At 63.0% G+C, this 57,394-nt stretch carries 50 protein-coding genes, 2 pseudogenes and 1 riboswitch (2 of these 53 cut by a window edge); of the genes and pseudogenes, 35 read left to right on the top strand and 17 right to left on the bottom strand.

What is annotated here, in order from left to right; translation table 11 throughout:
* The 3 genes from DMX11_RS16390 to DMX11_RS16380 form a co-directional block, all read left to right on the top strand.
* Positions 1–644, top strand: part of the annotated coding region (locus tag DMX11_RS16390) for a non-ribosomal peptide synthetase (RefSeq protein WP_146230368.1) (this coding region is incomplete at its 5' end). 1,425 nt of the annotated region lie to the left of the window's left edge; 644 of its 2,069 annotated nt are in view.
* Between the two features lie 54 nt (positions 645–698).
* Complete coding sequence (gene macA, locus DMX11_RS16385; RefSeq protein WP_110745453.1) at positions 699–1,856, top strand: macrolide transporter subunit MacA; 1,158 nt, start codon at positions 699–701, stop codon at positions 1,854–1,856.
* 8 nt (positions 1,857–1,864) lie between these two features.
* Positions 1,865–3,856 (top strand): MacB family efflux pump subunit, encoded by a 1,992-nt coding sequence (locus tag DMX11_RS16380; RefSeq protein ID WP_256590626.1) that lies wholly within the window; start codon positions 1,865–1,867, stop codon positions 3,854–3,856.
* A gap of 129 nt (positions 3,857–3,985) precedes the next feature.
* Here the strand turns inward: DMX11_RS16380 and DMX11_RS16375 are convergent, their stop codons facing one another.
* A complete protein-coding gene (locus DMX11_RS16375; protein WP_110745451.1) occupies positions 3,986–4,618 on the bottom strand; it encodes a helix-turn-helix transcriptional regulator in 633 nt (210 codons plus the stop codon).
* 223 nt (positions 4,619–4,841) lie between these two features.
* Here DMX11_RS16375 and hisN point away from each other — a divergent pair, with 223 nt between their 5' ends.
* Positions 4,842–5,633 carry a histidinol-phosphatase gene (hisN, locus tag DMX11_RS16370; protein ID WP_110745450.1) on the top strand — a complete coding sequence of 264 codons (792 nt, stop codon included), beginning with the start codon at positions 4,842–4,844 and terminating at the stop codon, positions 5,631–5,633.
* Positions 5,634–5,857: 224 nt separating this feature from the next.
* The gene (locus DMX11_RS16365; RefSeq protein WP_110745449.1) at positions 5,858–6,589 is read left to right on the top strand and encodes a hypothetical protein; all 732 of its coding nucleotides are present in this window, start codon (positions 5,858–5,860) and stop codon (positions 6,587–6,589) included.
* Here the strand turns inward: DMX11_RS16365 and DMX11_RS16360 are convergent.
* On the bottom strand, positions 6,557–7,558 hold the full coding sequence (locus DMX11_RS16360; RefSeq protein WP_110745448.1) for a LysR family transcriptional regulator: 1,002 nt from the start codon (positions 7,556–7,558) through the stop codon (positions 6,557–6,559). The genes DMX11_RS16365 and DMX11_RS16360 overlap by 33 nt on opposite strands.
* 424 nt (positions 7,559–7,982) lie before the next feature.
* On the opposite strand from DMX11_RS16360, the gene DMX11_RS16355 reads away from it, so the two are divergent.
* The 16 genes from DMX11_RS16355 (at position 7,983) to DMX11_RS16285 (ending at position 24,439) form a co-directional block, all read left to right on the top strand.
* Entirely contained in the window at positions 7,983–9,143 is a 1,161-nt protein-coding gene (locus DMX11_RS16355; RefSeq protein WP_110745447.1) for a glycine betaine/L-proline ABC transporter ATP-binding protein, read from the top strand.
* A 22-nt stretch (positions 9,144–9,165) separates the two neighbouring features.
* Entirely contained in the window at positions 9,166–10,119 is a 954-nt protein-coding gene (gene proW, locus DMX11_RS16350) for a glycine betaine/L-proline ABC transporter permease ProW (RefSeq protein WP_110745446.1), read from the top strand.
* A 70-nt stretch (positions 10,120–10,189) separates the two neighbouring features.
* On the top strand, positions 10,190–11,218 hold the full coding sequence (gene proX / locus DMX11_RS16345; protein WP_110745445.1) for a glycine betaine/L-proline ABC transporter substrate-binding protein ProX: 1,029 nt from the start codon (positions 10,190–10,192) through the stop codon (positions 11,216–11,218).
* 112 nt (positions 11,219–11,330) lie between these two features.
* Positions 11,331–12,386, top strand: a complete 1,056-nt coding sequence (locus DMX11_RS16340) for a GlxA family transcriptional regulator (RefSeq protein WP_110745444.1) — start codon at positions 11,331–11,333, stop codon at positions 12,384–12,386.
* 332 nt (positions 12,387–12,718) lie between these two features.
* Complete coding sequence (benR, locus tag DMX11_RS16335) at positions 12,719–13,675, top strand: benABC operon transcriptional activator BenR (RefSeq protein ID WP_060545148.1); 957 nt, start codon at positions 12,719–12,721, stop codon at positions 13,673–13,675.
* 93 nt (positions 13,676–13,768) lie between these two features.
* Entirely contained in the window at positions 13,769–14,098 is a 330-nt protein-coding gene (locus DMX11_RS25875) for a hypothetical protein (RefSeq protein ID WP_146230367.1), read from the top strand.
* Entirely contained in the window at positions 14,014–14,583 is a 570-nt protein-coding gene (locus DMX11_RS16330) for an RHS repeat-associated core domain-containing protein (RefSeq protein ID WP_371921797.1), read from the top strand. The genes DMX11_RS25875 and DMX11_RS16330 overlap by 85 nt, the downstream gene beginning before the upstream one ends.
* A gap of 125 nt (positions 14,584–14,708) precedes the next feature.
* Positions 14,709–16,067: a benzoate 1,2-dioxygenase large subunit gene (benA, locus tag DMX11_RS16325; RefSeq protein ID WP_110745442.1), complete on the top strand. Its 1,359-nt coding sequence runs from the start codon at positions 14,709–14,711 to the stop codon at positions 16,065–16,067.
* Positions 16,064–16,549: a benzoate 1,2-dioxygenase small subunit gene (gene benB, locus DMX11_RS16320; RefSeq protein WP_004374327.1), complete on the top strand. Its 486-nt coding sequence runs from the start codon at positions 16,064–16,066 to the stop codon at positions 16,547–16,549. Before benA ends, benB begins: the two co-directional genes overlap by 4 nt.
* A gap of 71 nt (positions 16,550–16,620) precedes the next feature.
* The gene (gene benC / locus DMX11_RS16315) at positions 16,621–17,631 is read left to right on the top strand and encodes a benzoate 1,2-dioxygenase electron transfer component BenC (protein WP_110745441.1); all 1,011 of its coding nucleotides are present in this window, start codon (positions 16,621–16,623) and stop codon (positions 17,629–17,631) included.
* A 177-nt stretch (positions 17,632–17,808) separates the two neighbouring features.
* Positions 17,809–18,570, top strand: a complete 762-nt coding sequence (locus DMX11_RS16310; protein WP_110745440.1) for a 1,6-dihydroxycyclohexa-2,4-diene-1-carboxylate dehydrogenase — start codon at positions 17,809–17,811, stop codon at positions 18,568–18,570.
* A gap of 57 nt (positions 18,571–18,627) precedes the next feature.
* Positions 18,628–19,947: an aromatic acid/H+ symport family MFS transporter gene (locus DMX11_RS16305; protein WP_110745439.1), complete on the top strand. Its 1,320-nt coding sequence runs from the start codon at positions 18,628–18,630 to the stop codon at positions 19,945–19,947.
* 69 nt (positions 19,948–20,016) lie between these two features.
* Positions 20,017–21,216 (top strand): benzoate/H(+) symporter BenE family transporter, encoded by a 1,200-nt coding sequence (locus DMX11_RS16300; RefSeq protein WP_110745438.1) that lies wholly within the window; start codon positions 20,017–20,019, stop codon positions 21,214–21,216.
* Between the two features lie 54 nt (positions 21,217–21,270).
* Positions 21,271–22,521, top strand: coding sequence for an OprD family porin (locus DMX11_RS16295; RefSeq protein WP_110745437.1), 1,251 nt, complete (start codon positions 21,271–21,273; stop codon positions 22,519–22,521).
* Between the two features lie 145 nt (positions 22,522–22,666).
* On the top strand, positions 22,667–23,743 hold the full coding sequence (locus DMX11_RS16290; RefSeq protein WP_110745436.1) for a metal-dependent hydrolase: 1,077 nt from the start codon (positions 22,667–22,669) through the stop codon (positions 23,741–23,743).
* A gap of 3 nt (positions 23,744–23,746) precedes the next feature.
* On the top strand, positions 23,747–24,439 hold the full coding sequence (locus tag DMX11_RS16285; protein WP_110745435.1) for a TraX family protein: 693 nt from the start codon (positions 23,747–23,749) through the stop codon (positions 24,437–24,439).
* A gap of 87 nt (positions 24,440–24,526) precedes the next feature.
* Here DMX11_RS16285 and DMX11_RS16280 read toward each other — a convergent pair whose 3' ends face one another.
* The 3 genes from DMX11_RS16280 to DMX11_RS16270 form a co-directional block, all read right to left on the bottom strand.
* Positions 24,527–25,537 (bottom strand): aldo/keto reductase, encoded by a 1,011-nt coding sequence (locus tag DMX11_RS16280; protein WP_110745434.1) that lies wholly within the window; start codon positions 25,535–25,537, stop codon positions 24,527–24,529.
* A 72-nt stretch (positions 25,538–25,609) separates the two neighbouring features.
* Positions 25,610–27,130, bottom strand: coding sequence for an FAD-dependent oxidoreductase (locus DMX11_RS16275; protein WP_110745433.1), 1,521 nt, complete (start codon positions 27,128–27,130; stop codon positions 25,610–25,612).
* Positions 27,131–27,346: 216 nt separating this feature from the next.
* Entirely contained in the window at positions 27,347–28,675 is a 1,329-nt protein-coding gene (locus tag DMX11_RS16270; protein WP_110745432.1) for an MFS transporter, read from the bottom strand.
* A gap of 163 nt (positions 28,676–28,838) precedes the next feature.
* Here DMX11_RS16270 and DMX11_RS16265 point away from each other — a divergent pair, with 163 nt between their 5' ends.
* Entirely contained in the window at positions 28,839–29,936 is a 1,098-nt protein-coding gene (locus tag DMX11_RS16265; protein WP_110745431.1) for a sugar diacid recognition domain-containing protein, read from the top strand.
* Between the two features lie 151 nt (positions 29,937–30,087).
* Positions 30,088–31,227, top strand: a complete 1,140-nt coding sequence (locus DMX11_RS16260; protein WP_110745430.1) for a glycerate kinase — start codon at positions 30,088–30,090, stop codon at positions 31,225–31,227.
* Between the two features lie 62 nt (positions 31,228–31,289).
* Here the strand turns inward: DMX11_RS16260 and DMX11_RS16255 are convergent, their stop codons facing one another.
* On the bottom strand, positions 31,290–32,201 hold the full coding sequence (locus DMX11_RS16255) for a LysR family transcriptional regulator (RefSeq protein WP_110745429.1): 912 nt from the start codon (positions 32,199–32,201) through the stop codon (positions 31,290–31,292).
* 127 nt (positions 32,202–32,328) lie between these two features.
* On the opposite strand from DMX11_RS16255, the pseudogene DMX11_RS26260 reads away from it, so the two are divergent.
* Both DMX11_RS26260 and DMX11_RS26255 read left to right on the top strand, forming a co-directional pair.
* Positions 32,329–32,937, top strand: a pseudogene (locus tag DMX11_RS26260) (SDR family NAD(P)-dependent oxidoreductase); the annotation flags it as partial.
* A 6-nt stretch (positions 32,938–32,943) separates the two neighbouring features.
* A complete protein-coding gene (locus DMX11_RS26255) occupies positions 32,944–34,053 on the top strand; it encodes an SMP-30/gluconolactonase/LRE family protein (protein WP_256590625.1) in 1,110 nt (369 codons plus the stop codon).
* On the opposite strand, the gene DMX11_RS16245 is transcribed toward DMX11_RS26255, so the two are convergent.
* From DMX11_RS16245 to DMX11_RS16230, 4 genes and pseudogenes are all read right to left on the bottom strand, one after another.
* On the bottom strand, positions 34,043–34,993 hold the full coding sequence (locus tag DMX11_RS16245; RefSeq protein WP_110745427.1) for a site-specific integrase: 951 nt from the start codon (positions 34,991–34,993) through the stop codon (positions 34,043–34,045). The two genes, DMX11_RS26255 and DMX11_RS16245, sit on opposite strands and share 11 nt — an antisense overlap.
* A gap of 130 nt (positions 34,994–35,123) precedes the next feature.
* Positions 35,124–37,430, bottom strand: a pseudogene (locus DMX11_RS16240) (putative bifunctional diguanylate cyclase/phosphodiesterase); the annotation flags it as partial.
* 81 nt (positions 37,431–37,511) lie between these two features.
* Positions 37,512–38,495, bottom strand: coding sequence for an SCO family protein (locus DMX11_RS16235; RefSeq protein WP_110745426.1), 984 nt, complete (start codon positions 38,493–38,495; stop codon positions 37,512–37,514).
* Between the two features lie 100 nt (positions 38,496–38,595).
* On the bottom strand, positions 38,596–41,991 hold the full coding sequence (locus DMX11_RS16230) for an Ig-like domain-containing protein (protein ID WP_110745425.1): 3,396 nt from the start codon (positions 41,989–41,991) through the stop codon (positions 38,596–38,598).
* A gap of 250 nt (positions 41,992–42,241) precedes the next feature.
* A riboswitch (TPP riboswitch) is annotated at positions 42,242–42,356 on the top strand.
* 78 nt (positions 42,357–42,434) lie between these two features.
* Between DMX11_RS16230 and DMX11_RS16225 the strand changes: the two genes are divergently transcribed.
* The 3 genes from DMX11_RS16225 (at position 42,435) to codA (ending at position 45,085) form a co-directional block, all read left to right on the top strand.
* Positions 42,435–43,082: a TenA family protein gene (locus tag DMX11_RS16225; RefSeq protein WP_110745456.1), complete on the top strand. Its 648-nt coding sequence runs from the start codon at positions 42,435–42,437 to the stop codon at positions 43,080–43,082.
* Entirely contained in the window at positions 43,079–43,756 is a 678-nt protein-coding gene (gene tenA / locus DMX11_RS16220) for a thiaminase II (RefSeq protein ID WP_110745424.1), read from the top strand. Before DMX11_RS16225 ends, tenA begins: the two co-directional genes overlap by 4 nt.
* Positions 43,757–43,846: 90 nt before the next feature.
* A complete protein-coding gene (codA, locus tag DMX11_RS16215; RefSeq protein ID WP_110745423.1) occupies positions 43,847–45,085 on the top strand; it encodes a cytosine deaminase in 1,239 nt (412 codons plus the stop codon).
* Between the two features lie 7 nt (positions 45,086–45,092).
* Here the strand turns inward: codA and DMX11_RS16210 are convergent, their stop codons facing one another.
* From DMX11_RS16210 to DMX11_RS16200, 3 genes are all read right to left on the bottom strand, one after another.
* On the bottom strand, positions 45,093–46,046 hold the full coding sequence (locus DMX11_RS16210; RefSeq protein WP_110745422.1) for an ornithine cyclodeaminase family protein: 954 nt from the start codon (positions 46,044–46,046) through the stop codon (positions 45,093–45,095).
* On the bottom strand, positions 46,043–47,044 hold the full coding sequence (locus DMX11_RS16205) for a threonine/serine dehydratase (protein WP_110745421.1): 1,002 nt from the start codon (positions 47,042–47,044) through the stop codon (positions 46,043–46,045). Before DMX11_RS16205 ends, DMX11_RS16210 begins: the two co-directional genes overlap by 4 nt.
* Before the next feature lie 122 nt (positions 47,045–47,166).
* Entirely contained in the window at positions 47,167–47,772 is a 606-nt protein-coding gene (locus tag DMX11_RS16200) for a transcriptional regulator (protein WP_110745420.1), read from the bottom strand.
* A gap of 252 nt (positions 47,773–48,024) precedes the next feature.
* Between DMX11_RS16200 and DMX11_RS16195 the strand changes: the two genes are divergently transcribed.
* Together DMX11_RS16195 and DMX11_RS26060 are read left to right on the top strand one after the other, a co-directional pair.
* Positions 48,025–49,011, top strand: a complete 987-nt coding sequence (locus DMX11_RS16195; protein WP_110745419.1) for a DNA-binding protein — start codon at positions 48,025–48,027, stop codon at positions 49,009–49,011.
* Between the two features lie 55 nt (positions 49,012–49,066).
* On the top strand, positions 49,067–49,231 hold the full coding sequence (locus DMX11_RS26060) for a DUF6021 family protein (RefSeq protein WP_177410749.1): 165 nt from the start codon (positions 49,067–49,069) through the stop codon (positions 49,229–49,231).
* A 43-nt stretch (positions 49,232–49,274) separates the two neighbouring features.
* On the opposite strand, the gene DMX11_RS16190 is transcribed toward DMX11_RS26060, so the two are convergent.
* Both DMX11_RS16190 and DMX11_RS16185 read right to left on the bottom strand, forming a co-directional pair.
* Positions 49,275–49,526 (bottom strand): hypothetical protein, encoded by a 252-nt coding sequence (locus DMX11_RS16190; RefSeq protein WP_110745418.1) that lies wholly within the window; start codon positions 49,524–49,526, stop codon positions 49,275–49,277.
* An 8-nt stretch (positions 49,527–49,534) separates the two neighbouring features.
* Entirely contained in the window at positions 49,535–50,035 is a 501-nt protein-coding gene (locus DMX11_RS16185) for a DUF4142 domain-containing protein (RefSeq protein WP_110745417.1), read from the bottom strand.
* A 150-nt stretch (positions 50,036–50,185) separates the two neighbouring features.
* Here DMX11_RS16185 and DMX11_RS16180 point away from each other — a divergent pair, with 150 nt between their 5' ends.
* A complete protein-coding gene (locus DMX11_RS16180) occupies positions 50,186–51,754 on the top strand; it encodes a sensor domain-containing diguanylate cyclase (protein ID WP_110745416.1) in 1,569 nt (522 codons plus the stop codon).
* Positions 51,755–51,847: 93 nt separating this feature from the next.
* Here the strand turns inward: DMX11_RS16180 and DMX11_RS16175 are convergent, their stop codons facing one another.
* Complete coding sequence (locus tag DMX11_RS16175) at positions 51,848–52,561, bottom strand: MgtC/SapB family protein (RefSeq protein WP_110745415.1); 714 nt, start codon at positions 52,559–52,561, stop codon at positions 51,848–51,850.
* A 391-nt stretch (positions 52,562–52,952) separates the two neighbouring features.
* Between DMX11_RS16175 and DMX11_RS16170 the strand changes: the two genes are divergently transcribed.
* Positions 52,953–53,420, top strand: coding sequence for a sterol desaturase family protein (locus DMX11_RS16170; protein WP_110745414.1), 468 nt, complete (start codon positions 52,953–52,955; stop codon positions 53,418–53,420).
* A 76-nt stretch (positions 53,421–53,496) separates the two neighbouring features.
* Here the strand turns inward: DMX11_RS16170 and DMX11_RS16165 are convergent, their stop codons facing one another.
* Positions 53,497–54,390 carry a bile acid:sodium symporter family protein gene (locus tag DMX11_RS16165; RefSeq protein ID WP_110745413.1) on the bottom strand — a complete coding sequence of 298 codons (894 nt, stop codon included), beginning with the start codon at positions 54,388–54,390 and terminating at the stop codon, positions 53,497–53,499.
* Positions 54,391–54,574: 184 nt separating this feature from the next.
* Between DMX11_RS16165 and DMX11_RS16160 the strand changes: the two genes are divergently transcribed.
* The 3 genes from DMX11_RS16160 to DMX11_RS16150 all read left to right on the top strand — a co-directional run.
* Entirely contained in the window at positions 54,575–55,438 is an 864-nt protein-coding gene (locus DMX11_RS16160; RefSeq protein ID WP_110745412.1) for a Dyp-type peroxidase, read from the top strand.
* Positions 55,439–55,527: 89 nt separating this feature from the next.
* The gene (locus tag DMX11_RS16155) at positions 55,528–56,436 is read left to right on the top strand and encodes an aldo/keto reductase (protein ID WP_110745411.1); all 909 of its coding nucleotides are present in this window, start codon (positions 55,528–55,530) and stop codon (positions 56,434–56,436) included.
* Positions 56,437–56,440: 4 nt separating this feature from the next.
* Positions 56,441–57,394, top strand: partial view of an NTP/NDP exchange transporter gene (locus DMX11_RS16150; protein WP_110745410.1) — the 5' portion only. 330 nt of this gene lie beyond the right edge of the window; only the first 954 of its 1,284 coding nucleotides appear in the window; its start codon is at positions 56,441–56,443; its stop codon lies off the right edge, out of view.

Raw genomic sequence — 57,394 nt, 5'->3', positions numbered from 1 at the left:
AGGCCATCGAAGCCTTGTACCCGCAAGGCCCGCTCAGTTTGCTGGGGCACTCGTTCGGTGGCTGGGTGGCGCACGCCATCGCAGCCAGGCTCGAGGCCAAGGGCCGGCAGGTACGCTCGTTGACGCTGGTCGACAGCGAGGCACCGGGCGCAGGCGGCACCTGTGGCCAGCCCTACACCTTCGGCGAGGCCTTGCAGCGGTTGATCGATGCCTTGCAACTGGCCACGGGCAAGGCCTTTGGGATCGATCCGGCCGCTTTTGCCCAAGCCACGGATGACCAGCAGTTGCAGCAGTTGCATGCAGCCATGGTGGGCAGTGGGCTGCTGCCTGCGCGCTCCACCCCAGGTGTGCTGGACGGCACGGTGCGTACCTTCGCGACCGCACTGCGAACGGTCTACCGGCCGCAGCTGGCCTACAGCGGCCCGGTGGGGTTGGTGCTGGTGGATGACCCGCGCCTGGATGCATTGGCTAACGCCCGCGAGCACGCGGGCATGCAGGAGGGCTGGCAGCAGCTCATGCCACGCCTGGCGCTGTGGCAGGGCCCGGGGGATCACTTCAGCATTCTCAAGGTGCCGGATGTGTTCAGCCTGGCGGCCTGGTGGCATGACGGGCAGGCATTGCAGCACGGCAAGGTTACCCCATGACCATTGGCGGTGATTGCCCCTTGGTCGAGTGAATTTTTTGGAAAGTGAGTGTTCATGGACAAATCCAGATTCCGCAAATACAGCCTAGGCGTTGCCGTGGCCCTGGTCGTCGGCATCAGCCTGTACGCCATCCAGGCCCCGGCCAAGCCACCGCAATACATCACCGCTACGGTCGAGCGGGGCGACATCGAGAATGCGGTGCTGGCCAGTGGCATGCTCGAAGGTATCAAGCAGGTGGATGTCGGGGCCCAGGTCTCGGGGCAGCTGAAGTCGCTGAAGGTGAAGCTGGGGGACAAGGTCAGCGCGGGCCAGTGGTTGGCCGAGATCGACCCGCTGGTACTGCGCAACACCCTGCGCCAGGCCGAGGTCGATGAAGACAAACTGCAGGCCGAGCGGCGTTCGACGATGGCCCAGCTGAAGCAGGCCCGGCGTGTGTACGAGCGTTACCGCGAGTTGCAAGCCGACGAATCGGTGTCGCGCCAGGATTTCGAGAACGCCGAGTCTGAGTACGAAGTGCAGCAAGCTGCCGTGCGCTCGCTGGATGCGCAGATCCAGAGCGCCCGGGTCGAAATTGACACCGCCAGGGTCAACCTGGGCTACACCCGTATCAACGCGCCAATCACCGGCCATGTGGTGGGCATCGTCACCCAGGAAGGGCAGACCGTGATCGCCAACCAGTTGGCCCCGGTGCTGCTCAAGCTGGCCGACCTCGACACCATGACGGTCAAGGCGCAGGTGTCTGAGGCCGATGTGATTCACATCAGCCCTGGCCAGGAGGTGTACTTCACCATCCTCGGCGAAGACAAACGCTACTACGCGAGGCTGCGCGGCACCGAGCCTGCGCCGCAGAACTACGCGCAAAGCAGTGACAAGAGCGAGGGCGGTACCAGCAAGGCCAGCGGAGCGGTGTTCTACAACGCCCTGTTCGAGGTACCGAACCCGGATCACCGACTGCGCATTTCGATGACCGCTCAGGTGCATATCGTGCTCGATACCGCCCAGGCCGTGCTCACCGTGCCGGTGGCGGCGTTGGGCGCGCGCAACGGTGATGGCAGCTTCCCGGTGCGGGTGCTGGATGCGAAGGGCTTTGCCCAGGTACGCAACGTGCAGGCGGGCATCAACAACAACGTGAAGGTGGAGATCAAGGACGGCCTGGCCGAAGGCGACAGGGTGGTGATCGGCGAGCCGGTGTCTGGCGAAACAGGGGCGTGAGCATGAACATGAATGTCCAGCCGTGCGCGGGCATGGCGGTTGCCTGCAGCAACGCCGAACCCTTGCTGCATTTGCACGGTGTAACGCGCAGCTTCCAGGCCGGCGACCGCGAGTTCCTGGCGCTCAAGGGCATCGACTTGCAGATTCACAGCGGCGAACTGGTGGCGATCATCGGTGCCTCTGGGTCTGGCAAATCGACCTTGATGAACATCCTTGGCTGCCTGGACAACGCCAGCAGCGGCAGCTATCAGGTGGGTGGGCAGGAAACCCGCGCGCTGGACGATGACGCACTGGCGGCACTGCGCCGTGACCACTTCGGCTTCATCTTCCAGCGCTACCACTTGCTGCCGCACCTGGACGCCCTGCACAACGTCGAGATACCGGCGGTGTATGCCGGCACGCCGCAGGGCCAGCGCCATGCACGGGCGCGGGAACTGCTGTCCCGCCTGGGCCTGGCCAGCCACCTGGCGCACCGCCCCAGCCAGCTGTCGGGTGGCCAGCAACAGCGGGTGAGTATCTGCCGGGCGCTGATGAACGGTGGCCAGGTGATCCTTGCCGACGAACCGACCGGCGCGCTGGACACGGCCAGCGGCAAAGACGTGATGAACATTCTGCTGGAGCTGCACGCAGCCGGGCACACGGTGATCCTGGTGACTCACGATCCGAAGGTAGCGGCCCACGCCGAGCGCATCATCGAAGTCAGTGACGGGCAGATCGTCAGTGATCGGCGCAGTGCTGCAGTGCCTGTGCCCAAGCCCGAACCGGAGCCCGTGGCGCAGGGGCCCCGGCGCCTGCTGGTGAGCCTGGGGATGTTCCGCGAAGCGTTCAAGATGGCCTGGATCGCGCTGATCTCGCACCGCATGCGGACCTTGCTGACCATGCTGGGGATCATCATCGGTATCACCTCGGTGGTGTCCATTTCGGCCATCGGCGAAGGCGCCAAGGGTTACGTACTCAAGGACATCCAGGCGATCGGCAGCAATACCATCGATATCTATTCGGGCAGCAACTTCGGTGACAGCCGGGCCAAGACCATCGAAACCCTGGTGCCCGCCGATGTCGCTGCCCTGAATGAACTGTACTACGTGGACAGCGCGACCCCGGTGATTGGCCAAAGCACATTGGTGCGTTACCGCAACCTGGATGTGGACGTGCAGCTCAATGGCGTCAGCGAACACTACTTCCAGGTGCGGAACCTCCCGTTGGCGGCAGGTATCGTGTTCAGCGCCGACGATGCCCGGCGCCAGGCCCAGGTGGTGGTGATCGACCACAACACGCGCAAGCGCCTGTTCGGCGCGAACATCGACCCGCTCGGGCAGGTGATTCTGGTCGGCAACCTGCCGTGTACGGTGATCGGCGTCACGGCCGAGAACAAGAACCTGTTCGTGGCCAGCAACCAGCTGAACATCTGGGTGCCTTACGAAACGGCGGCGGGGCGTGTCCTGGGGCAGCGCCACCTTGACAGCATCAGCGTGCGCATCAAGGACGGCGTCCCCAGCAAGCGGGTGGAGGAGGAGGTGACGCGGGTGATGCTGCAACGGCACGGTACCAAGGACTTCTTCACCAACAACCTCGACAGCATCATGCAGACCGTGCAGAAGACCAGCCGCTCCCTGACGTTGCTGTTGTCGCTGATTGCGGTGATTTCGCTGGTGGTCGGCGGCATCGGCGTGATGAACATCATGTTGGTGTCGGTCACCGAGCGTACCCGCGAGATCGGTATTCGCATGGCGGTAGGGGCCCGGCAGTCGGACATTCGGCAGCAGTTCCTGGTCGAAGCAGTGATGGTCTGCCTGTTTGGCGGGCTGGTGGGGATAGGCCTGTCGTATGGGGTGGGGTATCTGTTCGAGTTGTTCGTCAAACAGTGGGAAATGGTGTTCTCACCTGCCTCGATCGTGATGGCATTTGCCTGCTCGACGTTGATCGGCGTGGTGTTCGGGTTCGTGCCGGCCAGGAATGCGGCGCGGCTGGACCCGATCGAGGCGCTGGCGAGGGACTGACACAGCCCCGTGCGCCCGAGACAGACCCGCGACGTGCAGGCGCAGCGCAAGGCTGCCCCTGCAGGGGACCGTGCCGGGTCAGCAATGGTGCTCAACCGGTGCGAAGAAGGTCGGCACTGGTTACGCTATTCAGGCCTCGGCATACATCCAGCGCATCAACGAATGCCGACCGCTGATCCCTAGTTTGATGGCTGCCCGGCGCAGGTAGCTTTCCACGGTATTGACCTTGAGCCCCAGCCGATCGCCCTGTTCCGGCGCAGTATGCCCGGCCAGCAGACCCAGGCACACCTGGCGCTCGCGTTCGGAAAGCGTCAGCCCTGACTGCGCCAGCCGGTCGACAAAGCGCTGCTCCAGGCTTTCTTTGGTGTGCCGTTCAGGAGTGGGCTGCAACGCATCGACGTGCTTTTCCAGCATCGGCAGCAGCAACGGCGAAATCGCGTCCAGGCGGCTGCGCTCGAAGGCCGAGAAGCCATAGGTGGAGTCGGCGCGGATCACCTGGATTTCCAGGCGGGCGTTGCCTTTACGGGAGATGCGGTGCAGCCGTGAGGGGTCGTTGAAATCGCCATCCGGCTGTTCGTCCGAGGAAAACACCGTCTCGTCGATCAGCGTCGAATCGCAGGGCAACAGTGGCAACTGGCGGATCTGCGTGGCGTCGATGGACAAGTGGGCCTGGATCAGGTCGTGCAGCATCCGCGGGAACTGGCGGCTGCCGGTGCTGGCAATGACTTTGCCAATTTGCGGGTAGAGCAGGTTCGAATTCATCGTGTCATCCATGAAGGCCAATGAGGGTTATCCCGCCGCGGTATTGCCGGCCCGCATCCAGGGCGTGCGAAGGGAAGTGGTTGGTATCCTAGTACAACGAATGAGTGACGCTTAAATGAAGCAGGAATAATGGCAGAATAATGGCATCTATGCGTGCCCGGCTGGCACTGCGCGGGTTGTCGGGTATCATGCGGCTCCCCACCATTGTCACGAGGCCCGTCCCATGTCCCTGAGCGCTGAACAGATCGGCGAATTTCGCGTATTCGCCGAGCAATTGGCCGATGCTGCCGCTGTGGCGATCAAGCCGTACTTTCGTGCCAGCCTGGCTGTCGAGGACAAGGGCGGGCGCCTGTACGACCCGGTGACCGTGGCCGACAAGGCGGCCGAAGACGCCATGCGTGAGCTGATCCAGGCACGTTACCCCGAGCATGGCATTCTTGGCGAAGAGGCCGGCGTTGCCGTGGGCAGCAGCCCGTTGACCTGGGTGCTGGACCCGATCGATGGCACCCGCGCCTTCATTACTGGCTTGCCACTATGGGGCACGTTGATCGCGCTGAACGACGGCACGCAGCCGGTGGTGGGGGTGATGAACCAGCCGTTCACCGGCGAACGTTTCGTCGGCACCCCGGAAGGCGCCTGGCGCAGCGGCACACCGCTGCAGACCCGTGCCTGCGCCGACCTGGCGTCGGCCACGCTGATGTGCACCACGCCGGACATGTTCGACACCGCCGAGCGCAAGGTGGCATTCGAAGCAGTCGCCGGCAAGGCGCGATTGATGCGGTACGGCGGTGACTGCTATGCCTACTGCATGCTGGCCTCGGGTTTTGTCGACGTGATTGTCGAAGCGAGCCTTCAGCCGTATGACGTACAGGCACTGATGCCGATCATCGAAGGGGCGGGTGGCGTGATCACGGCGTGGGATGGCAGTTCGGCGCAGGATGGCGGGTGCGTGGTGGCCTGTGGTGACCCTGCGCTGCATGCGCAGGTGCTGGAGATGCTGCGCCACGCCATGTGATCCGGGTTCGTCGGCACTCGCCTCTTCGCGGGAGAACCCCTTCCCACACGTAGATCAGAAGTTCTGAAAGCTGTGCGGTTCTTGTGGGCGCGGGTTCACCCGCGAAGGGGCCGCCACAGGTTTCCATTCTCTCTAGCCGCCGCACTTTTCCCCATTTTCGGGCTCTATGCTTGGCCAGGCCGCGCTGACTCCCGGCGCAGCCGCCGAATATTGACCCGGTGCCGATGGTTGAAAGTTACCCGAATGTCTTCCGCCGCCTGCTGCTTGCTGTGGCCTTCACATGCCTGTGCGCCTGTACCCAGCAGCAAGGCCGTGACATCGTCGGCCAGTTCAGCGATGGCAAGCCCAGCGAGCTGTTCCAGACCAGTGTCGACCGCCTGGCCACGCTGTCGATGCGCGACAACCTGCAAAGCCTGTACCTGCTGATGAACAAGCTGTACCTGCGTAACCCCAACCAGTGGAAGCTGTCCGGGTACGTCGACGCCGCCACGGCCGAGCGGCAGATCCGTATCGCCATCGAGCAACGTCAGCCGCTGCCGCAACTGGGCAACCGCCGCGACCTGGCTGCCTTGAGCTACGCCCTGAGCCCGGAGTTCCGGGGTGACCGCGTGGGCGCATTCATCTACGCGATCGGCAGCATGCTGATTACCGCGCACGGGGGGCGTAGCGAGTTCTACATGACCGACACGATCGACCCGTTGTTCATCAACAACGCGGCGCGCAATATCGAGAAGGCCACCTGGATGCTGAGCCAACGGCAGGATGCCAATGGCGTATTGCTGTTGTTCTCCAATGAAATTTCGGAGGAGGGCAGCAACCTGAGCTTTGCCGTGGAGTTCGGCAAGATCGTGGCGCGCCTGGATTTGCTGGCCGAGTTGCTGGATGAGCGGTATCGGCGGATCGGGCTCAACTATGCCCAGAGCCTACTGCTGATGAATTTCCTGCCCGTGCAGTGACATTGCCTCCAGCATGGGGCGAAATTCGCCCAGCAACCAGTCGCGCAACCTTTGGCAGCTGGACTCATGTTCCTTGTCTTCATTGAAGGCCAGGAAGTGGAAGGTGTCCTTGAGCACCAGTTCTTCTGCCACCGGCCTTACCAACAGCCCCTGCGCCACCAGCGGCGCCACCAGGTGGTGCCAGCCCAGTGCCACGCCCTGGTTGCCCAGCGCCAGTTGCACCAGCAGGTTGTAGTCGTTGGCATTGAAAAAATGCGGTGCGGTGTTGGCGCGGCTTTTCAGGTCGACGTCATGGAAGGCCAGCCACACGTTCCAGTCCACATGCTCGGCCACCTGCGAACGGCCATAGGGGCTCAGGTTGAGCAAGGTGGCGTCGCGCAGCCCCTGCAGGGTGCGTATCTCCGGGTGCTGCGCCAGGTAGTGCGGGGTGCACACCGGGTAGATCACGTCATGGTTGAGCGGGTGCGAGCTGTAGCCTGCCTGCACTTTGCCCAGCTTGGTGATGTAGATATCAGGGCGTACCCCTGGCTCCATCGACAGGAAGTTCTGGGTGGTCACCAGGTTGATGTCGATGTCCGGGTTCTCGTCGAAGAACCTTGGCATGCGTGGCCCCATCCACAGCGCGGCAAAGGCCGGCGAACAGCACAGGGTGACCACCTGCTTGGTGTTGGTGTTGCTGCGGATGCGCTCGGCCGCCTGGGAAATGTTGACGAACGATAACTGCACCGCATCGAAGAAGATCGACCCGGCGACAGTCAACTCTACCGCGCGCCCCACCCGGGTGAACAACTCTGCACCCAGGTAGGTTTCCAGCTCACGGATCTGCCGGCTTACGGCGGCTTGGGTCACACACAAGGCTTCGGCTGCACGGGTGAAGTTCTGGTACTTGGCGGCAGCGACGAAGACTTTGACCGCGCGCAGCGAGGGCATCTTGATCAGCGTCTGATCGGGTTCGGAGTGTCTGACCATGGCGTTGGGTGCAGGTCCTTGGTGATACCTGATGGGAGCAGCCTTGTGCTGCGCAAGGCCCCGTCCAGGCCCCGCTAGCGCAGTGTATGAGCGGGCATCTTCCCAGCACAAGGCTGCTGCTGGATTCGACTGTCTCCAAGCGCTCTGCGGCGGGGCTTGCCCTGCGATTGATAACTTCAGGTAATGGTTTGCGTGCTGCAAATGTCGTTGGACCCGCTTTCTATCAGGCCCTAACGTTGATCACACGGCGCGACACCGAGACATCGATGTCGAACAATTTTTCGAAGCAGGACATTCTGCGTGCCGGTTCTGACTCACGTTCGTATTTGAACGGACTGCCAAGCGTACTCGCACTGATCGCTACCCGCCTTATTGAAAGTGCGATGTTGATAGATTGGTTAATAAGCATAATAAAGAGGGTCGTATGAGCCATGCCGATGAGATTCTTTCGGTAAACAATATCTTCAAGGTGTTCGGCCCCAACCCGAACATGGCCATGGAGATGCTCCGCAAGGGCGCCGACAAGAACGAAATCTTCAGCAAGACCGGCCACGTCGTCGGCGTGTTCGATGCAAGCTTTTCCGTCAAGCGTGGCGAGATCTTCGTCATCATGGGGCTGTCCGGCTCGGGCAAGTCGACCATGGTGCGGCTGTTCAACCGCCTGATCGAGCCTACCTCCGGCAGCATCCACCTCAACGGCAAGGAAATTACCGGGCTCTGCGACAAGGCCCTGCTCGATGTGCGCCGCAAGGAAATGGGCATGGTGTTCCAATCCTTTGCCTTGATGCCGCACATGAGCGTGCTGGAAAACACGGCTTTCGGCCTGGAAATTGCCGGCGTACCGGAAGGCGAACGCCACCGCCGTGCCCGTGAAGCGTTGAGCCAGGTTGGCCTGGCGGGGCACGAGCACAGCTACCCGCACCAGCTCTCAGGGGGCATGCAGCAGCGCGTGGGCCTGGCCCGGGCACTGGCCAACGACCCGGCGATTCTGCTGATGGACGAGGCGTTTTCTGCGCTCGACCCACTGATCCGCAGCGAAATGCAAGGTGAGCTGATTCGCCTGCAGGCCGAGCAGCAGCGCACCATCATCTTCATTTCCCACGACATCGAGGAAGCCATTCGCATCGGCCACCGCATTGCGATCATGGAAGGTGGTCGCGTGGTGCAGATCGGTACCCCGCAAGAACTGATCAACCAGCCGGCCAACGATTACGTGCGCACCTTTTTCAAGAGTTTCGACAGCTCGCGCGTGCTCAAGGCCGGCGATGTGGCCCGGTTCGACCCGGCGGTGGTGTGCAAGGTCAACGGCAAGGCACCGAGCTTCCAGGCCGGTGTCCCGTTCGGCTACCTGGTAGACGAACGAGGGCAGTTGCTGGGCGTGGTCGACACCGACGCCAACGGCGCCACGGCCAGTGACCGCTACAGCCTGCATGAGCAGCGCCCGGTGTACATCGACACGCCGCTGCACGAGGTGCTGGGCATTGCAGCCGACCTGCCGTATCCCGTACCGGTACTCGACCGCCAGGGCGCCTTCAAAGGCACGCTGTCGAAGAACGAGCTGCTGCAGACCCTGAGCCGCACTTAAAACAACAAAGAGGTAAGCCCTCATGTCCGAATTCAGCCTTCTCGACCCGTTCCAGGCGGCCACCATCCCCTTGGGCGACTGGGTCACCGCTACCCTGAATTTCCTGGTACACAACTTCCGTGAGGTGTTCCGCGCCATCCGCTGGCCGATCGACCAGGTGCTCAACGGTATCGAGTTCACCTTGCAGAGCATCCCGCCCACCATCGGCATCATCCTTTCCTCGTTGCTGGGCTGGCAGCTGGCCGGCAAGCGTATGGCATTGCTGTGTTTCGTCACCCTGACCCTGCTTGGCCTGATCGGCGTATGGTCAGAATCGATGACCACCCTGGCGCTGGTACTGACCTCGGTGTTCTTCTGCGCGGTCATCGGTATCCCGCTGGGCATTGTCTGCGCCCGCAGCAACCGCCTGGAAAGCCTCATCCGGCCGCTGCTGGACGCCATGCAGACCCTGCCGGCGTTCGTCTATCTGGTGCCGGTCGTGATGTTGTTCGGTATTGGTAACGTGCCTGGGGTGCTGGTGACCATCGTGTTCGCCCTGCCGCCCCTGGTGCGCCTGACCAACCTGGGTATTCGCCAGGTGCCGGAGGACAAGATCGAAGCCGCACGCGCCTTTGGCTGTACGCCACAGCAGATGCTGACCCGCGTGCAGCTGCCGCTGGCCACCTCGACCATCATGGCCGGCCTTAACCAGACCCTGATGCTGTCGCTGTCGATGGTGGTGATCGCCTCGATGATTTCGGTCGGCGGGCTGGGCCAGATGGTGCTGCGTGGCATCGGCCGCCTGGACATGGGCCTGGCTACCGTGGGCGGAGTAGGGCTGGTGCTGCTGGCAATCTTCCTCGACCGCCTGACCCAGGCCATGGGCGCCCGCACCAGCGGTGACCCGAGCCTGCGCTGGTACCACACCGGCCCGGTCGGGTTAGTGCTGCGCCTGATTGGCGCAGGGCAAGCGCAAGGGCGGCGCAAGACTGCCTGAGCACTGCAAGAACCTTGAGACGTTCGATCTGCCGCACTTGAAGATAAAAATGAGAAAAAGGTAAGCGACGATGCACGAATCCAAATTCACCCGCAGCATCCTCAAATGCGCCACGGCGCTGACCCTGGTGGCCGCGGCCCTGGGTGCACACGCCTCGGCGGAAAAACCCGGCGATGGCGTGAAGGTAACGCCGATCTTCCCCTCCATCGCCGAAGAGCGGTTCCGGGGCGAAGTGGCCATGGAAGGCCTGCGCGAGCTGGGCTACAAGGTGCAGGAGCCGAAGGAGACCGAATACGGCGTGATGATGGTGGCCTTGGCCAACGGCGATGCCGACTTTACTGTGCACCTGTGGGAGAAACTGCACAATCAGTTCTACCAGCAGGCCGGTGGTGACGAGGTGATGGTCAAGACCGGCAACATCCTCCCGGGCGTCGCCCAAGGCTACCTGATCGACAAGAAAACCGCCGACCAGTACAACATCAAGTACATCACCGACCTGAAAAAGCCAGAAATTGCCAAGCTGTTCGACACCGACGGCGACGGCAAGGCCGACATGACCGGTTGCAACCCAGGCTGGGGCTGCGAGCTGGTGATTGCCCACCATATGAAGGCCTACGACCTGGACAAGAGCATCACCGTCAACCAGGGCTCGTACTTCGCGCTGATGGCCGACACCATCGCCCGTTTCAAGGAAGGCAAGCCGATCTTCTACTTCACCTGGGTACCGCAGTGGATCGCCAGCGTGCTGGTCGAAGGCAAGGACGTGGTCTGGCTGGAAGTGCCGAAAACCGATCTGCCAGACGGCAAGAACGATGTCGACACGATGTACCACGGCAAGAACCTGGGCTTTGCCATCGACAAGGTGGTGGCTGTGCTGAACAAGGACTTTGCCGATAAGAACCCGGCAGCGCAGAAGTTCCTGTCGCTGGTGCAGATCAGCACCGACGACGAGAGCAACCAGAACCTGAAAATGCAGCAAGGCGAGAAGAAGCCTGCCGACATCACCCGCCATGCCAAGGAATGGGTAGCAGCGCACCGCCAGCAGTTCGATCAGTGGCTGCAGGCCTCCCGCGACGCTGCGGCCCAGGCCGGCAAGTAACCGGATCCATCAGTGTTGGCTTGTTCGCGGGCAGACCGTTCCTGCAGGAGGTTGCAGGGGCGGGCTTGCCCGCGAACGCGCCAACGCTATATTCGCTGTTGAGTCCAAAGCCATGAGCCACTTCGAAAGCACCCTCAAAAACACCAACCTGGCCCACCTGGATCCCGCCATCCGCACCACACTCACCATGCCCTGCCAGCGCGTGGCCTTTATCCTGCGCGAACACTTCTCGATGATGGCTTTCACCGCCGCCATGGACAGCCTGGTCACCGCCAACCTGATGAGCGCCACGCCGTTGTTCCAGGTCCAGGTGGTAGGCGAGGGCGAGCAAGTGCTGAGCGACCTGGGCATTGCCTTGCCCGTCAACACCCAGCTGGCCGACCTGGACGTACAGGGCCTGGACTGCCTGTTGGTATGCGGCGGTTTTCGCGTGCGCCTGGAAACCGCACCGCTGCTACGCGGCAGGTTACGCCAGGCCGACCAGCACGGCTGCCAGCTGGGTGGCCTGTGGAACGGTGCCTATTTCCTGGCCGAAGCAGGATTGCTCAATGACCACGATTGCGCCTTTCACCCCGATGGCAGGGCAATGATGAGCGAACTGTTCCCCAAGGTGCGCATCAGCCGTCAGGCCCATGTGCTGGACCGCCGCCGGATGAGCTGCGCCGGTGCCAGCAGCGCCCTGGACATGATGTTGGCGCTGCTTGAGCAGTGCGGCGGAGTGCCGTTGCGACGCGCCGTGGAGCAGATGCTGGCATGTGATCGAGCGCGGGTGATGAGCGATGCCCCGGCCTGCACCCCGGAAATCGACCCCGGCCTGCCCAAGGGCGTGCGCCTGGCGCTGGAACTGATGCACGCCAACATCGAGGACCCCATTGGCATCGATGAGATTGCCCAGCATGCCGGTTTGTCCCGCCGCCACCTGGAGCGGTTGTTCCGCCGACATGTGCAGGCGACCCCTCCGCGTTATTACCTGGAATTGCGCCTGACCCATGCGCGGCAGTTGCTGCAGCACACCAGCAAGTCACTGACCGAAGTGGCGGTGGCCAGCGGGTTCGTGAGTTTCCCGCATTTCTACCGGCGCTTTCGCGAGTTGTTCGCCATTGCGCCACGCCAGTACCGGGCACGCAGCCAGGGGTGGACGGCGCGGCAGGATGTGGCAGTGCATTGAGTGATGGGCTGCCTGTGCCGGCCCATTCGCGGGTAAACCCGCTCCCCACAGTTCGAGGTAGCAGATTTACCCCGAGAAGAGGGAGTTGCCGGAAAAAGCGTTCGATAACCGAACATTTACAGCATTTGAATTGTTCGCTATCCGCCCAGCCAATCCCATCGTTGCATTGCCCAACCCCCGCCTTTTTGCTGTAGTGTCCCCCATCCGCCGGCTGTCGCCTGCCCCTGCGATGCGCTGCCAGCCCGATAGAATGACCGTGATGACCGCAATCACCGCTCACAGGGCGGTAGGACGCGGCGACCAGAACAATAACGATACCGAGTGCCTTGCCTATGGAAAGCCGCCTGCTGAGCGAGCGCAGTAGCGTGTTTCACCACGCCGACCCTTATGCTGTGTCCGATTATGTGAACCAGCATGTAGGCCAGCATTGCATCGGTCTGTCCCGCACCACCCACCCCCAGGCCAGCCTCAGCCATCGCAAGTTCGCCGAGCTCGACCTGTGCCGTATCAGCTATGGCGGCAGTGTTCGCGTGACGTCGCCCGCGCTGGAAACCATCTACCACCTGCAAGTCTTGCTCAATGGCAACTGCCTGTGGCGCGGGCACAAGCGCGAGCAGCACCTGGTGCCGGGCGAATTGCTGCTGATCAACCCGGACGACCCGGTTGACCTGACTTACTCGGAAGACTGCGAGAAGTTCATCCTCAAGGTGCCGACCCGGCTGCTGGACTCGATCTGCGATGAACAGCGCTGGCAGCGGCCTGATGGCGGCGTGCGGTTCTTGCGCAATCATTACCGGCTGGATGAGCTGGATGGCTTCGTGAACCTGCTGGCCATGGTTTGCCACGAGGCGGAAGTGAGCGATTCGCTGCCAAGAGTGCAGGGCCATTACAGCCAGATTGTCGCCAGCAAGCTGCTGACCCTGATGAGCACCAACATCCGCCGGGAGAGCCTGAGTGCCCCGCAGGCCGGGCTGGAGCGCATTCTTGACTACATCGAACGCAACCTGAAACTGGAATTGTCGGCTGAAGTGCTGGCAGAGCAGGCCTGCATGAGTTTGCGTTCGCTGTATGCGTTGTTCGACCAGCACTTGGGCATCACGCCCAAGCATTACGTGCGCCAGCGGAAACTGGAACGGGTGCATGCCTGCCTGAGCGACCCGACGTGTGGCGTGCGCAGTGTGACGGAACTGGCCCTGGATTACGGTTTCCTTCATCTGGGACGGTTCTCCGAGGTTTATCGGCAGCAGTTTGGTGAGCTCCCCTCGCAGACCTTCAAGCGACGCTCATAACTGAGCCCATGGGTCGTACCTACTATTTCTGCCAGTTGCGGGCGCACGGGCCCCGACCTACCCTTGATCTTCGTGGATGCACGGGAGGTACTTATGCCTGTATTGCGGCAGTTATTTTTCTACTCGGCCGATGGTCTTTCGACAATCGAATGTTCTGATAAACCGTCGTTGAGTTTTTTGAGCGCCAACGGACAGGTGCTCGCCCAGAGTGGTAATAAACAGGCCGGGCTTTACGCAACGGACTTACAAAAGTCGGTGTTGGTGTGTGTGGGTGATAACGTATCTCGGATGAACTATACCGCTTACGGCCATGATATTGACAGCGCCGTTGCGCCATTTTGCGTTTCAAGGGGCAGCGCAAAGACACTGCACCTGGATGTTATTTGTTGGGGGATGGATACCGGGGGTTTAGCCCTGGCTTGATGAGATTCAACAAGCCTGACAGTATCAGCCCATTTGGAGCGGGTGGCGCGAACGCCTATAGCTACTGTGGTGGGGATCCGATAAACAGGGATGATCCAAGTGGACATATGTGGTTCCTTCTGAACGCTCCGAGTTTGTTACTAAGATTGATACCCCGTCGGATCAGCGTTCCCACGAACCTCGGACGCAATTCATTCGTACCGCCCCCCGTCAACCGCGAGAAGCTTATTGAGAATATGCATGATCGAATTGCGGAGCACAACGCGACTGTTACGCTTTTTAGAAATGGGACAGCTCATATGGGGGGCGATGTGGGTGACGCCATGTATCGATACACATTCGCTCCCAAGAGAACGCCAGGCCAAGTGGACTTCATGAGCGGTGTCGCCCTCTCATTGAGGAAGTACAGCGTGCCGGGCTTGACGGAAGAGGACCGATTTAAACTCATAGGAATAATCGATGGAGCGGTATTCAGTAAACAATAGCAAATAGCGCCTCAACGGCTGCCTGCTAGAGTAAATGGATAGCACTCTGCACAATCCGGATAGCCCCCCGCCAGCCGTCTCCCTAACCTGACCAGGTCTAAACAATAACAAGGGAGACCCTGGCCATGTCCCTGGGATTCGACTACCTCAATGCCATGCTTGAGGACGACCGTGAAAAGGGCGTCTACCGCTGCAAGCGCGAGATGTTCACCGACCCACGCCTGTTTGACCTTGAGATGAAACATATCTTCGAGGGCAACTGGATCTACCTGGCCCACGAAAGCCAGATCCCCGAAAAAAACGACTTCCTCACCCTGACCATGGGGCGCCAGCCGATTTTTATCGCGCGCAACAAGGACGGTGAGCTCAATGCCTTCCTCAACGCCTGCAGCCACCGCGGCGCCATGCTCTGCCGGCACAAGCGCGGCAATCGTTCCAGCTACACCTGCCCGTTCCACGGCTGGACGTTCAACAACAGCGGCAAACTGCTGAAGGTGAAAGACCCGAGCAACGCCGGCTACCCCGACAGCTTCAACTGCGACGGCTCCCACGACCTGACCAAGGTGGCACGCTTCGAGTCGTACCGGGGCTTTTTGTTCGGCAGCCTGAACGCCGACGTGAAACCGCTGGTCGAGCACCTGGGTGAGTCGGCCAAGATCATCGACATGATCGTCGACCAGTCGCCAGAAGGCCTGGAGGTGCTGCGTGGTGCCAGCTCGTACATTTACGAAGGCAACTGGAAGCTCACCGCCGAGAACGGCGCTGACGGCTACCACGTAAGCTCCGTGCACTGGAACTACGCCGCTACCCAGAACCAGCGCAAGCAGCGCGAAGCGGGCGACGAAATCAAGACCATGAGTGCGGGTGCCTGGGCCAAGCAGGGCGGCGGTTTCTATTCCTTCGACCATGGCCACCTGCTGCTGTGGACCCGTTGGGCCAACCCGGAAGACCGCCCGGCCTATGAGCGCCGCGACCAACTGGCCGCCGATTTCGGCCAGGCGCGCGCCGACTGGATGATCGAAAACTCGCGCAACCTGTGCCTGTACCCCAACGTGTACCTGATGGACCAGTTCAGCTCGCAGATCCGCGTCGCCCGGCCGATTTCGGTGAACAAGACCGAAATCACCATCTACTGCATCGCGCCGAAAGGCGAGAGCGCCGATGCCCGCGCCAAGCGTATCCGCCAGTACGAGGATTTCTTCAACGTCAGCGGCATGGCCACCCCGGATGACCTGGAGGAGTTCCGCTCGTGCCAGACCGGCTATGGCGGCGGCACTGGCTGGAACGACATGTCCCGTGGCGCCAAACACTGGGTCGAAGGCGCCGATGAGGCAGCCAAGGAGATTGACCTCGACCCCCTGCTGTCCGGCGTGCGCACGGAGGACGAAGGCCTGTTCGTGCTGCAGCACAAGTACTGGCAGGACGCCATGATCCAGGCCCTCAAGGACGAACAGCAGCTGATCCCCGTGGAGGCCGTGCAATGAGCCTGTATGAAACCGTGCGCGACTTTCTCTACCGCGAAGCGCGCTACCTGGACGATGCCCAGTGGGACCAGTGGCTGGAGCTGTATGCCAGCGATGCCAGCTTCTGGATGCCGAGTTGGGATGATGACGACACCCTCACCGAAGACCCACAAAGCGAGATCTCGCTGATTTGGTACGGCAACCGTGGCGGCCTGGAAGACCGCGTGTTCCGCATCAAGACCGAGCGCTCCAGTGCGACCGTGCCCGACACCCGCACCTCGCACAACATCAGCAACATCGAGATCGTCGAGCAGGGCGAAGGCAGCTGCCAGGTGCGCTTCAACTGGCACACCCTCAGCTTCCGCTACAAGACCACCGACAGTTACTTCGGCACCAGCTTCTACACCCTCGACCTGCGCGGCGAGCAGCCGCTGATCAAGGCCAAGAAGGTGGTGCTGAAGAACGACTACGTGCGCCAGGTCATCGACATCTACCACATCTGATACAGGGTTTGCGAGCATTGCCCGGTGCGTCCTGTGATGCGCCGTGGCCCGGCTCGCCCGCGAGGTGCAACATGAGCTACCAGATCGCACTGAATTTCGAAGACGGGGTTACCCGTTTCATTGAAGCCACCGCTCAAGAAACCGTGGCCGACGCCGCTTACCGCCAGGGTATAAACATTCCGCTGGACTGCCGCGACGGCGCTTGCGGGACCTGCAAATGCAAGGCTGAGTCCGGGCGTTATGAGCTTGGCGACAACTTCATCGAAGACGCACTGAGCGAGGACGAAATTGCCGCAGGCTACGTGCTGACGTGCCAGATGCGCGCCGAAAGCGACTGCGTCATCCGCATTCCGGCCTCGTCGCAGCTGTGCAAGACCGAGCAGGCCAGTTTCGAGGCCGCCATCAGCGCTGTGCGCCAGCTTTCGGCCAGTACCATTGCCCTGTCGATCAAGGGCGAGGCCTTGAGCCGCCTGGCCTTCCTGCCAGGGCAGTACGTCAACCTCAAGGTGCCGGGCAGCGAGCACAGCCGGGCCTATTCGTTCAGCTCGCTGCAGAAGGACGGCGAAGTCAGCTTCCTGATCCGCAACGTGCCGGGCGGGCTGATGAGCAGCTTCCTGACCAACCTTGCCAAGGCTGGCGACAGCCTGAGCCTGGCCGGGCCGTTGGGCAGTTTCTACCTGCGGCCGATCCAGCGCCCGCTGTTGCTGTTGGCCGGTGGTACCGGGCTGGCGCCGTTCACGGCGATGCTGGAGAAGATCGCCGAGCAGGGTAGCGAGCACCCGTTGCACCTGATCTACGGAGTGACCAACGACTTTGACCTGGTCGAGCTCGACCGCCTGCAGGCGTTGGCAGCACGCATCCCCAACTTCACCTACAGCGCCTGCGTGGCCAACCCGGACAGTCAGTACCCGCAAAAGGGCTATGTGACCCAGCACATCGAGCCACGCCACCTCAACGACGGCGATGTCGATGTGTACCTGTGCGGGCCGCCGCCGATGGTCGAGGCGGTCAGCCAGTACGTGCGGGAACAGGGCATCACCCCGGCCAACTTCTACTACGAGAAGTTTGCGGCTGCGGCCTGACAGCCCCCTCTGATTCAAAGCAATACGCCGACCCTGTGGGAACGGGCTGCGCGGTGGAGGGCACGGGCTTCGCCCGTGTTCGCGGGCATGCCCGCTCCCACAGTCATCGCGCAGCCTTTCAGGCTTTGAGCAAGACAGTGGCTGCCACAGGGTCTCTCGCGAACTGGAGATTTGCATATGAACAACAGATTCCAAGGCAAGGTTGCCCTGGTCACCGGCGCCGCACAAGGCATCGGCCGTGGCGTGTGCTGGCGGCTCAAGGCCGAAGGTGCGCAAGTGGTAGCGGTGGACCGTTCCGAACTGGTCCACGAGCTGGCGGGTGAAGGCATGCTTACCCTCAACGCCGACCTGGAACTACATACCGATTGCGCCCGGGTCATGGCCAGTGCGGTGGAAACCTTCGGCCGCCTCGACATCTTGGTCAACAACGTCGGCGGCACCATCTGGGCCAAGCCTTTCGAGCACTACGATGTCGAACAGATCGAGGCCGAAGTACGCCGTTCGCTGTTTCCGACATTGTGGTGCTGCCATGCTGCGCTGCCGTACATGCTCGAACGCGGCAGCGGCGTCATCGTCAACGTTTCTTCCATCGCCACCCGCGGCGTCAACCGTGTGCCCTATGGCGCGGCCAAAGGCGGCGTCAATGCGCTTACCGCTTGCCTGGCCTTCGAAACGGCGGGCCGCGGGATCCGGGTCAACGCCACCGCGCCGGGTGGCACCGAAGCGCCGCCCCGGCGCGTACCCCGCAACAGTGCAGCGCAAACCGAGCAGGAAAAGCACTGGTACCAGCAGATCGTCGACCAGACCCTCGACAGCAGCCTGATGCACCGCTACGGCAGCATCGACGAACAGGTCGGGGCCATTCTGTTCCTGGCGTCCGACGAAGCCTCGTACATCACCGGCGTGACCCTGCCGGTAGGGGGCGGTGACCTCGGCTAAGCAACACCTTCAGGGCAACAGCTTTCCAACACAACAAAAACAAGAGCGACAGATGCCATGCGAACCCTTGACGTACACCCGATCATCGATAACGCGCGCTTTACCTCGTTCCACTGGATGGTCATGGCCTGGTGCGGCCTGCTGCTGATTTTCGACGGCTATGACCTGTTCATCTACGGTGTGGTACTGCCGGTCATCATGAAAGAGTGGGGCCTGACCCCCTTGCAGGCCGGTGCCCTGGGCAGCTATGCGCTGTTCGGCATGATGTTCGGCGCCTTGGCCTTCGGCAGCCTGGCTGATCGCATCGGGCGCAAGAAGGGCATTGCCATCTGCTTTGCCTTGTTCTCGGGGGCGACCATCCTCAATGGCTTCGCCAGCAGCCCCAGTGAATTCGGCATCTATCGCTTCATCGCCGGCCTGGGCTGTGGCGGCCTGATGCCCAACGCCGTGGCATTGATGAACGAATACGCGCCCAAGCGCCTGCGCAGCACGCTGGTGGCGATCATGTTCAGTGGTTATTCGCTGGGTGGCATGCTGTCGGCGGGTGTCGGCATTTTCATGCTGCCACGCTACGGCTGGGAATCCATGTTCTTTGCCGCGGCCGTGCCGCTGCTGCTGTTGCCGGTGATTCTCTACTACCTGCCAGAGTCGATCGGTTTTCTGGTGCGCCAGGGGCGTAGCGACCAGGCGCGAGGGCTGCTGAAGCGACTGGACCCAGGCTGCGATGTACAGGCCGATGATGTGCTGCAGGCAACTGATCGCAAAGCCGGCGGGGCATCGGTGCTCGATCTGTTCAGAAACGGCCTGGCCATTCGCACCTTGGCGCTGTGGCTGGCGTTCTTCTGTTGCCTGCTGATGGTCTATGCGCTCAGTTCGTGGCTACCGAAACTGATGGCCAACGCCGGTTACAGCCTGGGCTCCAGCTTGTCGTTCCTGCTGGCACTGAACTTCGGCGGCATGGCCGGGGCAATCCTCGGCGGCTGGTTGGGCGACCGCTACAACCTGGTCAAGGTCAAGGTGGTGTTCTTCATTGCGGCCGCGCTGTCGATCAGCCTGCTGGGTGTGAACAGCCCTATGCCGGTGCTGTACCTGCTGATCTTCATTGCCGGTGCCACTACCATCGGCACGCAGATCCTGCTGTATGCCGGCGCTGCACAGATGTACGGCCTGTCGGTGCGCTCCACCGGCCTGGGTTGGGCTTCGGGCATCGGCCGCAACGGCGCCATCGTCGGCCCACTGCTGGGTGGCGCGCTGATGGGCATCAACCTGCCGCTGCAACTCAATTTCATCGCATTCGCCATTCCTGGTGCGATCGCGGCGCTGGCCATGGCCGTACACCTAGCCAGTGGGCGGTCACGGGCTTTGCAGGAGGCCTAAGCCACCGCGAAGCAGGCAACACACCACCAAAGCCAGCCACCAGGCCGGCAGCTGCCTTGCGAGAAATTCATGAAAACCTTGATCAGGGACAGCTCGCTGTCCGCCATCGTGGCAGGCTGCATCGCCACGATGATTTCCTATGCTGGGCCATTGGTGATCATCTTCCACGCCGCCGAAGCCGCCGGCCTGTCGCACCGGCAACTGTCATCCTGGGTCTGGGCGGTGTCCATGGGCAGCGCGGTGCTGGGTGCGCTGCTCAGCCTGCGCTACCGCGTACCGGTGGTGATCGCCTGGTCCATCCCTGGCTCGGCACTGCTGGTCACCGCGTTGCCGCAATTGGGCCTGGCCCAGGCCGTGGGGGCTTATCTGGTGGCCAACCTGATCCTGCTGCTGATCGGCATCAGCGGGGCGTTCGACCGCATCATCGCGCGCCTGCCAGGGTCGATCGCTGCGGGCATGCAGGCCGGCATCCTGTTCAGTTTCGGCATCGAGGTGTTCCGGGCATTGCCGGTGCAGCCGTTGCTGGTGCTGGGGATGTTCGTCACCTACGTGCTGATGCGCCGGTTACAGCCCCGCTATGCAGTGGCCGCCGTACTTTGCGTGGGCACGTTGGTAACAGTGGCCAGCGGCGCGTTCCGTAGCGAGGCGCTGGTGCTGGCGCTTGCGTCACCCCAGTGGATCACCCCGCAGTTCAGCCTGCCAGCCGTGTTCAGCCTGGCACTGCCCCTGGTGCTGGTGGCGCTGACCGGGCAGTTCATGCCTGGCATGGCGGTATTGCGTAACGCCGGCTACAGCACGCCGGCCAGCCCGCTGATCGGTGCCAGTGCCCTGGCCGGTACTGTCCTGGCGCCGTTTGGTTGCCACGGGCTGAACCTGGCGGCGGTCACTGCCAGCCTGTGTACCGGGCATGAAGCCCACGAGGACCCACGCCGGCGCTACGTGGCGGCAGTGGCTGGCAGTGGGCTGTACCTGCTGCTGGGCATCGCGGGCGCCACCTTGATGTCTTTGTTCGCAGCCTTTCCTGCCGCACTGATCGCTGCCTTGGCTGGCCTGGCCCTGTATGGCGCCATCAGCGAGGCCTTGGCCCGCAGCCTGGCAGAGCCGGCAGAGCGTGATGCCGGGCTGTTCACCTTCCTGGTCACCGCTTCCGGGGTGGCGTTCCTCGGGCTGTCGGCAGCGTTCTGGGGGTTGCTGTTCGGCGTGTTGGCCCACGCCCTGCTCAGGCTGCGCCGGCCACGTGTCCGGGAGGTGCTGCGCCGTACATCCTGAATTGCCGTGTTCCCAACGCTTTACCCATAACAACAAGATCAAGAGAGCTTCGGAATGAATCACACCCCTTGCGTCGCCCTGGGCCTGACTTTGCTCAGCCAACCATTGCTGGCTGCCGAAGGCGGCTTCTTCGAGGACTCGAAGGCCACCCTGAGCGCCCGTAACTACTACTTCAGCCGCGATTTTTCCGACATTGTCGGGGCCAACCAGCAGTCCAGGGCCGAGGAGTGGGCCCAGGGTTTCATCCTCGACTTCAGGAGCGGTTACACCCCGGGGAGGGTCGGCTTTGGCGTGGATGCCCTGGGCCTGCTGGGCATCAAGCTCGACAGCAGCCCCGACCGGGTGAACACCGGCCTGCTGCCGGTGCACGGTGATGGCCGCGCTGCCGATGAGTACAGCCGCCTGGCACCCACCTTCAAGGCGCGCCTGTCGAAGACCGAACTCCGTGTGGGTGAGCTGCAACCCAACTTGCCGGTACTGACGTTCAGTGATATCCGCCTGTTACCACCCACTTATCAGGGGGCCAGTATCAGTTCGGCGGAGATCGACGGGCTGACCGTACAGGCCGGCCACCTGAAAAGCACCCACCTGCGCAACGAGGGCGGCGACGGCAAGATGAACGCGATGCTTGGCCATGTGCCGATGCGCCAGGCCCAGAGCGATGCCTTCAACTACGTTGGCGGCGACTACGCGTTCAATGCCAACCAGAGCAGTGTCAGCCTGTGGTACGGCCAGCTGGAGGATATCTACGAGCAAGGCTTTGTCGGCTTCAAGCACAGCAAGCCAGTGGGGGAATGGGTGCTCAGCGCCAACCTGGGCTATTTCACCGCGCGTGAAGAGGGCGGTGCATTGCTGGGCAACATCGACAACCAGGCGTTCTTCTCGATGTTCACCGCCCGGCATGGCGGGCACAGCTTCCACGCAGGCTACCAGGGCATATATGGCGACAGCCCTTTCCCACGGGTGTTCGCCAACATCTCGCCGCTGGGTAACGAGGTACCGACGTATGAGTTCGCCTACACCGATGAACGCTCTTACCAAGTGCGCTACGACTACAACTTCGCCGCCATGGGCGTACCTGGGCTGACGGCGACGGTGCGCTACATAACCGGTAACAATGTGGATACCGGGCAGGGCTATGAAGGGCGCGACCGCGAGCGCGATCTGGATATTGGCTATGCGGTGCAGAGCGGGGTACTGAAGGGGCTGGGGATTCGCGTGAGGAACGCCATGGCGCGGTCCAACTACCGCAGCGATATCGACGAGAACCGCCTGACGCTGGTTTATACCTGGCAGTTGTTCTAACCGCGGCCCGGTGCGTTCTCACGCTTCAGGCGCCTTTTGCAGGAGCGCACCCAGGTGGACCGTTGCATCAGCAACAAGGCAGGCATTTGCCTATCGGCCTTGGTTGAGGGTAGTTTCCAGCGATCACCTGCCAGGAATGCACCCCTTGGACTCCATCACCCAAGCTGTACTCGGCGCTGCCCTGCAAGGCACCGTGCTCGGTCGCATCCAGGGCCGCCGCGCGCTGCTGTATGGCGCAGCGCTGGGCACGCTGCCCGACCTCGATGTGATCATCCGCTACGCCGACCCGGTGTCGCAGATGACCTACCACCGTGGCTTTTCCCACTCGCTGTTCGTGCTCACGGGGTTGGCCTTGCTGCTGGCCTGGCTGGTCAACAAATGCTGGCCTGGCAAGGGCTATACCTTGCCACGGCTGTTCCTCGCATTCTGGCTGGTGCTGGTTACCCACCCGTTGCTGGACGCCTTCACGGTCTACGGCACGCAGCTGTTTTGGCCGCTGCAAGGTACCCCGCAAAGCTGGGCGGCGGTGTTTATCATCGACCCGGTCTATACCGTGCCCCTGCTGCTGGCGGTCATCTACGCCATCGCCAAGGGCGTGACTGCCAGGGCTGAACGCCTGTTGACCCTGGCGTTGGTATTCAGTACCGCCTACCTGGGGTTTGGCCTTGCCGGGCGCATGGCGGCCGAGCAGCGCTTCGAGGCGGCGCTGCACCAGCGCGGCATCGCTACCAGCGAGGTCCGCGCCGTGCCGATCGCGTTCAACAGCCTGGTCTGGCGGGTGCTGGCCAAGACCGCGGAAGGGGACTACTACGAAGGCATCAGCAGTGCATTCGACCGACAAGCGCCAGAGATGCAGCGCCTGTCGCGAAACCTGCAGCTTGCGCAAGCGCTGAGCGATGATCCCCTGCACCAGCGGTTGCGCTGGTTCACCGATGACTGGCTGCGCTACGACCAGGTCGGTGATGCGCTGGTGGTCACCGACCTGCGTATGGGTATTCCAGGCAACTACACCTTCCGTTTCAACATGGCCCACCGTGACAACCAGGGGCGCTGGATTGTCGATGTGCCTTCGATGTTCCAGGGCGCTGGCCCAGGTTCGATGTTCAGTGGCGCAGACCTCGCGTTGATCTGGCGGCGCATTGTCGACCAGCAGCCACCCTTGCCTCTGGCAGTGTGGACCGAGCGCTATCTGGGCGTCAGCCCCGCAGAGCGCGAGCGCTAGGTAGTGCGCTCGGCCGGGCTGGATCTGGTCAAATGGACGGCGATGTTGACCATGGTCGTCGATCACTTGCGTTTTCTGTGGCCCGAGGCCGATGGCCTGTTCGTGTTGGGGCGGCTGGCGTTTCCACTGTTCTGCCTGGCGATAGCAGTGAACGTGGGGCGAGCCGGGGCGGGGGCGCTGTATACCCTTGGCAACCTGCGCTATCTGGCGCTGATGCTGATGTTCGTGGTGCTGTCCGAGCCTGCGTATCGTTGGCTGGACAGTGGCTCGCAGACATTCAGCGTGATGCCCACCCTGGCATTGGGGCTGGTGGTTGCCTGGGGTGTGCATCACCCCTTGATATCGGCACGCGTGCTTGGCATCGCCAGCCTGCTGGCAGGTTGGTTGTTGCGTGAGCAGCTGATGTATGGGTTGCCGGGGGTGTTGCTGCCGGGCGCCTGCTTGATGGCGCGCAGGCAAGGTGGGGTTGTCGGGTTGTTGCCTTGCCTGTTGGCTGCGGGCGGCAATCTGACCAATAGCTGGTTGCGCGAGCACCTGTTGGCACCGTTTACGGTGCTGACACTGGTTGCCGCAGCCCTGGCGATTCCGCTCGGGGTGCTGCTGTTACGGCAGGATGAATGGCGGGTGCCTGCGGTGGGGCGCTGGGGTTACCTGTTCTATCCGCTGCATTTGCTGGTCATCAAGGTCCTGTCATGAGCCAGGCATCGGGCCGCGATGAAAAAGGGACTGGGAGCCCGGCGTTGGGCTCCCATTGCCCGCGAAGAGGCCAGTGCAGGAAGACGATCAGCTGCGGGCCAACCGCCCACTCACATAATGCGCGACATCATTGAACCCTGGGGTCGACGCATGCCCCGGCGTCACCAGTGAGTCAATGAACGCCTCGTCCTCGGCGGTGATCTTCACCGCCAGCGCCCCCCCATAGGTCTCCCACTGTTCCTCGGTGCGCGGCCCTACGATAGCGGAACTCACCCACTGGTTATTCAACACCCAGGCAATGGCGAACTCGACCATCCCCACACCTTTGGCCTCGACATAGGCCTGGATCTGCCGGGCAATCGCCAGCGATTCCTGGCGCCACTCCACCTCCATGATGCGCTTGTCCTGGCGCCCGGCACGGCTGCCAGCGTCCGGCACTGCCCCGGGCGCATACTTGCCACTGAGGACACCTCGCGCCAGCGGGCTGAACGGCACCACGCCCAGACCGTGCGCGGCCGCAGCTGTGAGTTGCTCTGGCTCGGCCTGGCGGTTGACGATGTTGTACAGCGGCTGGCTGACCACCGGTTTTGGTACCCCCAGGCGCTCGGCAATGTGACAGACCTCGGCAATGCGCCAGCCACGGAAGTTGGACACGCCCCAGTAGCGGATCTTGCCCTGGCGCAGCAGGTCGCCAATGGCCTGTACGGTCTCTTCCAGGGGCACCTGGCGGTCTTCACGGTGCAGGTAGTAGATGTCCAGGTAGTCCATGCGCATGCGCGTCAACGTCGCTTCAAGGGCGTTGAAGATGTGCTTGCGCGACAATCCGCTGCGGTTGGGCAGGCCGTCGGACGGGCCGAAGCCGACCTTGCTGGCGACGATCCAGTCCTGGCGATGACGCGCCACTGCTTCACCGACGATTTCTTCTGAGCGCCCGGCGTTATACACGTCGGCAGTATCGATGAAGTTGATACCTTGGTCCCAGGCCTTGTCGATGATGCGCAGGGCGTCCTCGGTGCTGGTCTGCTCGCCGAACATCATGCTGCCCAGGGTAAGGGCGGAAACCTGCAGGCCACTGTGGCCAAGAGGGCGGTAGATCATGCGCGTGGGTCCTTTTGCAATCGGCTGACCTGCCTGTTTTACACACAACCAGGGTGCATTGAAAGGCGCTGCTCAACCGATCAATGCCATCGCCTCCTGTAAGGTCAAGGGACGCTTCATGCGTTGCGACAGCGTCGCCATGGTGTCGGAGTAGCCCATGGCGATCACCGCTTCGACGCGATCATCCACGCATTGCAGGGCCATGAAGTCACCCTGTTCCGGTTCACCGACGAACGCGATCCGGTTCCAGTCCTGCGCGTGCCCCAGCACTTCGTACGTGCGGCCATGCTGGTAGGTCCAGAAAAACGGCACGTCGGCATAGCGGCGCTGCTCGCCAAGCATGTTGGCGGCAGCGATCACCCCGTGCTGCTGGGCCAGGCGCCAGTGTTCGATACGGACCAGGCGGCCTGTCAACGGGAAGGTCACGATATCGCCCGCAGCCCACAGGCCCTCGGCAGCGCGCATTTCCGCGTCGACGCGCACCGACTTGTCCTCGCCCAGCGGCACGCCTTGCAAAAAAGCGGTCGCCGGCTTTACCCCAATCCCCAGCAGTACCCGTGGCGTTTGCAATCGCTCACCATTGGCCAGCACTACCGCTTCGACCTTGTCCTGCCCATCGATCCGCTCTACCTCGGTAGGGCCGTGGAAGATGACCCCTTTGCGTTCATGCAACGCACGGATGCTGCGCCCGATGCGTTCACCCAGCTGCCGCGCCAGCGGGACGTCGTGGCGAGTGACCAGATGCACTTGCGCGCCGTACTGGCGCAGGGCCGAGGCTGCTTCCAGGCCAATGAAACCGTCACCGACGATCACCACCGGTTGGCCAGGTTCGATGGCGTCGAGCAACTGGGCAGCATCCTCGCGCGAACGCAGGGTAAACACCCCTGGCAGGTCGACACCTGGGAGCTCAGGGCGCAGGGTTTTAGCGCCAGTGGCCAGCAGGCAGGCGTCATACTCGATCTGCTGCCCGTCCGCGAGGGTGAGTTGGCGTTTCTGGCTGTTGAGGCTGCGCACCTTGCCGTGCTTACGCTCCAGGTGCCCCTTGCGCAGTGCGTCGGCTTCGAGCAGCGCGGGGACCTCATCGGGCGCCATCTGCCCAGCTATCACGAATTTGCTGAGTGCAGTGCGGTCGTAGGCGGGCTGGCGCTCCTGGTCGACCCACACCAGGCGGCCGGAAAAGCCATGGTTGAGCAGGGTGGCGACTGCGGCGCTGCCGGCAGCACCGGCACCCACCACCACGAAGCAGCGGGCGTCGCTGTGCCTTGGCGGCTCGATCGCTGGCAAGGGCTGGTCATCGACCCAGACTTCATCGCCCTTGACCCACGCCTTGTAGCGGCGCAGGTCGGCCAGTGCAGGTGGCTCGCAGACCACGCCGTCGTCAACGGCGAACGCAGCCTTGTGCCACGGGCAGACCAGCAGGCCACCGCAGACTACGCCCTCGTCGAGTGGCGCCCCGGCATGGGGGCAGTTGCCTTGAAAAGCGTGTACCTGCTCACCTTGACGGACGAGGATGAGTTCTTCGCTACCGGCCTGGACGCGCAGGGGGCGATGTTCGTCGAGTTGGTCCAGGCGGGCCACGGCGTGCTCGGTCATGGGGTTTCTCCAAGGGGATTTGAAACCATTTGACGCCTGGGTAGCGAGGGGGATGCGTTGATCTGACGATCGGAAGCTTCAACCCGCCGGGTGACACGCTGGCGCTGACGGGGACACCATGCTCCCTGATGAAGATGATAATCGTGCTAAAGGGCTACCGCGAAACGGTAGCCCTGTAGAGTGACGGCGAGGTGGCCGGAATCACTCGCGAACACCTCAACGGGTGAGTGCAGAGCTCAACACACCCGCCCGGGTCACGCGCAAGGCCACCAGGCTGCCCAGCACGATCAGCGCGGCCAGCGAATACAACGCGGCATCGGTCGAGCCGGTCTGGTCCTTGATGAACCCCACCAGGTACGGGCTGAGAAAACCGGCCATCTGGCCTACCGAGTTGATGATCGCCAAACCGGCGACAGCGGCGCTGGCACTGAGCAGCGCCGTCGGCATGGGCCAGAACATCGGCAGGCCGGTGAGGGCGCCCATGGTGGCGATCGACAGACCGAGAATGGCGATGCTCGGGGTGCCGGCGAAGTTCACCGCGATCAGCAGGCCAAGGGCGCCCATCAGCATCGGTACGACCAAATGCCAGCGGCGCTCGTTGCGCAGGTCGGCGGAGCGACCGCAGAGGATCATGAACACACCGGCCAGCAGGTACGGGATGGCGCTGAGCCAGCCGATCAACAGCGGGTTGTCGAAGCCCATGCCCTTGATGATCGAGGGTAGCCAGAAGTTGATCGCGTACACGCCGCTCTGGATGCAGAAATAGACAAAACCGAAGGTCCAGATCAGCGGGTTGGTCAGCACGGCCAGCACGCTGTCGCCTGCGGTGTTCGGTTTGCTGGCGGCATCGGCGTCGAGATCGGCGGCGATCAGTTGGCGTTCCGCCGGGCTCAGCCACGCGGCTTTCTGGTAGCCATCACTGAGCAGGAACACCGCCATTACCCCCAGGGTGACGGTCGGCAAGCCCTGGATCAGGAACATCCACTGCCAACCGGCCAGGCCGTGCTGGCCGGCGGCGAAGTGTTGCAGGATCCACCCGGAGAACGGCCCGCCGAGCAGGCCCGACACCGGGATTGCCGACATGAACAGGGCCATGATGCGCCCGCGGCGGGCGGCGGGGAACCAGCGCGAGAGGTACAGCACGACACCGGGGAAGAAGCCGGCTTCGGCAGCGCCGGTGAGCAGGCGCAGGGTATAGAACTCGGTGGGGGTGGTGACGAACAGCAGGCAGGTGGAGAGGCTGCCCCAGGCGATCATCATCAGCGCGATCCAGCGTCGCGGGCCGAAGCGGTTGAGCGCCAGGTTGCTCGGCAGGCCGCACAAGACGTAGCCGATGAAGAAGATGCCGGCGCCAAGGCCGTATACCGTTTCGCTGAATTTCAGGGCGTCGAGCATCTGCAACTTGGCGAAGCCGACGTTGACGCGGTCCAGGTAGTTGAACAGGTAGCAGATGAAAATGAACGGAATCAGCCGCAGGGTGATGCGCCGGTACAGCGCGTTGCGGGAGGTATCCATGCCTTGGTCAGGGGCGGGGCTGTGTGCCATGATCGGGTTCTCTGTTGTTATGGTTGTCGCCGCGTCGCCTGTTCCGGCGCTCGCCCTGACGAGTCTCGGGGACTGCGGCGTGCCTGTCTTTGTGCTTTTGCACAGCGATCGGCCCGGGCTGCTGTGCCCGGGCCCAAAAGCCTAACACCCAAAGGACCGTTCAATGTTCGAACTCGACCATGACCTGGCACAGGATATCGTGGACCGGGCAATGGCCATTCTGCCCTGCAACGTCAATGTCATGGACAGCCAGGGCCTGATCCTTGGCAGTGGCGAGCCGGAGCGCATCAACACCCGTCACGAAGGGGCGCAGTTGGTGCTGGCCAATGGCAGGATCGTCGAGCTGGATACTGACGCGGCCAAGTGCCTGAAGGGCGTGCAACCCGGCGTGAATCTGCCGCTGATGCTCGATGGGCGGCTGATGGGCGTGCTAGGCCTGACAGGCGACCCGCAGCAGGTGCGCACCTACGGCGAACTGGTACGCATGACCGCCGAAATGCTGCTGGCCCAACGGCATTTGCAGGCCGACCAGAAATGGCGTCGACAGCGCTGTGATGACTTGCTGGCCTTGTTGCTGGGGGGCAGCGGTGACTCCCCGCGTTTGCTCGACGAAGCCCGGCAGTTGGGCCTCAAGCCGCAGTTGCCACGGGTACCGTGCCTGTTCGAGCTGGCCTCGGGGCCTGCCGCCGAGGCGCTTGCCGCGTGGTTGATCAGCCGCTACCCGGACAGCTGGTGCGTCAGCCCCGCGCGCCACTCGCTGCTGTGGTGTCGCCCGGCCGGGCTGGCGCTGGACGAGCCGCGCTTGCTGGAACGCTTGCAGCGACATGGCTGGGAGGTGGAGCGGCTGGCCCTGGGCAGCGCTGCGCAGAGCCTGGAGCAGCTGCGCCGCGGTTACCGCCGGGTACGTGACCTGTTGGCTTACGGCCGAGAGGTAGTGCCTGGCGAACGCCTGCTCAGCCTGCAGCGCTACCGGCTGCCGGCACTGCTGTGGCGCCATCGCAACGATGACGCGCTGGATGAACTGCTGGAACCGTTGCTGCGTATTCGCGCGAAGGACGGCAGCGGCCAGCTCCTGCCCACGCTGCGCGCCTGGTGTGCCCATGACGGCCAGAGCCAGGCCTGTGCCGATGCCTTGGGCATTCATCGCAACAGCCTGCGTTACCGTCTGGAGCGGATTGCCGAGTTGGGCGAAGTCGATCCGCTGCGGATGGAAGGGATGTTCAGCTTGTACTTGGGGTTGCAACTGTTGCCCCCAGACTGACCGTGAACGATCCGGTGATTGTCCTCCAAAGGTTCAGACCGCAGGCACAAAGGCATCTGCCCAAACAACCCGGCCGGCGTTTTGTGCATTTGACCGAGGCCGCTTGGGCGTACAACTGTCAGCATGCCGCCATCAGGACAGGAGAATCCCCATGAAGATCGTCATTGCCCCCGACTCGTTCAAGGACAGCCTCGACGCTGCCGCTGTCGCCCGCGCCATTGCTGCGGGCCTTGGCGAGGCGTGGCCGGACGCACAGCTGGTCGAGTGCCCGATGGCCGACGGTGGCGAAGGCACCATGGATGCGATCCTGGCTGCCAGCCACGGCGAACTGCGCCGCCAGATCGTGCGCGGGCCGCTGGGGCAAAGCGTCGAGGCCGGCTGGGGCTGGTTGTCGCACAGCCGCACGGCCATCATCGAAATGGCTCAGGCCAGTGGCTTGCAACTGGTGCCGACCGGCCAGCGTGATGCCTGCCGCAGCAGCACCTGGGGTACTGGCGAGCTGATTGCCGCCGCCTTGGCTGCCGGTGCGCAACGCGTGGTGCTGGCCATTGGCGGCAGTGCTACCAACGACGCCGGCAGTGGCATGTTGCGCGCATTGGGCCTGCGGCTGCTGGATGCCGACGGTCAGCCGCTGGAAGAGGGCGGCCTGGCCCTGGCCAGGCTGGCCCGGATCGACGCGAGCGACCTCGACCCGCGGCTGGCCGAAGTGCAATTCGAAGTGGCAGCCGATGTCGATAACCCACTGTGTGGCGCCAATGGGGCGTCGGCGATCTTCGGCCCACAGAAGGGCGCGAACCCGCAGCAGGTGCAGGCCCTGGACCAGGCACTGGGGCATTTTGCCGACCATTGTACGCGGCTGCTGGGCGTGGATGTGCGGGACGAACCGGGTTGCGGTGCTGCCGGTGGCATGGGCTTCGCTGCCCGGGCATTCATGGCGGCGCAGTTCCGCCCCGGGGTAGAGGTGGTGGCCGAACTGGCCGGGCTCGATGCCCTGGTGCAGGGCGCCGACCTGGTGGTGACGGGTGAGGGGCGGTTCGACGCGCAGACGCTGCGCGGCAAGACCCCGATGGGGGTGGCGCGGGTTGCCAAGCGTCATGCTGTGCCGGTGGTGGTGCTGGCCGGCACCTTGGGTGAGGGTTACCAGCAGTTGTATGGCCATGGTGTCGATGCTGCGTTCGCCTTGGCCAGTGGGCCGATGAGCCTGGAGCAGGCGTGCGCCAATGCCGCCGAGTTGCTGCAGGCGCGCGCCTGTGATATCGGGCGCCTGTGGCGCTGTGCCAAGCAGTGCTGAACAGCATCTTGCGCGGCCGTTTTCGTCTTGCCTGACCTTCGCTTCAGACTTTCAGACAGAGCCTAGTCGCCGGTGATGCCCTGGTTTTCGAACAGGGCGATGAAGTTGGCCAGGGCCGGCGACGTATTCTGGGCGCTCCATTTCATGTACAGACCAATGCCGGGGGCGGGCTGGTCATCAAACGGGCGGATCGAGCGAAACTGCACCCGCTCGCGCGGCGTAGAGCTGGCGAACGAAGCCGGTACCAGGGCCACCCCAAAACCGCAGGCCACCAGGCCAAGTAGCGTATGGATCTGCGCCGCCTCCTGTACCACTTTGGGGTAGAACCCCGCCGATTGGCACAGTGCAATCAACTGCGCATGGTACCCGCCGCCCAACGCTTGCGGGGTGAACACAAAATCTTCCTCGGCGAACTCGCGCAGTTCTATCTCGCTCGATTGCGCCTTGGGGTGGGCGGCGGGCAAGGCCATCACGATCTGCTCGTCGAGCAGCAAGCGTGCTTCGAGGGTACCTGCAGGCAGGGGCAGCCTGCGCATGAAACCGATGTCTGCCTCACCGGCCAGCAGCGCTTTGGCCTGCGAGGCCGAAGGCATCTCGCGAATGGTCAGTTGTACGTCCGGGTAAGTCTCACGGAAGCGGCGTAAGTTGCCGAGCAACGCGTCGTAGTAGGCGATGGAAATGGCGGTGATGGTCAGCTTGCCGCTGACCCCCGCCGACACATGGCGGGCGTACTCGATACCCTGATCCAACTCTGCCAGTGTGCGGTAGGCGGTATCGAGAAACGCCGTGCCAGCGGCCGTCAGGCGCACCCCGCGCTTGTTGCGCAGCAGCAGGCCGAAGCCCAGCTTCTCCTCAAGCCGGTTGATTGCCTGGCTCAGCGGCGGTTGCGCCATGTGCAGGCGCTCGGCGGCCTTGTGAAAGTGCAGCTCTTCAGCCACGGCAATGAACTGCCTAAGGAGACGTGTTTCGATCATCCAGCATTCCTGCAAGGCCTTGGGCCGGCGGTGATATCCATGAGGTATCAAAGTTGCACGCTTTTAGTATTAAGTCATTGATTTTTTTGTTGATATCTTAAAAAGGAGAAATCCAAGGTAGCCAGAAATGCCCGTTGCAGACCCTTTCCACAATAAAGTAGCGGTCATCACCGGGGCCGCACAGGGCCTGGGCCTGGCCTATGCCATGGCCCTCGCCGAGCGCGGCGTGCGGGTAGTGATCAGCGACCTGGGCACCGATCGTTCAGGCCAAGGGCAGGATGCCTCGACACTCGAACATGCGCTGGCAGCGATGCGCACCAAGGGCTACGCGGTGGTGGGGCACGCTGGTCAGCTTGACGACGAGGGTGCCTGCCAGCAGCTGATAGAGCTGGCTATCGCCCATTTCGGTGCGCTGGATATCCTCATCCACAACGCCGGCTGGGTCGATTACCAGCGTATCGAAGTACAGGAAGACGCCTTCCTGAAGCGCGCACTGGGCATCAACGTGCAGGCGCCGGTGTGGCTGGCCAAGCACGCTTGGCCCCACCTCAAGCGCTCCGCTGCACCACGGGTAGTGCTGACCACCTCGGACCGCGCCATGTACCAGCGCTATGCACAGCCTGGGCTGGTGGCCTATGCCGCCGGCAAGATGGCGCAGGTCGGGATCATGAATGCCTTGAGCATGGAAGGCCAGGAGCACGGGATTCTGGTCAATGCGATTTCGCCGGTGGCCAAAACCCGCATGTGGGGCATCAGCCAGCCGCCGCAAGAGCTGAAACCCGAATGGGTTACGCCCGGGGTGTTGTACCTGGCCAGCGCGCTGTGCCATGACACCGGCTACATCCTGAGGGCCAGCAATGGCCAGTTCACCGCCACGCGATTCAATGAAAACAGCGGCGTCAGCTACCCACGTGACCTGGGCCGGGTGCAGGCCGGCGACCTAACGGAAGTGGTCGAGCGCTGGAACCGCATCAAGGAATGCAATTACGTGCCGGTCAAGGTCGCCAACACCCGCGCGGACCTGGGTGAAAGCCTGGTCTGGGAGGAGCGTAGCGGCACGTTGTACTTCGTCGACACTTCCGGCGGCCGGATCAACTGCCTGACGCCGGACGGCGAAGTCCAGAACCTTTACGAGTCTGCCGCGCGTATTGGCGCCCTCGCACTGAGCGACCGCGGTAACCTGATCTTTACGGAAGATGCCAGCGTGGCGATCTACGATGTGCCGGCCCGCAAGGTGCGCCAGCACTCGACGTCAGTGCATCCGCGGCCGTCCTACCGTTTCAATGACGGCGCGTGCGACGCGCAGGGGCGCTTCGTCACCGGGTTGATGGACGATGCCCTGAGTGGCAACACCGGGGCCCTGTTCCGTTTTGACGGGCAACTGCGCGACCAGGTGATCCACGATGACCTGGCACTGCCAACGGGCCTCGCCTGGTCGGCGGATGGTCGTACGTTGTATTTCGTCGACTCTGCGGCGCGCGCGATCTATTGCGCCGAGTACCTCAGCGAAGGCCGGCTGGGCGCGGTCACGCTGTTTGCCGAAACCCCTGCCGAGCTCGGCCGGCCAGACGGTTTGGCGCTGGACCGTGAAGGCGGGCTGTGGGTATGCCAGTACCAAGGCAGCTGCCTGCTGCACTACGACCGCCACGGCCACCTGGCCGAGCAGGTGTGGATGCCAGTGCCATGCCCGACCAGCTGCTGTTTTGGCGGCCCCGGGCTGAACACCTTGTACATCAGTACCGCGCGCTTCGGCATGAGTGCCGAAGACCTGCACCATTATCCTGACGCCGGTGACCTGTATGCCATTCGCCCGGAAACCGGCGGCATCGCCCGGCACAGTTTCAGGGAATGAGCGGCTGGGCCTGGCTGGCCGGGAGCACGGCCAGTTCGCCGAAGCGTTGCGCCGAATCGATGTAGCGCAGCGCCGACTTGGCGTCTTTCCAGCCCACGTAGCTCATCAACGATTTCAATTCCCAACCATTGGCGGTGGCCCAGGTGGCGAAACCGCGCCGCAGCGAGTGGCCGGTGTACAGTGCCGCCGGCACCCCGGCACGTTCCAGCATGCGCCGAAGCAGACCCACCAGGCTGTTGCTGTTGAGTGGGCTGTCGCCGAGGTTGCCCCAACGGTCGAGCTTGCGGAACACGGGCCCGTGGGCAATGCCGGCAACTTCCAGCCATTGCAGGTAGGCTGTGACCGGGCACAAGGCTTTGAGGGCAGGGGTGCGGTGCTGCACACCCAAGGCCTCGCGGTCGCCCTTGCTGCGCGGCAGGAACAGGGTAATGCCGACGCCGGCTTCGGCCTGGATGTGCTCGATGCGCAGACGCGCCAGCTCATCACCGCGAAAGCCACGCCAAAAGCCCAGCAGCAGCAATGCAGCATCACGCCGAGCCCGGCGCAAGGCCGCCAGGTCGTGGTGTTCACGGGCCTGGCGGGCTTCTTCTGCAAAATGCCCTACGGCGGTTTGCAGGTGCTGCAGCAACAGCGGGGCAGCCTGCCTGGGCGGTGCCGGGTGCAGGGTGCGGATGCCGCGCAGCACCTGCCGCACCAAGGGCGCTTTGGTGGGGTCGGGGAAACCTTGAGCGACATGCCATTGGCTGAGCGCGGCCAGGCGCTGACGCAGGGTGCTGACCGCATGCTGGTCGGCATGGTCGGCCAGGTAGCGGGCGACACTCTCGGCGGTGGCTGGCAGAAAGCCGCCCCAATGGCTTTCGAAGTGCTCGATGGCAGCCTGGTAGCTGCGCCGGGTGTTGTCACGGGTGGCGGCGCGCAGGTAGCGCTCGATGTCGGTCATGGTGCGAGGAGCCGGTGAGGATGGGTACACCTTAAACCGAAAAGGTTCGGCTGTCCCGCATCGCCTGTGGTGTAGATGCTACGTACCCGGTGGGTGCACCTTTGCCGGTGTGCGCGGGTGCATCCGCTTGCTCGACGCCGTTGAATGGCGGGTAGTCGAGCAGCTGCGCGGACGACAGCGGCCGGCTGAAATGATAGCCCTGAGCGATATCGCAGCCGGCCAGTTTCAGGCACACCACCTGTTCACGGGTTTCCACGCCTTCGGCAACCACTTCAAGGCCCAGGCGCTTGGCCAGGATGATGGTTGAAGACACGATCGGGCTGTCATCTGGGCTGTTGGACAGCGGCGCAATCAGCGAGCGGTCGATCTTCAGCTTGCTCAATGGCAACGAGTGCAAGTGGGCGAAGCCGGCGTAGCCGCGGCCAAAGTCGTCCAGGCTGATGCCCAGGCCAGCGCCACGCAAGGCATGCAAGTGGCCTACCGCGGTGCCCTCGGGGTCGAGGATAGTGGTTTCGGTGATTTCCAGCTCCAGCCGCTGGGGCGCGATCCCGTGCCGCTGCAACTTGCTCAGCAACCGTGCAGCGAAACCGTCCTGACGCAGTTGCAGCGCCGATACATTCACCGCCAGCCGCGTTTCCCTCCCTTGGGCATCCCAGCTTGCCAAAGCTTCGCAGGCCAGGCGCAGCACCTCCCAGCCCAGGTCGACAATGAACCCGCTGCGCTCGGCCAGTTCGATGAAGCGGTCCGGGTACAGCAGACCACATTCGGGGTGGTCCCAGCGCACCAGTGCTTCGTAACCCAGCACCTGCTGGGTATCGAGGCGAATCTGCGGTTGATAGTGCAGCACGAACTGGCGCTCGGCCAGGGCACTGCCAAACGCCTGCTCCAGGGTAAAGGCCTGGATGTCGGCCAGGTTCAGCGAAGGGTCGAAGAAGCGATACTGCGCACGCCCGGCCTGCTTGGCCGAATACATCGCCGCATCGGCACTGCGGATCAGGCTGTCGATGTCCTGGCCGTCGCGCGGGCAGATGCTGACGCCGACGCTTGGGCTGGTGTTGACTTCCTGCCCGTCCAAGGCGTAGGTGGCCGACAGTTTCTGCACCAGTTCGCGAACCCAGGCATTGATCTGTTCCTCGCTGCGTTCGCCGGCCAGCAACACCACGAATTCGTCACCGCCAAAGCGCGAAGCCTCGTCGCCCGGTTCCAGCAGGCGCTGAATGCGTCCGGCGACGGCCTGCAGCAACAGGTCGCCGATCTTGTGCCCGAGGGAGTCGTTGATCGATTTGAACCGGTCCATGTCGATGAACAGGATCGCCATCAACCGGCGCTTGCCACGCTGGCGGGTCAGGGCCTGGCCGGCGACTTCGACGAACTGGCGACGGTTGTGCAGGCCACTGAGGTGGTCGGTGGCGGCGGCATGGCTGCTGCGCCGGTGTTCGTCCTCGAGGCGGCCGATCAGTTGCTGGTTGACCTGCTGGGCCTGCTCCAGCGCATTGAAGGCCTCCTGCCGCTTGCGCAACAGGCGCAAGGTCCACAGAAGGCTGGCGATGATCATCAGGGTCATGCTCAGGTTCAACCAGAACTGTCGCGCATAGGCCCGCGTCGAAGGCGCCAGGATCTCGTCCTGGCGTTGGCTGACCACCACGCTGAAACCTCGCTCAGGTATCCGCCGGTACAGGCTCTGGTAGGCTTCGCCGGCAACGTACTGGGTGAGCACGCCCGTGTCCGCTCCCAGGTCCGTGAGTTGGGGCTGCAAGTTATCGCTGGCCATCGCCACGCCGCTGGTGTCGATGCGCAGCCGCTCCAGGCCATCATCCTGCAGCAGCCGCACCAGGCCGGTGCTGCCCAGGTCGATGTGCTGGAACAGCACTGCCAGGTAGCCGATGTCCAGCTGCACCACCAGGATGGTGTCGATTTCACGACCGGTGGGGCCCGTCAGCGGCAGCAGGAAGGGCAGCCGCCAGGTGGGCAGGGCGACCGGCAGGTCATGGGGCTGGATGCTCGGCAGAAACGGGGTGAAACCGTAGCGTGCGACGTGCTGCTGAAGCTGCTGCAACCACGGGCCAGGTAACTCAGGCGCCTCGTCGGCGTGGCTGGCCGACAGCAACTTGCCGCGGCGGTCGTACAAACCCATGCGCTTGAACACAGGGTCTTCGGCAAGGATCCGCGCCAGCCTGAAGTTGCCCCGGGGCTGTACCTTCATGTCGTCCTGAGTGACCCGGCCCACCGCCTGGGTGCGGTCGACCAACTGGCGCAGGTTTTCGCCGACGATGCTGGCCAGGTTCAGGTGCTCGGCGGCCTTGGCCGACAGCGCACCCTGGCGTGCGGCAGCTTTCTGAGTGGAATGAAGCCCCCATAGAAAGGCCAGGGTCGCTGCACAGAGCATCAGGATCAGCAGCCGCAGAAGGCTGGCGGAGGAAAGTGAACGGCGAATCACTGCTGAGAGTTCCCGACCCTGGGTGATGCGGGAAAAATACGACAGTGAGATGACAGCCTGATGACTGATGGCGAATAGCCTTTAAGGTTTTCCCCTGTCCGCGACAGGCGTTTGCAGCCGTGCGGTTTCTTCTTCGAGGTAGCTCATGAGGGCACTGACTTCGGCATCACCCAGGCGCATGTTGGGCATGGCCAGGCGGTTGTACTGCTCGTACAGCAGCAGGGCCAACGGGTCTTTTTCGGCCAGCATCTGGTCCGGCTCCTTCAGCCAGCGGGTCAGCCAGTTGGCATCACGCTGGCGGGTCACCCCCAGCAGGTCCGGGCCGATACCGGGCTGGCCGGGCTCGTTGTTGCCCAATGTGTGGCAGGACGAGCAGCGGGTGCGGAATATCTGCTCGCCACTGCTGGGCGGGCGTACCTGGGGGGCCTGGGCGTAGTCATTGTTCGTGGCGCTGGCCTGCTTCCAGTTGTGCAGGCTGTTGCCCATGCGGTCGGCGAGGATGTAAGGGCTTTCGAAGGGAGAAGCCTTCATCCAGCGGCCGGTGGCCTGGTTGCCGATGATCAGGCTCAAGTTGTGGTCTTTGTAGCGGCCGTTTTCCAGGCCATCGATCCACAGCCCCAAGCGCCGGCGGAGCTGTTCGATGTCGCCGGGTTCGCCGGTGAGCAGGGTCCAGCCAGGGCCGATGCCGAACTTTTCGGCGTAGCGCTTGAGGGTAGCGGGGGTGTCATTGTAGGGGTCGATGCTGATGGAGTAGAGGTGAATGTCCTTGCCGACCCGGTCGCCGAGGATTTTCTGTACCTGGCGCAAACGGGCGGTTTCCACCGGGCATGAATCGGAACACCCGGTGAAGATGAAGTTGATGGCGACCACCTTGCCCTTGATCAGGTCGTCGTAGAAGTGCACGCGTTCGCCGTCCTGGGTGACAAGGGGGATGTTGGGGAAGTAGTCGGCCCCCCAAGGTGTGGCGGCCTCTTCGGCTACCGGTTGCCTGGGTTGCAGCGGCCAGAACGGGACGCTGGCGGCGAACAGCGCGACTACCAGCAGGAAACGCCATGAACCGGACATGATGGGGTCCTCGTCGGTTGGCAGTTGGGCTTGGATGACAGAGTTGCCTGAGCGCCTCGAAGCGCCTGCGTAGGGCCGCAGAGCGGCCCCCGCTTGTCACTCACTGGTACTTGACCGGCGCCGTCACGCTCTGCCCCAGCGCGGATTTCACGGTCACCGTCGCCGGTGTGGCCGGGCCGTAGCCGGTGGTGGTCACCGAAACCCGCCAGCGGGCACCGCTAGTCGTAGCCGTGAGCGTTGCAGTCCCCAGGCTCACCGGCCCGCCAGTGGTCGCCGCCGTTACACTGATGCTGTTGCCCGTGGCCACTGTGGTCGTCCCCGAGACATCCCAGGTGAAGCGGTTGCCGCTGCGTACCTGCACGGTGGCGCTGGTGACCTGAATCTGGTCCATCGCCGCTGCCTGGCTCACGGCGATGCTGACCGTGGCCGGTGTCAGCGACTCGGCACCCTTGGCATCACGCGCCGTGTAGCTGAAGCTGGCCGTGAAGGGGGCATTGATCGTGGCCGGCGGGGTGTAGGTCACCGTGGTGCCGTCAGTGCTTACCGTGCCCTTGCCAGAGTCTGGCTGGTTGAGGCCGGTGACCGTCAGCGGCACGTTGCCATCCGGGTCGCTGTCGTTGGCCAGCACGTTCAGGGTGACGGGCGTGCCGGCGGTGGTCGCCGCGCTGTCATTGGCCGCGACGGGTGGCTTGTTGGCCGGGTCGTCGTTGTCATCATGGCCTTCGGTGCGGAAGGTAGGCAGGCCTACCGAGGCCATGTACTGCACACCGTCCCAACCCGGCAGCGGCGTCGGCATCACCTGGAACTGGCCGGGGCGGTCGATGTCCCAGCGCAGCAGCATCGACGAGTCCTCATGCTGGGTGTTGTGGCAGTGCTCCATGTAGGTACCGGCGAATTCGCGGAAGCGGATGGCGATTTCCACTTCCTCCGAAGAGTCGGCCTCCGACCCGATGCGATACACGTCCTTGCGCGCCCATTTTTCCCACTCGGGTGGCGCCTTGCCGTCGCGGCTGAGGATCACGCCTTCCTCGAAATGCACATGCACCGGGTGGCTCCAGCCGTTGCCGCCGTTCTTGATTTTCCACACTTCCAGGGTGCCATCGCCACTGAACCCGCCATCGGTGGACTGGTTGGCCAGTTGGGGGGCCGCACTGATGCGTCGGGGGTCCATGCTGTAGCCGAAGCCGCCGTCGGTCTTGATGGTCCACGGGTTGGTGTCGGTACCGTCGGAGCGGCCAAAGATGAACTCGCGGTGGCGGGCATCCTTGATCTTGGCCAGGTCGCCAGCAGCGTTGCGGTCAATCGGCAGCGGCAGCATCTTCAGGCCTGCAGCCTTGCCTGGCTTGGCTGGTTCGTAGGCTACCGGGTCCATGCTCAGGTCCTGGCCGGTGTAGGGCTGCACGATCAATTGCAGGAACTTGCCAACCACCGGGTCGCCGTTGTCCCACTGCGGGCCCTTGCTGGTTTGCTTGATCACTGCCTTGTATTTCCCCGACAGCACGTCTGCCAGCGGAATGGCGGCTTCCGGGCCCTTGCCGGTCTGGTGCTCCATCAGGTTGACGAAGTACAGCTTGTCGCCCGCCTTGATCCCGTTCTTGGCGAAATTGATGATGATGTCGTAGCGCTCGGCGATGGCTTGCAGCGGCAGGATGCCGTTGCTGTCCTGAAGGTTGCCGTCGCCGTTGAGGTCCATGGAGCCGTCGAACGGCACAGCGTGTTCCATGATGTTGCCGTCGTTGGCGATCATGTGGAACGGCACCCGTGCATAGGACAGGTTGGAGCCAGACGGGCCCTTGAACTCACCGCTGCTACCGGCGATCTCGCGTACCACGGCAAACTTGAAGTAGCGCGACACCGAGCCATTGAGGATACGGAAGCGGTAGCTGCGTGCGCGAACCTTGAGCCGGGGCTGGTACTGCCAGTTGACCAGGATTTGGTCACCGAGGAAGCCGTCGGTATTGAAGGGGTTGAACCACAGTTGGCCATTGGCATCCCAGGCCTTGTCAGCGATCACCAGGTTGACGTCGTAGTCACGGTTGCCCCACGGCATGGACGAGCCGCTGGGGAAGCGCAGGTTCACGCCGTCCTGCAGTGCTTCGTTGCCGCGGTCCAGGGCGCTGTAATAGTTCATCATCACGGCGTTGCCCTTGTAGACGTTCTGCGCCGTGAAATCCATCATGTGGTCGTGGAACCAGTGGGTACTCATGGTTTCGCGCCAGTCGCCACGAATCTTGATGCTACCGTTTTCGCAGGTTTTCAGGCCCGGCGAGGCGTCGTTGACGAACAGGGTTTCACCCGGGGAGCAGGGGAAGGCGGCACGCGGGTCCTGGGCACGGGTGTTGATGGTGTCATAGCCGGCCAGCTGCACCGGCCAGCGATAGTCATAGTACTGGCCGGGGAAGAAATAGGCGTTGGCAAAGCCATCGCTCTCGGCCGGCGAGTGGCCGTTATGCTCGTGGGTGGAGAGAGTGTGCAGGCCAAACCCGCCGTTGGCCGACGGGTCGATCGGCAGGGCGTTGTAATGGCGCATCAGCACCGGCTGGCCGTAGCGCACCATCAGCAGCTTGGGCGGGAAGGTCCCGTCGAAGGTCCAGACCGACTTGTGGTTTTGCAGCGGCATGCTTGGGTGGAAGCGGGTGTCGATGCTTTTGGTGGTGCCCAGCGTGGTGGGGATGTCGGATGTCTGGTAATACAGGCCGCCGGGCGCGAACTCCCCGACCGCGTAGTTGTGCAGTTGTTTACGGTCGCGCAGGCCAAGATTGATGCGCGCACCGGCCTGCGCGGTCTTGAATGCTGCCTGTGGGTAGAACTCGTTCCAGCGCTGGTGCGACCAGCCTTTTCCTGGTGGCCGCCCCTCTGCCGGCGAACCGACTGGTTGGCGGTTGAGGAACATCTCGATCTGCGCCTTCCAAGGGTTGCGATCGAGCACATTGGAATACTGGGTAGGGAACGGGTACAGACCAGGTTGCTTGAGGAAGGCCTCCAGGGCCGTGCCGCTGGGGCCGCTGCGGGCCACCTTGTCAGGGTCCTGAGCGGGTGCTGCGCCAAGGGTAGGCACCGGGAATGTCAGGCTTGGCGGCGGCAGAGTGGGGTCGAGTTTTTCCGTGCCGAATTCCTCGAACAGCAGCAGTTGCTGGGTGAACGGCTGGGCGCCGAACAACGGGCTGGGTTTGCCGTTGGTGGGGTATTTGTCCGAGGTTTGCAGCGCCGGCGGCAACACGTTGTCGGTAGTGACTGTGTTGCGGTCGCCGTACGCGCCATCTGTCAGCTCCAGCGAGCCTTCGTTAGCCTCGGGCAAGGTGTTCAGGTTGAGCAGTGCAGTGGTTGGGTCAGCGGGTTGTTCGGTATACGCCGACGGGTCGGTCGGCGATGGCTGGCTGTTGTCATCAAGGGAAGATGCCATGGCCGTGATCAGCCCAAGGCTGAGCATCAGCGCGGTGACAGAGGACAGCTGGAAAGCGTGCCTAGCTGGGTGGATCACGGCAGGTGTTTTCATTGCTTTATGCCTCACTCGCGGCCGCATGGCGTAAAGCCATCGATGGCGTTTTGCCCGGTAAAGGGCCTTGAGCAACGGCTGTGCCAACCGGTATTTCTGTAATGCTTTGTTAAACAAATCCTTGCGGCGCCTGATGCGCGCTAAATAAAAGGGCGTCAAGAATGGGGACAGGTCCCCATTAGCGGGGGCCCAATCCCCAGGGTTTGGGTGCGCAGGCTAGTGACAGCGGGGGCGCCCTGCGGTATACCTGAACGCCACCAAGGGGAGCCCGGCAACGGGCTGAGAAACTGCTGAGCGCTGCAGCGCGGTGACCCTTCGAACCTGATCCGGATCATGCCGGCGAAGGGATGGGATTCATTACCTGCCTTTTTGCCGGCCTCACTGCGAGGCCTGTCCATGCCAACTTCAACGGTCTCGCTGTCAATTTCATCAAGGACAGCAACATGACCGAACGTTTCAGCCAGTCCCTGCGCCAGCAGAGCGAACCCACCTGGTCGGCGGCCGTCGGGCACCGTTTCGTGACCCAATTGTGCGATGGCAGCCTGCCCGACCCGATCATGGTTGATTACCTGGTGCAGGACCACCGCTTCCTCGACAGCTTCCTGACCCTGTTGGGCGCCGCCATCGCCACCGCCGACACCTTCGAGGCGCGCCTGCGTTTCGGCCGCTTTGCCGGGATGATCTCCAGCGACGAGAACACCTACTTCCTGCGCGCATTCGAGGCACTGGACGTAAGCCCGGCCCAACGCAACGAACCGGCCGATACCCTGCCAACCGCAGGGTTCAAGGCGATCATGCGCGAAGCGGCAGCCACTCGGTCCTATGCGGCGGCGCTGGCGGTCCTCAATGTTGCCGAAGGCCTTTACCTGGACTGGGCGCTGAAGGCGCCAAAACCCCTGCCGGAACATTTCATCCATGCCGAGTGGATCACCCTGCATGACAACCCGGCATTCCAGGCCTTCGTCGCTTTCCTGCAAGCCGAACTGGACCGCGTCGGGCCGCAGGAGGCGGCGCTGGCAACTGACTTCTACCAACGCACCGTGGCCCTTGAATTGGCGTTCTTCGACGCCGTGTACCCGGAGGGCAAATGAGCATGGATATCTTCGAACGCCTCAAGGCCGCTGCCACACAGCAGTGGAGCCGCTACGTGGATCATGACTTCGTGCGGCAGATGGGCGAGGGCACGCTGGACGAGGATGCGTTTCGGACCTACCTGGTGCAGGATTACCTGTTTCTGGTTCAGTTCGCCCGCGCCTGGGCGCTGGCCGCCTACAAAAGCCGCCGCCCGGCCGACATCCGCGCCGCGCAGGCCACGTTGTCGGCGATCCTTGATGAAACCGAGCTTCACCTGCGGCTGTGCGCCCGCTGGGGGCTGAGCCAGGCCGATATCGAGGCGGCGCCCGAGCACCAGGCCACCGTGGCATACACCCGCTACGTGCTGGACTGCGGCGCTGCCGGAGACCTGCTGGAGCTGCACGTGGCACTGGCACCTTGCGTGGTTGGCTATGCCGAGATCGGTCGGAACCTGGCCGAGCGGATCGGTGACTTGAGCAGCCATCCGTATCGCGAATGGATTGGCGAATATGCCGGGGAGGGTTACCAGGCCGTGGCAGCGGCAGCGCGCAAGCAGCTGGATGAACTGGCGGCGCGGAGCATGACCGAGCAACGCTTCGCCGAGCTGGTGGGGATTTTTGGCCAGGCCTCCAGCCTGGAGGCTGATTTCTGGCAAATGGGCCTGGACGCCGCCAGCCCTCGGCAGGGATAGCAGCGGCTTCACGCCTTGTTCAGGATTTGCATGGGGCGGTCGCCATGCTGCTATCGTGCATGAGCGAAGCCCCCGGCAAGGAGTAACAGCATGAATATCATCAACGCACGCCTGCGCGGCAAAGCTGGCCTGTTCCGCATCGAGCTCGATGGCGCGCGCATCGCCGCCATCGTGCCTCAGGCCGACGTGGTGGCTGTTGTTGGCAATGATCTGGACGCCACGCAAAACCTGGTAGTGGCACCCTTCGTCGAGCCGCACATCCACCTCGACGCCACCCTGACCGCCGGCGAGCCGCGGTGGAACATGAGCGGCACGCTGTTCGAAGGCATCGAATGCTGGGCCGAGCGCAAGGAAATCACCACCCACGACGACATCAAGCGCCGGGCAAAGAAGACCATCGACATGCTGGTGGATCACGGGATCCAGCATGTACGTACCCACGTCGACGTCACCGACCCGAAACTCACCGCGCTGAAGGCCATGGTTGAGGTGCGCGAAGACGTGCGCGAATTGGTCGACCTGCAGATTGTCGCGTTCCCGCAGGAGGGGATCGAGTCGTACGCGAACGGCCGGGCATTGATGACCGAGGCGGTGGCCATTGGCGCCGACGTGGTGGGCGGTATTCCCCACTTCGAGAATACACGCGACCAAGGCGTGTCATCGCTGAAGTTCCTGATGGACCTGGCCGAGCGTACCGGCTGCCTGGTAGACGTACATTGTGACGAAACCGATGACCCGCAATCACGCTTCCTTGAGGTGCTGGCCGAAGAAGCCCGGGTGCGCGGCATGGGTGCGCGGGTGACGGCCAGCCATACCGTGGCCATGGGTTCGTACGACAACGCGTATTGCTACAAGCTGTTCCGGTTGCTGAAACTGTCGGGCATCAACTTCGTCTCGTGCCCGACCGAAAGCATCCACCTGCAGGGGCGCTTCGACAACTACCCGAAGCGCCGTGGCGTTACCCGCGTGGCCGAGATCGACCGCGCCGGGATGAACGTGTGCTTTGGCCAGGACTCGATCGTCGACCCCTGGTACCCGTTGGGCAACGGCAACATCCTGCGCATTCTCGAGGCCGGCTTGCACATCTGCCATATGCTCGGTTATGAGGACCTGCAGCGCTGCCTGGACCTGATCACCGACAACAGCGCCCGCACCCTGAACCTGGGCGATCGCTACGGTATCGAAGTAGGGCGCCCGGCGAACCTGTTACTGCTGTCGGCGCCAGACGATTACGAAATGGTCCGCAGCCAAGGGCATGCGCTGGTGTCGGTACGCAATGGCAAAGTCCTGATGCAGCGCACGCCGGCACGCGTGCAGCGCACCCGTTGATGCAGTGCTAGTCGCAGGCGTTCAGTGCCGTCAGGGTGCAACTTGCGACTTGCGCATCTTGTACTGCTACGCCGGTCAAGTCCGCCAAAGTAATCTGGCCGTCGTGCTCACGCCCCTTGGCGCGGCCGGCCAGCAGCGCACCCAGTTCGATCAGCTGATCAGGGCTGACCAGGCCACTGACGAGTGCGTGAGCCACTTCGCCGTACTGGCTGCACTGGGCGACCGAGTCGACGATGATGCGATCGGCCCTGGCAACCAGCGCCGGCTCCAGTTCCTGCTTGCCCGGCGCATCGGCACCGACGGCGGTGATATGCGTGCCAGGCTGGACCCATTCGCTGCGCAACACCGGCTGGCGGGAAGGGGTGGCGCAGACAATCAGGTTGGCGGCCCCGGCGAGTTCGGCCGCATCCTGGGTGCTGCGAACCTGGAAGCCCAGGTGACGGGCAAAGGCTGCGTAGGCGTCAAGCCGGCTGGCATTGCGGCCCCAGACGACCACCTGGCGGCAATCCGTAACGGCGCGCAACTGTTCCAGCTGCATTCGTGCCTGCATGCCGGTACCAATAATGCCAATTGCCTTGACCTGCGCCGGGGCCAACAACCTCGCCGCGATACGCCCGGCCAGGGCGGTGCGCATGCCGGTCAGCCAGCCTTCGTCCTGCAGCAGGGCCAGTGGTTGGCCAGTGGTCGCAGACAGCACCAGCATCAGGCCATCGTTGCTTGGCAGGCCCTTGGACGGGTTGTCATAGAAGCCGGTCGAGAGCTTGACGGTGAAGGTGGGGCTGCCTTCGACGTACGCCGATTTTACGCAGCAATCGCCGTTGTTTTGGGTAAATGCAAAGCTCTGCACAGGCGGCACTTGTACCCTGGCCTCCGAGTACGCGACAAAGCCTTCCTCAAGCCGGCGTACCGCCAGTTCCGTGTTGAAGCTGGCAATGATCTGGGCCTTGTCGTAGGTCTTCATCCGATCGCCTCTAGGAACTTGTCCAGCACGATGTTGCGGCCACACAGGATCACCGCGACCCGTTTGCCCTGATAGCGTTCGGCGAGCTTTTTCATGCCGGCGACCGCGACCCCCGCAGCGCCTTCGATGATCCAACGTTCACTGCTGGCAATTTCACGCATGGCTGCGCGGATTTCAGCTTCGCTGACCCGCACGGTATCGGTCACCAGCGCCTGGCACAGTGGGAAGGTGATAGCGCCTGGTTCGACGCCGCCTGCAGTGCCGTCCGACAGCGTGTCGCGGGCGTCCACTTCAATAATTTTGCCGGCCTTGAGCGAGTGCTCCAGCGCCGGGTCATTCTCGGGCCAGCAGCCGATGATCGCCGTGCCCGGCTTGAGTACTCGCAGCGCAGCGCCGATGCCGGCAATCATACCGCCACCGCCCACGGCCACGAACACTGCATCCAGGTCTGGTGCCTGCTCGAACAACTCCATGCCAATGGTGCCTTGGCCGGCGATGACTTGCGGGTCGTTGTAGGGCGATACGAAGGGCACGCCCTGGGCTTTTGCCTGGCGGCCCGCCTCGAGCTCCGCGCCCAGCGGGTCGATGGGCAGGCCTATCACTTCAGCACCCAGCGCACGCATCGCTGCAATTTTGTAAGGGGAAGCCGAAGTGGCGGTGTACACCTTGACCGGCACGCCGGCAGCCTTACCTGCCAAGGCGAGCGCCTGGCCGTGGTTGCCAGAGGAGGCGGCAATGACACCGTTGCCACGCTGGTCCGCCGGCAGCAAGCGGATCTTGTTGCTGGCGCCGCGAAACTTGAAAGACCCGGTGTGCTGCAGGTGTTCGCATTTGAGCAGCACCTCACAGCCGGTCTGCGCCGACAGACTGGCGCTGTAAGTGAGCGGGGTGATACCGACGGCCGGACGCAGTGCGGCATGGGCTTGCTTGATAGCCTCATGGAGCGCATCGAGGTATGGGGCATCGACAACGGTTGGAGAAACTGTCGCGGCGGGCATGCTGCGCTCCTGAATGCTGTGGAATATATTTCCACAATAGAATATTCATCTACTTCAGGCAAGCGGGCAGGGCGACGGCTGGCATCACCTGTTTGGGTGGCCAGCGTTGCGGCGAGGCATTATCAGCCTTTGATTTCTTTCAGGTACTTGTACACGGTGGCGCGGCCCATGCTCAGCACGTTGGCAACATAATCGGCACCACTGCGCCCTTCGAACGCGCCTTCGGCATGCAGCGCCTGCACCAGGCTGCGCTTGTCCTTCATCTGCAGGGTTTGCAGGGACAGATTGCGCGCCTGCAGCCAGGCATGCAGAAAGGTGTTGATACGCTCCTGCCAGTCGTTGCGGAACAATGCGTCAGGCTGCGGCACCAGCCGGCTCATCTGGAAGAACGCGTCCAGCGCCACACGAGCCTGCTCGAGTACCGACACATTCAGGTTGATGCACATCAGGTGCTCGGCTTCGCCTTGGGCGTTGCGCAGCACGGTGCTGATGGACCGCACCTTCTGGCCATTCCAGTTGAGCTTTTCGTACGGGCCCAGATTGCCGCCCTCAAGCAGATCGCCCAGTTCGTGATCGATTGCCGAATCATCACCCAGCTGCCGCTGGGAAAAGTTATTGGCGATGTACACGACTGTCTGGCTGCCAAGGTCATGCACGATGACTTCAGCGTGCGGGTACAGCAGCAGGGCGATGCTGTCGGCGATTGCCTTGTAGTTTTCCAGGGTCATTTTCTGTGGGTGCTTTCTGTGAGCGCTTGGTACCGGACGCCCATGGTGCCGCCGCAGCGCCGCTGGCACAAGGTGGCGCACCACAGGCTTCAGTACGGCTTCAAGGATGAGAAACAGCTGCTTTTTGCAACTCACATGCGATAAGCCGTGATTATTCCACCTTAGGAAACGATTGCCGGAGAAAGAAATGATTGCCATAATTGGTATGTAATCACATGTTACATAACACAGTACAAAATCGTAGGAGCAAGCATGGCCCGGGGCGGTATCAACAAGGTGGTAGTGCAGCAGGCGCGACAGGCGCTGATCGCCCGTGGCGAGAACCCGAGCATTGATGCGATACGTATCGAGCTGGGCAATACGGGCTCCAAGACCACGATCCACCGCTACCTCAAGGAGTTGAACGGCCAGCAGCCAGTGGCTTCCGAGGGCGGCGCGGCGCTGAGTGATGTGCTGAGCCGTCTGGTCGGGCAATTGGCAACACAACTGCAAGACGAGGCTGACCTGAAGATCGAACAGGCCGAAAGCGCCTTTACAGAACAGCGGGAGACGCTGCAGGCGCAGTTGGAAACCGCCCAGCAGGCATTGGCTGCTGCTCAGCAACGCCATCAGATCGATGCAGCGGCCTTGGCCGCTGAGACTGAAAAGCTGTTGTCCACGCAGAGCACGCTGCAGGCTGAACAATTGCGCAGTGCCAGCCTCAATCAATCGCTGGGCGAGATGCAGGTGCGCCTTGCCGACAAGGACGAGCAGGTGAAGTCGCTGGAAGACAAACACAGGCATGCCCGCGACGCGCTGGAGCACTATCGCACCGCCAGTCGCGAACAACGGGAGCAGGACCAACGCCGTCACGAGGCACAACTGCAACAAATGCAGGTTGAGGTGCGCCAGTTGCAGCAGGGCATGATCCTCAAACAGGACGAGCTGACCCGCCTGCACCGGGATAACGAGCGTTTGCTGGGCGAGCACCGCCAGGCTGCCAGTGAGTGCCGGGCGCAGGATGAGTTGCTGGAGCAACGCGATGCACAGATCCAGGGCTTGCGTACGATCCTGGCCCAGGCCCAGGGCGCAAGCGAGGAGATGCGCCGGCAGCTGGATGTGCTGACACAAAGCCTGGAGCAACGCCGCGACATGTGCGCGGAGCAGGCGCGACAGCTACAGCATCTGCAGGAGCAGCTGCAAGCGCGTGACGAAGCACTGGCACTGTGCAGGGCGCAGGTGGCTGAAGGCGCAGATTAATCAAACTTTTCCAGGCCGGGGCTTTCTTCCTTAAACACCCACCGGAGAGAACGCCATGACTGGATCACGACCACCTGAAAAAGAAGGGCCGCACTCGTCGGAGCAGGCTGAAACGCAGGATGATCTGGGTTTCGACCCGGATTCGCCCGATGTAGACGACCCACAGGTCGACCCACAAGGGCCGGCCAAGCCCCCCAGAGATATCGAGAAGAACACCTGAACGCGTGTAGGAGCGGCGCAGCCGCTCCTACTACGATCCGCGCTCAGGATTCAGCCTGTCTCGCCGCTTCGACACCCGCCGCCGACAGCTTGATCGGGTAGTGCACGCTGATCTGGTGGTCACTGTTCACCGCCACGCTGCCATCCTGGATCAACCCAGCCTCCTGCAGTGTCTTGAGCATGCCTGCCACTGCTTTCTCACCGCGGTAGTTATCCAGCACTTCCTTGCCCAGCCCCTCGGGGTGCGCATGCAACAGCCGGGTAAGCACTTCGGTTTTCAATGCATCGTTGCTCATGTCTGGCCTCACTTGCCGTGCTTGGCCTGAAGTGCCTTGGCATGCTCCAGGTGCTGTTCCAGTTTGGGCAGGGTTTCGCTGGCGAAAGCCTTCAGCTCAGCCTTGTCCGACGATGCAGCCTCTTTCTTGAACAGCTCCACCGCTTTTTCGTGAGCGTCGACCTGGTTGTTGATGTACGACTTGTCGAACGATTCATCGCGCCATTCCAGGATCATCTTCTTGACCTTGTCGGTCATTGCAGCGTCATCCGGTACCGAAATGTCGAGCTTGCGGGCGATTTCAGCGAGTTTCTGGTTCGCCTGGGTGTGGTCAGTGACCATTTGCCCGGCAAAGGTCTTGATGTCGGCATTCTGGCTTTTTTCCTTGGCCAGGTTACCGGTGACCACCTCGGCAATGCCGGCCTCGGTTGCCGCATCGACGAAGTCATCGGAACTGGCCGCCAATGCATGCGCCGATGCCAAGCCCAGCACCATGGACAAACCGACGCGTTTCATGAATAGGCTGCTCATGCTTCACTCCTTACCCTTGGCGCGACCTCAGTGTCGCGTACGGTTGAGGGGGCGAGCGGGGTAAAGGTTTAATCTTTTTCGTCGCAGCTTTCTGTGCGCGGCGCTGAACTATAGTGAAAGGCGGCAAACGCGTTAAGGCCAGGGACTCCAATGGGCGCAGCCAGGCAACAGGACGACGACGGGCTTTTCGCCGCAACCGGGGAGGGGCGCGCGGTCGCGTTGTTCCGCCTGGTACTGGCCTTCATGGTGGTGGTGATGCTGGCCTTTGTGCTGGTGGAAGGCTGGCGCATCTGGCGTGATTACCGACACGCCTACGGCAATGCCGAGAACATGGTCACTAACCTGGCGCGAGCAACGGCGCAGCATGCTGAAGACGCCATTCGCCAGGTCGATGCCATCACCGCCGCCTTGGCTGAACGCCTGGAGGGTGACGGCTTCGAGCGTATCGACCGGCCGCGCCTGCATGCGTTGCTGGCGCAACAGAAGACCATCATGCCGCAGCTGCACGGGTTGTTCGTGTACGGCCCGGACGGCAGCTGGATCGTTACTGACCAGGCGGCCATCCCGCCGAACGCCAATAACGCCGACCGTGATTACTTTGTCTATCATCGCAACCACACCGACCGGGGTGTACGCATCGGCTCAGTGGTTCGTAGCCGTTCGACCGGCGACTTGATCATCCCCATTTCCAGGCGCCTGGAGTATGCCGATGGCAGCTTCGCCGGCGTACTCCTTGGCACCATCAAGGTTGAATGGTTCGTACGCTACTACGGTGATTTCAAGATCGATGAGCGTGGCGCGCTGGTGCTGGCCAAGCGCGACGGCACCATCCTGGTACGCCGCCCATTCGTGCAGCAGGTGATAGGCCGCAGCCTGTCGAGCAGCGAAATCTTCCGTAACCATTTACCGTATGCCGCGGAGGGCGTAGCCGAGGCAGTCGCGGTGGTGGATGGCACTCCGCGGCTGTATGGATACCGTGCTCTGGCCAGCTACCCGCTGGTGGTGGAAGCGGGGCTGTCGCGTGAGTCGATCGTTGCGCCCTGGCGCCACGATGCGATCAAGTCGGTGGCGGTGTTGTTGCTGTTTTTTCTCGGGCTGGCGGCCTTTGGCGGGGTAGTACTGCGGCAGTTACGCGAGCGCATCACCATCGAGCGGGCGCTGCACCAGGCGCACCAGACGCTGAAAGCGCTGGCATTGACCGATAGCCTGACCGGTCTGGGTAACCGTCGGCGGCTGGATGCGGTGTTCGAGCCCGAACTGCGCCGGGCGCGGCGGCAGGGTTATCCGCTGGCATTGGTGATGCTCGACCTGGATTACTTCAAAGCCTATAACGACCTGTACGGGCATCCCGCAGGCGACTGGTGCCTACGGCGCTTTGCCGAGTTGCTGCCCCAGGTATTGAAACGGCCGGCCGACTTGGCGGTGCGCTATGGCGGAGAGGAATTCACCCTGCTGCTGCCCGATACCGATGGCCGCGGCGCAGAGCTTTTGGTGCTGGAGTTGCAACAACTGTTGCGACGCCAGATGCTGGAGCATGCGGGTAGTCCGTTGGGGCGGGTGTCGTTCAGTGCGGGAATTGCCGTAGGTGACCTGGCGCGGGAGGGGGTGACGGCGCAGACGCTGCTTGCATCAGCGGATGCGGCGCTATACCAGGCCAAGCGCGAGGGCCGTGACGGGTACCGGGTGGCAGAGACGCTGGTTGTTCATGCGGACTCGTAATGTGCCGGGACCTGGCCGCCCGTTCGCAGCGCAAGGCTGCGCCTGCAGTCGAACGCGTTTGCAGGCGCGGCTTTCAGCTCCCGCCTTGGTCATTCAATCCGCCGCCAATACCTGTTGCTGCAACTGCCAGCGCACTGAACTTACCCCTTTTTCCAGGCTGACCCGGCTGACCAGGCGCTCCAGCTGCGCAGGGGCCTGGGCGGTACCCAGCAATTCAGCACGTACTTCCAGCCGGGCAGGGTTGTCCAGGTCAGCGCTTTGCAGTGACTGCAGGCGCAACTGCGGGTCGCCCAGGCTATGCAGCATGAGGCTGCGCACCTGGATCTCGTCCTCGGCGCGGCAGACGATGCGCACTTCGAAGTGCTGCTCCACCTCGGTGGCCGGCACCATGTCCTGGCGGTCCAGGCGCTGGGCGATGTCGCGCAGCAGGATATTGGCGCACAACACCACCAGGCTCCCGAGGGCCGCCTCCAGCAGCAGCCCCAGGCTGCACAGCACGCCAACCGCAGCGGTGCACCACAAGGTGGCGGCGGTATTCAGCCCACGAACGTTGAAACCGTCACGCATGATCACGCCACCACCAAGAAAGCCGATGCCCGAGACCACATAGGCAGCGACCCGTGAGGCATCGGCGGCGGCCATGCCCGGCACTGCCTGGGTCATCAGCACGAACAGGCAGGCACCTGTGCTGACCAGTGCGTTGGTACGCAGCCCGGTCAAGCGTTGGCGCAACTGGCGCTCGGCGCCGATCAGCGCCCCCAGCAGCAGGGCGATGCTGACGCGCAGCAGAAAAATTTTCCAATCCATAGCAAACCTCTTCCACGGGCACACGCCCGCATGAACGCCATCAGTTGGCGCGGTTGAAAAACCAGAAAAATGCGCAGGACCACGGGGAGGGGGATGCGGGGTTACAAGAAACCACCGTCTTGCCAGGCTGGCCAGACAGTACAAGACACTGCCGGGCTAGCGCGCCACGCGGGCCTGTCGCAAGCGACTGGGGCTACTGTCCAAGGCAGGTCTCCTGTTGAGGAAGGCAGAATTGCGACGCGGACCATACGTTGCGTGGCCAGGCAGGTCAAGGGCAAAAACATGACAATGGCTTAATGCGCCAATGGGCCTCATCTGGTTACGCAAAATGGAAAAAAAACTGTCCAGCCGTTAACCTTGCGCCTCCCTTTGCCATCACCCGGACCGTTCCATGTTGTTCAATCTCACCGTGCTGTTCGGCACCTTGGTGGCCATGGAGGGCGTTGGCACGCTGGCGCACAAGTACATCATGCATGGCTGGGGCTGGTGGTTGCACCGCTCGCACCATGAGCCACAGCTGGGCATGCTCGAAACCAACGACCTGTACCTGGTGGCCCTGGGGCTGGTTGCCGCGGCACTGGTGGCGCTGGGCAAAAGTGGCTATGCGCCGCTGCAGTGGGTGGGCGGTGGCGTGGCGGGTTATGGCGTGCTGTACGTGCTGGCCCATGATGGTTTCTTTCATCGGCATTGGCCGCGCCAGCCACGGCCGGTCAACCGCTATCTCAAGCGCCTGCACCGGGCGCACCGGTTGCACCACGCGGTGAAAGGGCGCACGGGGAGTGTGTCGTTCGGGTTTTTCTATGCGCCGCCGTTTAAGAAGTTGAAACAGCAGCTTCGGGGCAACCGCAGCCAACGCTGACCGACGCTTGCTCGCGCCAGCTTCCAGGCGTTGTGCAAGCCAGTGGTTTCCCGCTCCCAACGGGTAACCCGCAAGGTCAATTGAGGGTTTCAACCTTTGGCTGCGCCGCCGCATGCCCACGGCAGACCCACCAGCCGAACACAGCCGCGGTGAAGAACATGATCAGGCTGTAAAGCGCCGCCGGCACTGCCATGGTCGGGTTGTTCAGCAACGAAGGGCTCAACGCCAGGGCAATCGCCAGCGTCCCGTTGTGAATGCCAATCTCCATGCCGATGGCGATGGCCTGGCGCTTGGGAATGTGCAGCAAGCGCGGCACCCAGTAGCCCACCGTCAGGCTCAGCAAGTTGAACAGCAAGGCCGCCAGCCCCACCACGGGTGCGTACTCGACGACTGTTTGCCAGTCCTTGGCCAGGGCGAGGACGATGGTAAAGGCCAGGAACAGTGCCGCTACCAGCTTCATCGGTTTTTCCATCCGTGCGGCAAACCCCGGGGCGAAATGGCGAACCAGCATGCCCAGCGCCACGGGCAGCAGCACAATCGCGAATACCTGCATGACCTTGGCGAACTGCAGCGGGATGGCCTGGTCCGAGGCCATGAACCAGGCCAACGACAGGTTCACCAGCAGCGGCATGGTCAAGATCGCGATCAGCGAATTGACCGCCGTCAGGGTGATGTTCAACGCCACGTCACCCTGGGCCAGGTGGCTGAACAGGTTGGCCGTGGTCCCCCCCGGCGAGGCGGCCAGCAGCATCATCCCCACTGCCAGGGCCGGCGCCAGGCCGAAGCCGTTGGCGATCAGGAAGCACACCAGCGGCAGCAGCAGGATCTGACAGGCCAGGCCCACCACCACCGGTTTAGGGTACTTCGCCACGCGCGCGAAGTCGGCCAGGGTCAGCGACAAGCCAAGGCCGAGCATGATGATGCCCAAGGCAAGCGGCAGTATGGCGGTGAGCAGTGGCGAGGCGGTCATGAGCGGACTCCCGGACGAAGTATCCCGAGCAGTGTAGGTTGGCGCTGACTCACCGCTAATTGCAAATGGCCAGCTCTTGGTAACCAGTTGTTACCAACCACAGCGGCCGCTGAGGTCGTACGCCGCGTTGCGGCAGGCCTGCTGGCACAGTAGCATTCGCGTTTTTACCAAGGATTAGCCTGTCATGCCGTTCCAGCAAGGTCTGCTTGCCAAACCGGTGCCGGCCCACGCCCGCCATCTGTTCTTCTCCCTGCAGTCGCCCGAAGCGTTGCCTGCTGCCCTGGATGCCTTGCTGCCGCAGGTAGATGGCCTACAGCTGATCCTCGGCATCGGTGCGCCGCTGGCCAGGGCCTTGGGCCGTGATGTACCGGGCTTGCGGGTTTTCCCGCTGCTGGATGCCGCAGTGGAGAACCCAAGCACGCAACACGCCTTGTGGCTGTGGCTGCGCGGTAACGAGCGGGGCGACCTGCTGTTGCGCGCCCAGGCACTGGAGCACACGCTGGCACCAGCCCTGCGCCTGGCCGATAGCGTCGAGGGCTTTCTCCACCGTGGCGGCCGTGACTTGACTGGGTATGAAGACGGTACCGAAAACCCGGTGGATGAAGACGCCGAGCAGGCGGCCATTGCCGCCGATGGCTCCAGCTTCGCCGCATTCCAACTGTGGAAACACGACCTGGAGTACTTCAAGTCGCTGCCCCAGGCTGACCAGGACAACATCATCGGCCGCCGCCTGAGCGACAACGAAGAACTCGAAGACGCCCCAGAGTCCGCCCACGTCAAGCGCACTGCGCAGGAAAGCTTCGAACCCGAGGCGTTCATGGTCCGGCGCTCGGTGTCCTGGGCCGACCAGCGCGGCGCCGGCCTGGCGTTCGTGGCCTTGGGCCACAGCTTCGATGCGTTCGAAGTGCAACTGCGGCGCATGAGCGGCCTGGAGGACGGCATCATCGATGGCCTCTACCGCTTCAGCCGTCCATTGACCGGTGGCTATTACTGGTGCCCACCCATGGGCGAGGCAGCTGTCGACCTGAGCCAGCTGCTTCAGGCCTGATCAATAAACATTCAGATACATAAACCCACAGCGGCGCGGAATAGAGCGGCTAGCCTTGAAAGTTTCCGATTCATGACGGGAGCTTTTCCATGTACGCACGTCGTGATGTCCTACGCGCCGGTGCCACCTTGGGCCTGCTGGCTGCGACCCCTTGGCTGCACGCCGCCACACCGGCGGCGTTGCTGACCCGCAAGGTGCCGTCCACGGGTGAAGCTTTGCCGGTGATTGGCGCTGGTACCTCCGGTAGCTTCGAGGTACCCGCCGGTTCGGCCGCATACCAGCAATTGAAAGCGGTGCTCAAGGCGTTTTTCGAAGGCGGGGGCCGGGTGATCGATACCTCGCCGAACTACGGTGGCGCCGACAGTATTCTGGGCCAGTTGCTGGAGGAGGGTGGCTGGCACCAGCAGTGCTTCATTGCCACCAAAATCGCTGCTGACAGCCCGGCCGACGCCCGGGCGCAGTGGGCCGACAGCCTCAGGCGCCTGCGTACCGACAAGGTCGACCTGCTGCAAATCCACAACCTGCGCGACTGGCAGACCCAGCTGCCCTATGCCCGCGAGCTGAAGCAGCAGGGCAAGACCCGTTATGTCGGGATCACCCACTACCTGAACAGTGGCCATGACCAAGTCGCCCGTATCGTGCGTGACGAGCCGCTCGACTTCATCCAGATCAATTATTCGGTCAATGCGCCCGACGCGGCCCGCGAACTGCTGCCGCTGTGCCAGGACAAGGGCGTCGCGGTCCTGATCAACCGCGCTTTCGACGACGGCCGCTTGTTCGCTCGGGTCAAGGACCAGGCGTTGCCCGGCTGGGCCGCCGAAATGGGCATCGGCAGCTGGGCGCAACTGTTTCTCAAGTTCGCCATCAGCCACCCTGCAGTAACCACGGTCATCCCTGCCACCGGCCGGCCCGACCGCCAGCTTGACCAGCTCAAGGCCGGGCAAGGGCCGATGCTCACCCAGGCGCAGCAGCAGGCGCTGATCAAGCAGTTCGCGTGACTCGATGACAGCCTGGCGGCGGCGCCTTGAGCAAGGGCTGAACATTCAGCCCGGCGAGGGTGCGGCGGTAGTCGCCGGCTTGCTGCTGTTCTACCTGTTGTTCACCGGCTACTTCATGTTGCGCCCGGTGCGCGAGACCATGGGCGTTGCCGGTGGCGTGGAGAACCTGCAATGGCTGTTCAGCGGTACCTTCATCGCCACCCTGGCGTGCTTGCCGCTGTTCGGCTGGCTGGCGTCGCGGGTACAACGCCGGTATATCCTGCCGTGGACCTATGGTTTTTTCGCCAGCAACCTGCTGTTGTTCGCCGGGCTGTTTTCCCGCGAGGCGGATGACCTGTGGACCGCCCGGGCATTCTACATATGGCTGTCGGTGTTCAATCTGCTGACCATCTCGCTGGCCTGGAGCGTGCTGGCCGACCTGTTTTCCACGGCCCAAGGCAAGCGGCTGTTCGGCTTGCTGGCGGCCGGGGCAAGTCTGGGCGGGCTCAGCGGCCCCATTCTTGGCACCCTGCTGGTGGCGCCGTTGGGCCATGCCGGGCTGCTGCTCCTGGCGGCGGCCTTTCTGCTTGGCAGTATCGGCGCGGCGCTGTTCCTGCAACGCTGGCGTGCGCGCCAACCATTGTCCGAGCAAGCCCTGCGCCCCGACTCGCGGCCCTTGGGCGGCAACCCCTTCGCCGGGGCAACCGCGGTAGCGCGTTCCCCTTATCTACTGGGCATTGGTCTGTTCGTGGTGCTGCTGGCCAGCGTCAGCACTTTCCTGTATTTCGAGCAGGCGCGCATCGTCAGCGAAACCTTCACCGACCGCACCCGGCAAACCCAGGTTTTTGGCCTGATCGACAGCGTTGTACAGGCCCTGGCCATCCTGACCCAGGTGTTTCTTACCGGGCGCCTGGCCCGGCGGTTGGGGGTAGGGGTTTTGCTGGTCGCGGTACCACTGGTGATGGCCGCGGGCTTCCTG

Origin of the sequence: Pseudomonas sp. LB-090624 (genome assembly GCF_003205205.1) — a bacterium.
Lineage (GTDB): Bacteria > Pseudomonadota > Gammaproteobacteria > Pseudomonadales > Pseudomonadaceae > Aquipseudomonas.
Note: the sequence above shows the minus strand (reverse complement) of the source record. Positions and strands in the feature narration are given on the sequence as shown.

Bases quoted from the DNA above. Each gene is read 5' to 3' on its own strand.
- macA (WP_110745453.1), top strand. From the start codon at position 699: ATGGACAAATCCAGATTCCGCAAATACAGCCTAGGCGTTGCCGTGGCC.
- DMX11_RS16380 (WP_256590626.1), top strand. From the start codon at position 1,865: ATGAATGTCCAGCCGTGCGCGGGCATGGCGGTTGCCTGCAGCAACGCC.
- DMX11_RS16375 (WP_110745451.1), bottom strand. From the start codon at position 4,618: ATGAATTCGAACCTGCTCTACCCGCAAATTGGCAAAGTCATTGCCAGC.
- hisN (WP_110745450.1), top strand. From the start codon at position 4,842: ATGTCCCTGAGCGCTGAACAGATCGGCGAATTTCGCGTATTCGCCGAG.
- DMX11_RS16365 (WP_110745449.1), top strand. From the start codon at position 5,858: ATGGTTGAAAGTTACCCGAATGTCTTCCGCCGCCTGCTGCTTGCTGTG.
- DMX11_RS16360 (WP_110745448.1), bottom strand. From the start codon at position 7,558: ATGGTCAGACACTCCGAACCCGATCAGACGCTGATCAAGATGCCCTCG.
- DMX11_RS16355 (WP_110745447.1), top strand. From the start codon at position 7,983: ATGAGCCATGCCGATGAGATTCTTTCGGTAAACAATATCTTCAAGGTG.
- proW (WP_110745446.1), top strand. From the start codon at position 9,166: ATGTCCGAATTCAGCCTTCTCGACCCGTTCCAGGCGGCCACCATCCCC.
- proX (WP_110745445.1), top strand. From the start codon at position 10,190: ATGCACGAATCCAAATTCACCCGCAGCATCCTCAAATGCGCCACGGCG.
- DMX11_RS16340 (WP_110745444.1), top strand. From the start codon at position 11,331: ATGAGCCACTTCGAAAGCACCCTCAAAAACACCAACCTGGCCCACCTG.
- benR (WP_060545148.1), top strand. From the start codon at position 12,719: ATGGAAAGCCGCCTGCTGAGCGAGCGCAGTAGCGTGTTTCACCACGCC.
- DMX11_RS25875 (WP_146230367.1), top strand. From the start codon at position 13,769: ATGCCTGTATTGCGGCAGTTATTTTTCTACTCGGCCGATGGTCTTTCG.
- benA (WP_110745442.1), top strand. From the start codon at position 14,709: ATGTCCCTGGGATTCGACTACCTCAATGCCATGCTTGAGGACGACCGT.
- benB (WP_004374327.1), top strand. From the start codon at position 16,064: ATGAGCCTGTATGAAACCGTGCGCGACTTTCTCTACCGCGAAGCGCGC.
- benC (WP_110745441.1), top strand. From the start codon at position 16,621: ATGAGCTACCAGATCGCACTGAATTTCGAAGACGGGGTTACCCGTTTC.
- DMX11_RS16310 (WP_110745440.1), top strand. From the start codon at position 17,809: ATGAACAACAGATTCCAAGGCAAGGTTGCCCTGGTCACCGGCGCCGCA.
- DMX11_RS16305 (WP_110745439.1), top strand. From the start codon at position 18,628: ATGCGAACCCTTGACGTACACCCGATCATCGATAACGCGCGCTTTACC.
- DMX11_RS16300 (WP_110745438.1), top strand. From the start codon at position 20,017: ATGAAAACCTTGATCAGGGACAGCTCGCTGTCCGCCATCGTGGCAGGC.
- DMX11_RS16295 (WP_110745437.1), top strand. From the start codon at position 21,271: ATGAATCACACCCCTTGCGTCGCCCTGGGCCTGACTTTGCTCAGCCAA.
- DMX11_RS16280 (WP_110745434.1), bottom strand. From the start codon at position 25,537: ATGATCTACCGCCCTCTTGGCCACAGTGGCCTGCAGGTTTCCGCCCTT.
- DMX11_RS16275 (WP_110745433.1), bottom strand. From the start codon at position 27,130: ATGACCGAGCACGCCGTGGCCCGCCTGGACCAACTCGACGAACATCGC.
- DMX11_RS16270 (WP_110745432.1), bottom strand. From the start codon at position 28,675: ATGGCACACAGCCCCGCCCCTGACCAAGGCATGGATACCTCCCGCAAC.
- DMX11_RS16265 (WP_110745431.1), top strand. From the start codon at position 28,839: ATGTTCGAACTCGACCATGACCTGGCACAGGATATCGTGGACCGGGCA.
- DMX11_RS16260 (WP_110745430.1), top strand. From the start codon at position 30,088: ATGAAGATCGTCATTGCCCCCGACTCGTTCAAGGACAGCCTCGACGCT.
- DMX11_RS16255 (WP_110745429.1), bottom strand. From the start codon at position 32,201: ATGATCGAAACACGTCTCCTTAGGCAGTTCATTGCCGTGGCTGAAGAG.
- DMX11_RS26255 (WP_256590625.1), top strand. From the start codon at position 32,944: ATGTGGGGCATCAGCCAGCCGCCGCAAGAGCTGAAACCCGAATGGGTT.
- DMX11_RS16245 (WP_110745427.1), bottom strand. From the start codon at position 34,993: ATGACCGACATCGAGCGCTACCTGCGCGCCGCCACCCGTGACAACACC.
- DMX11_RS16235 (WP_110745426.1), bottom strand. From the start codon at position 38,495: ATGTCCGGTTCATGGCGTTTCCTGCTGGTAGTCGCGCTGTTCGCCGCC.
- DMX11_RS16230 (WP_110745425.1), bottom strand. From the start codon at position 41,991: ATGAAAACACCTGCCGTGATCCACCCAGCTAGGCACGCTTTCCAGCTG.
- DMX11_RS16225 (WP_110745456.1), top strand. From the start codon at position 42,435: ATGACCGAACGTTTCAGCCAGTCCCTGCGCCAGCAGAGCGAACCCACC.
- tenA (WP_110745424.1), top strand. From the start codon at position 43,079: ATGAGCATGGATATCTTCGAACGCCTCAAGGCCGCTGCCACACAGCAG.
- codA (WP_110745423.1), top strand. From the start codon at position 43,847: ATGAATATCATCAACGCACGCCTGCGCGGCAAAGCTGGCCTGTTCCGC.
- DMX11_RS16210 (WP_110745422.1), bottom strand. From the start codon at position 46,046: ATGAAGACCTACGACAAGGCCCAGATCATTGCCAGCTTCAACACGGAA.
- DMX11_RS16205 (WP_110745421.1), bottom strand. From the start codon at position 47,044: ATGCCCGCCGCGACAGTTTCTCCAACCGTTGTCGATGCCCCATACCTC.
- DMX11_RS16200 (WP_110745420.1), bottom strand. From the start codon at position 47,772: ATGACCCTGGAAAACTACAAGGCAATCGCCGACAGCATCGCCCTGCTG.
- DMX11_RS16195 (WP_110745419.1), top strand. From the start codon at position 48,025: ATGGCCCGGGGCGGTATCAACAAGGTGGTAGTGCAGCAGGCGCGACAG.
- DMX11_RS26060 (WP_177410749.1), top strand. From the start codon at position 49,067: ATGACTGGATCACGACCACCTGAAAAAGAAGGGCCGCACTCGTCGGAG.
- DMX11_RS16190 (WP_110745418.1), bottom strand. From the start codon at position 49,526: ATGAGCAACGATGCATTGAAAACCGAAGTGCTTACCCGGCTGTTGCAT.
- DMX11_RS16185 (WP_110745417.1), bottom strand. From the start codon at position 50,035: ATGAGCAGCCTATTCATGAAACGCGTCGGTTTGTCCATGGTGCTGGGC.
- DMX11_RS16180 (WP_110745416.1), top strand. From the start codon at position 50,186: ATGGGCGCAGCCAGGCAACAGGACGACGACGGGCTTTTCGCCGCAACC.
- DMX11_RS16175 (WP_110745415.1), bottom strand. From the start codon at position 52,561: ATGGATTGGAAAATTTTTCTGCTGCGCGTCAGCATCGCCCTGCTGCTG.
- DMX11_RS16170 (WP_110745414.1), top strand. From the start codon at position 52,953: ATGTTGTTCAATCTCACCGTGCTGTTCGGCACCTTGGTGGCCATGGAG.
- DMX11_RS16165 (WP_110745413.1), bottom strand. From the start codon at position 54,390: ATGACCGCCTCGCCACTGCTCACCGCCATACTGCCGCTTGCCTTGGGC.
- DMX11_RS16160 (WP_110745412.1), top strand. From the start codon at position 54,575: ATGCCGTTCCAGCAAGGTCTGCTTGCCAAACCGGTGCCGGCCCACGCC.
- DMX11_RS16155 (WP_110745411.1), top strand. From the start codon at position 55,528: ATGTACGCACGTCGTGATGTCCTACGCGCCGGTGCCACCTTGGGCCTG.